At 45.8% G+C, this 57,671-nt stretch carries 54 protein-coding genes (1 of these 54 running past the window's edge); 51 read left to right on the forward strand and 3 right to left on the reverse strand.

Going from position 1 to position 57,671, the window contains the following annotated elements; all coding sequences use genetic code 11:
• Positions 1–1,057 precede the first annotated feature (1,057 nt).
• The 3 genes from BM003_RS13095 to BM003_RS13105 all read left to right on the forward strand — a co-directional run bounded on the left by BM003_RS13095 (position 1,058) and on the right by BM003_RS13105 (position 5,932).
• On the forward strand, positions 1,058–2,791 hold the full coding sequence (locus BM003_RS13095) for an ABC transporter ATP-binding protein (protein WP_093673811.1): 1,734 nt from the start codon (positions 1,058–1,060) through the stop codon (positions 2,789–2,791).
• Positions 2,788–4,653 carry an ABC transporter ATP-binding protein gene (locus BM003_RS13100; RefSeq protein ID WP_093673813.1) on the forward strand — a complete coding sequence of 622 codons (1,866 nt, stop codon included), beginning with the start codon at positions 2,788–2,790 and terminating at the stop codon, positions 4,651–4,653. The genes BM003_RS13095 and BM003_RS13100 overlap by 4 nt, the downstream gene beginning before the upstream one ends.
• Positions 4,654–4,876: 223 nt before the next feature.
• Positions 4,877–5,932, forward strand: a complete 1,056-nt coding sequence (locus tag BM003_RS13105) for an undecaprenyldiphospho-muramoylpentapeptide beta-N-acetylglucosaminyltransferase (RefSeq protein ID WP_093673815.1) — start codon at positions 4,877–4,879, stop codon at positions 5,930–5,932.
• 46 nt (positions 5,933–5,978) lie between these two features.
• Here BM003_RS13105 and BM003_RS13110 read toward each other — a convergent pair whose 3' ends face one another.
• From BM003_RS13110 to BM003_RS13120, 3 genes are all read right to left on the reverse strand, one after another.
• Entirely contained in the window at positions 5,979–6,842 is an 864-nt protein-coding gene (locus BM003_RS13110) for a transglutaminase family protein (protein ID WP_093673817.1), read from the reverse strand.
• A gap of 36 nt (positions 6,843–6,878) precedes the next feature.
• Positions 6,879–7,826, reverse strand: coding sequence for an alpha-E domain-containing protein (locus tag BM003_RS13115; protein WP_093673819.1), 948 nt, complete (start codon positions 7,824–7,826; stop codon positions 6,879–6,881).
• A gap of 71 nt (positions 7,827–7,897) precedes the next feature.
• Positions 7,898–9,325, reverse strand: coding sequence for a circularly permuted type 2 ATP-grasp protein (locus tag BM003_RS13120; RefSeq protein WP_093673821.1), 1,428 nt, complete (start codon positions 9,323–9,325; stop codon positions 7,898–7,900).
• Between the two features lie 330 nt (positions 9,326–9,655).
• Between BM003_RS13120 and BM003_RS13125 the strand changes: the two genes are divergently transcribed.
• From BM003_RS13125 to cysK, 48 genes are all read left to right on the forward strand, one after another.
• Positions 9,656–9,910 carry a sigma factor G inhibitor Gin gene (locus BM003_RS13125; RefSeq protein WP_093673823.1) on the forward strand — a complete coding sequence of 85 codons (255 nt, stop codon included), beginning with the start codon at positions 9,656–9,658 and terminating at the stop codon, positions 9,908–9,910.
• Between the two features lie 228 nt (positions 9,911–10,138).
• Positions 10,139–12,220, forward strand: a complete 2,082-nt coding sequence (locus BM003_RS13130; RefSeq protein WP_093673825.1) for a sensor histidine kinase — start codon at positions 10,139–10,141, stop codon at positions 12,218–12,220.
• A gap of 20 nt (positions 12,221–12,240) precedes the next feature.
• Entirely contained in the window at positions 12,241–14,562 is a 2,322-nt protein-coding gene (locus tag BM003_RS13135; protein WP_143128472.1) for an ATP-binding protein, read from the forward strand.
• 20 nt (positions 14,563–14,582) lie between these two features.
• Positions 14,583–15,260 carry a response regulator transcription factor gene (locus tag BM003_RS13140; RefSeq protein WP_177184791.1) on the forward strand — a complete coding sequence of 226 codons (678 nt, stop codon included), beginning with the start codon at positions 14,583–14,585 and terminating at the stop codon, positions 15,258–15,260.
• A gap of 152 nt (positions 15,261–15,412) precedes the next feature.
• On the forward strand, positions 15,413–16,006 hold the full coding sequence (locus tag BM003_RS13145) for a VanZ family protein (protein WP_177184792.1): 594 nt from the start codon (positions 15,413–15,415) through the stop codon (positions 16,004–16,006).
• A gap of 447 nt (positions 16,007–16,453) precedes the next feature.
• The gene (locus tag BM003_RS13150) at positions 16,454–17,911 is read left to right on the forward strand and encodes an aminotransferase class I/II-fold pyridoxal phosphate-dependent enzyme (protein WP_093673833.1); all 1,458 of its coding nucleotides are present in this window, start codon (positions 16,454–16,456) and stop codon (positions 17,909–17,911) included.
• Positions 17,901–18,563: a dTMP kinase gene (gene tmk, locus BM003_RS13155; RefSeq protein ID WP_093673835.1), complete on the forward strand. Its 663-nt coding sequence runs from the start codon at positions 17,901–17,903 to the stop codon at positions 18,561–18,563. The genes BM003_RS13150 and tmk overlap by 11 nt, the downstream gene beginning before the upstream one ends.
• 33 nt (positions 18,564–18,596) lie before the next feature.
• The gene (locus BM003_RS13160; protein ID WP_093673837.1) at positions 18,597–18,926 is read left to right on the forward strand and encodes a cyclic-di-AMP receptor; all 330 of its coding nucleotides are present in this window, start codon (positions 18,597–18,599) and stop codon (positions 18,924–18,926) included.
• A gap of 39 nt (positions 18,927–18,965) precedes the next feature.
• Positions 18,966–19,403, forward strand: coding sequence for a YaaR family protein (locus BM003_RS13165; RefSeq protein ID WP_093673839.1), 438 nt, complete (start codon positions 18,966–18,968; stop codon positions 19,401–19,403).
• Positions 19,404–19,445: 42 nt separating this feature from the next.
• Positions 19,446–20,444 (forward strand): DNA polymerase III subunit delta', encoded by a 999-nt coding sequence (holB, locus tag BM003_RS13170; protein WP_093673841.1) that lies wholly within the window; start codon positions 19,446–19,448, stop codon positions 20,442–20,444.
• Positions 20,441–21,271, forward strand: coding sequence for a PSP1 domain-containing protein (locus BM003_RS13175; protein WP_093673843.1), 831 nt, complete (start codon positions 20,441–20,443; stop codon positions 21,269–21,271). Before holB ends, BM003_RS13175 begins: the two co-directional genes overlap by 4 nt.
• A gap of 13 nt (positions 21,272–21,284) precedes the next feature.
• Positions 21,285–21,644, forward strand: a complete 360-nt coding sequence (gene yabA / locus BM003_RS13180) for a DNA replication initiation control protein YabA (RefSeq protein WP_093673845.1) — start codon at positions 21,285–21,287, stop codon at positions 21,642–21,644.
• Between the two features lie 49 nt (positions 21,645–21,693).
• Positions 21,694–22,431 carry a tRNA1(Val) (adenine(37)-N6)-methyltransferase gene (locus BM003_RS13185; RefSeq protein WP_093673847.1) on the forward strand — a complete coding sequence of 246 codons (738 nt, stop codon included), beginning with the start codon at positions 21,694–21,696 and terminating at the stop codon, positions 22,429–22,431.
• A gap of 11 nt (positions 22,432–22,442) precedes the next feature.
• Positions 22,443–22,715 (forward strand): GIY-YIG nuclease family protein, encoded by a 273-nt coding sequence (locus BM003_RS13190; protein ID WP_342742020.1) that lies wholly within the window; start codon positions 22,443–22,445, stop codon positions 22,713–22,715.
• On the forward strand, positions 22,681–23,571 hold the full coding sequence (rsmI, locus tag BM003_RS13195) for a 16S rRNA (cytidine(1402)-2'-O)-methyltransferase (protein WP_093673851.1): 891 nt from the start codon (positions 22,681–22,683) through the stop codon (positions 23,569–23,571). Before BM003_RS13190 ends, rsmI begins: the two co-directional genes overlap by 35 nt.
• 206 nt (positions 23,572–23,777) lie before the next feature.
• Positions 23,778–25,781, forward strand: a complete 2,004-nt coding sequence (gene metG / locus BM003_RS13200; RefSeq protein WP_093673853.1) for a methionine--tRNA ligase — start codon at positions 23,778–23,780, stop codon at positions 25,779–25,781.
• A 102-nt stretch (positions 25,782–25,883) separates the two neighbouring features.
• Positions 25,884–26,648 carry a TatD family hydrolase gene (locus tag BM003_RS13205; RefSeq protein WP_093673855.1) on the forward strand — a complete coding sequence of 255 codons (765 nt, stop codon included), beginning with the start codon at positions 25,884–25,886 and terminating at the stop codon, positions 26,646–26,648.
• 26 nt (positions 26,649–26,674) lie between these two features.
• Positions 26,675–27,226 carry a ribonuclease M5 gene (gene rnmV, locus BM003_RS13210; protein WP_093673857.1) on the forward strand — a complete coding sequence of 184 codons (552 nt, stop codon included), beginning with the start codon at positions 26,675–26,677 and terminating at the stop codon, positions 27,224–27,226.
• A 5-nt stretch (positions 27,227–27,231) separates the two neighbouring features.
• Complete coding sequence (gene rsmA, locus BM003_RS13215) at positions 27,232–28,104, forward strand: 16S rRNA (adenine(1518)-N(6)/adenine(1519)-N(6))-dimethyltransferase RsmA (RefSeq protein WP_093673859.1); 873 nt, start codon at positions 27,232–27,234, stop codon at positions 28,102–28,104.
• Positions 28,105–28,320: 216 nt separating this feature from the next.
• Positions 28,321–29,184: a sporulation peptidase YabG gene (gene yabG, locus BM003_RS13220; protein ID WP_093673919.1), complete on the forward strand. Its 864-nt coding sequence runs from the start codon at positions 28,321–28,323 to the stop codon at positions 29,182–29,184.
• 165 nt (positions 29,185–29,349) lie between these two features.
• A complete protein-coding gene (locus BM003_RS13225) occupies positions 29,350–29,604 on the forward strand; it encodes a Veg family protein (protein WP_093673861.1) in 255 nt (84 codons plus the stop codon).
• Positions 29,605–29,811: 207 nt separating this feature from the next.
• Positions 29,812–29,985, forward strand: a complete 174-nt coding sequence (locus BM003_RS13230; protein WP_093673863.1) for a small, acid-soluble spore protein, alpha/beta type — start codon at positions 29,812–29,814, stop codon at positions 29,983–29,985.
• 15 nt (positions 29,986–30,000) lie between these two features.
• On the forward strand, positions 30,001–30,189 hold the full coding sequence (locus tag BM003_RS13235) for a hypothetical protein (protein ID WP_177184793.1): 189 nt from the start codon (positions 30,001–30,003) through the stop codon (positions 30,187–30,189).
• A 21-nt stretch (positions 30,190–30,210) separates the two neighbouring features.
• Positions 30,211–31,089, forward strand: coding sequence for a 4-(cytidine 5'-diphospho)-2-C-methyl-D-erythritol kinase (gene ispE / locus BM003_RS13240; protein ID WP_093673867.1), 879 nt, complete (start codon positions 30,211–30,213; stop codon positions 31,087–31,089).
• A gap of 43 nt (positions 31,090–31,132) precedes the next feature.
• Complete coding sequence (purR, locus tag BM003_RS13245) at positions 31,133–31,984, forward strand: pur operon repressor (protein WP_093673869.1); 852 nt, start codon at positions 31,133–31,135, stop codon at positions 31,982–31,984.
• A gap of 164 nt (positions 31,985–32,148) precedes the next feature.
• Positions 32,149–32,439, forward strand: coding sequence for a septation regulator SpoVG (gene spoVG, locus BM003_RS13250; RefSeq protein WP_093673871.1), 291 nt, complete (start codon positions 32,149–32,151; stop codon positions 32,437–32,439).
• A gap of 273 nt (positions 32,440–32,712) precedes the next feature.
• A complete protein-coding gene (gene glmU, locus BM003_RS13255; RefSeq protein WP_143128473.1) occupies positions 32,713–33,804 on the forward strand; it encodes a bifunctional UDP-N-acetylglucosamine diphosphorylase/glucosamine-1-phosphate N-acetyltransferase GlmU in 1,092 nt (363 codons plus the stop codon).
• Between the two features lie 93 nt (positions 33,805–33,897).
• Positions 33,898–34,848, forward strand: coding sequence for a ribose-phosphate diphosphokinase (locus tag BM003_RS13260; protein ID WP_093673873.1), 951 nt, complete (start codon positions 33,898–33,900; stop codon positions 34,846–34,848).
• A gap of 96 nt (positions 34,849–34,944) precedes the next feature.
• A complete protein-coding gene (locus tag BM003_RS13265) occupies positions 34,945–35,571 on the forward strand; it encodes a 50S ribosomal protein L25/general stress protein Ctc (protein ID WP_093673875.1) in 627 nt (208 codons plus the stop codon).
• 828 nt (positions 35,572–36,399) lie between these two features.
• Complete coding sequence (pth, locus tag BM003_RS13270) at positions 36,400–36,969, forward strand: aminoacyl-tRNA hydrolase (protein ID WP_093673877.1); 570 nt, start codon at positions 36,400–36,402, stop codon at positions 36,967–36,969.
• A 119-nt stretch (positions 36,970–37,088) separates the two neighbouring features.
• A complete protein-coding gene (gene mfd / locus BM003_RS13275) occupies positions 37,089–40,640 on the forward strand; it encodes a transcription-repair coupling factor (RefSeq protein ID WP_093673879.1) in 3,552 nt (1,183 codons plus the stop codon).
• Positions 40,641–40,734: 94 nt separating this feature from the next.
• On the forward strand, positions 40,735–41,271 hold the full coding sequence (spoVT, locus tag BM003_RS13280) for a stage V sporulation protein T (protein ID WP_093673881.1): 537 nt from the start codon (positions 40,735–40,737) through the stop codon (positions 41,269–41,271).
• Positions 41,272–41,458: 187 nt separating this feature from the next.
• Positions 41,459–43,057: an oligosaccharide flippase family protein gene (locus tag BM003_RS13285; protein ID WP_093673883.1), complete on the forward strand. Its 1,599-nt coding sequence runs from the start codon at positions 41,459–41,461 to the stop codon at positions 43,055–43,057.
• A gap of 125 nt (positions 43,058–43,182) precedes the next feature.
• The gene (locus BM003_RS13290) at positions 43,183–43,458 is read left to right on the forward strand and encodes an HU family DNA-binding protein (RefSeq protein WP_093673885.1); all 276 of its coding nucleotides are present in this window, start codon (positions 43,183–43,185) and stop codon (positions 43,456–43,458) included.
• On the forward strand, positions 43,455–43,715 hold the full coding sequence (locus BM003_RS13295; protein WP_093673887.1) for an RNA-binding S4 domain-containing protein: 261 nt from the start codon (positions 43,455–43,457) through the stop codon (positions 43,713–43,715). Before BM003_RS13290 ends, BM003_RS13295 begins: the two co-directional genes overlap by 4 nt.
• A 91-nt stretch (positions 43,716–43,806) precedes the next feature.
• Entirely contained in the window at positions 43,807–44,115 is a 309-nt protein-coding gene (gene yabP / locus BM003_RS13300) for a sporulation protein YabP (protein ID WP_093673888.1), read from the forward strand.
• Positions 44,112–44,690: a spore cortex biosynthesis protein YabQ gene (gene yabQ / locus BM003_RS13305; protein ID WP_093673890.1), complete on the forward strand. Its 579-nt coding sequence runs from the start codon at positions 44,112–44,114 to the stop codon at positions 44,688–44,690. Before yabP ends, yabQ begins: the two co-directional genes overlap by 4 nt.
• Before the next feature lie 18 nt (positions 44,691–44,708).
• Entirely contained in the window at positions 44,709–45,089 is a 381-nt protein-coding gene (locus BM003_RS13310) for an FtsB family cell division protein (protein WP_093673892.1), read from the forward strand.
• Positions 45,090–45,156: 67 nt separating this feature from the next.
• On the forward strand, positions 45,157–45,579 hold the full coding sequence (locus BM003_RS13315) for a S1 domain-containing RNA-binding protein (protein WP_093673894.1): 423 nt from the start codon (positions 45,157–45,159) through the stop codon (positions 45,577–45,579).
• 293 nt (positions 45,580–45,872) lie between these two features.
• A complete protein-coding gene (spoIIE, locus tag BM003_RS13320; RefSeq protein WP_177184794.1) occupies positions 45,873–48,350 on the forward strand; it encodes a stage II sporulation protein E in 2,478 nt (825 codons plus the stop codon).
• A gap of 180 nt (positions 48,351–48,530) precedes the next feature.
• Complete coding sequence (locus tag BM003_RS13325; RefSeq protein ID WP_093673896.1) at positions 48,531–49,271, forward strand: VWA domain-containing protein; 741 nt, start codon at positions 48,531–48,533, stop codon at positions 49,269–49,271.
• Positions 49,255–50,196, forward strand: coding sequence for a protein kinase domain-containing protein (locus tag BM003_RS13330; RefSeq protein ID WP_245734274.1), 942 nt, complete (start codon positions 49,255–49,257; stop codon positions 50,194–50,196). The genes BM003_RS13325 and BM003_RS13330 overlap by 17 nt, the downstream gene beginning before the upstream one ends.
• Positions 50,197–50,259: 63 nt before the next feature.
• The gene (gene tilS, locus BM003_RS13335) at positions 50,260–51,693 is read left to right on the forward strand and encodes a tRNA lysidine(34) synthetase TilS (RefSeq protein WP_093673900.1); all 1,434 of its coding nucleotides are present in this window, start codon (positions 50,260–50,262) and stop codon (positions 51,691–51,693) included.
• The gene (hpt, locus tag BM003_RS13340) at positions 51,690–52,229 is read left to right on the forward strand and encodes a hypoxanthine phosphoribosyltransferase (protein WP_093673902.1); all 540 of its coding nucleotides are present in this window, start codon (positions 51,690–51,692) and stop codon (positions 52,227–52,229) included. Before tilS ends, hpt begins: the two co-directional genes overlap by 4 nt.
• Positions 52,230–52,359: 130 nt before the next feature.
• Complete coding sequence (ftsH, locus tag BM003_RS13345) at positions 52,360–54,381, forward strand: ATP-dependent zinc metalloprotease FtsH (RefSeq protein WP_093673904.1); 2,022 nt, start codon at positions 52,360–52,362, stop codon at positions 54,379–54,381.
• 1,043 nt (positions 54,382–55,424) lie between these two features.
• On the forward strand, positions 55,425–56,189 hold the full coding sequence (locus BM003_RS13350; protein ID WP_093673906.1) for a type III pantothenate kinase: 765 nt from the start codon (positions 55,425–55,427) through the stop codon (positions 56,187–56,189).
• 19 nt (positions 56,190–56,208) lie between these two features.
• Positions 56,209–57,084, forward strand: a complete 876-nt coding sequence (gene hslO / locus BM003_RS13355) for an Hsp33 family molecular chaperone HslO (protein ID WP_093673908.1) — start codon at positions 56,209–56,211, stop codon at positions 57,082–57,084.
• A 179-nt stretch (positions 57,085–57,263) separates the two neighbouring features.
• Positions 57,264–57,671, forward strand: partial view of a cysteine synthase A gene (gene cysK, locus BM003_RS13360; protein ID WP_177184795.1) — the start only. 516 nt of this gene lie beyond the right edge of the window; only the first 408 of its 924 coding nucleotides appear in the window; its start codon is at positions 57,264–57,266; the stop codon falls past the right edge of the window.

The following is a 57,671-nucleotide window of genomic DNA, read 5'->3' on the forward strand; positions in this document are numbered from 1 at the left end:
CGATGGTAATTGGGGGCTGTCCCCCTGTGAGAGTAGGTCACTGCCAGGCAATTGAAAAACATGCACTTCTCATTTTTGAGAGGTGCATGTTTTTTTGTGAAAAAAAGTTTTTAATTGAAGATTTCTTTGCTTAGAGAAGAGTAGCAAAGAAATATAGTGTTGCATAGTGGACGTGAGATGCGCAGTAAACCTATAAGAGAAGGAGTTGACCGACTATTGAAGTTCAACCTAACGAGTGAAAAGCCGAACCGAACACGATCAAAGTCGAACCCAAGAGAGGAGTTCAACCTAACGAGGGGAAAGTCGAACCGAACGCGACCAAAGTCGAACCCAAGAGTGGAGAAGTCGAACCGAAGACCAACCTAACGAGTGAAAGTTAAACCTAATTCTTGGAAAATTCAACCTAAGAGAGAAAAAGTAGTAACGAATTCCTAGACTCGTAACGAACCGAAGGAAAATCGTAACGAAGGACCTCAAAATCGTATCGAACTCACAGAAAGTTGTAACGAATTCCCTAACTCGTATCGAACCGAAGGAAAATCGTAACGAAGGACCTCAAAATCGTATCGAACTCACAGAAAGTTGTAGCGAATTCCCTAACTCGTATCGAACCGAAGGAAAATCGTAACGAAGGACCTCAAAATCGTATCGAACTCACAGAAAGTTGTAGCGAATTCCCAGACTCGTATCGAACCGAAGGAAAATCGTAACGAAGGACCTCAAAATCGTATCGAACGACGCAGCAAAATCGTAACGAATTTGCTGCGCACTCCGTCTTTACTGCGCAGCATCACATCTTTTAATTTCGTATAAATTGTTTCGAAATGAGACAGGCTCAGATGCTGATCTTATGGCTAATGGCGTAACTCCCCCAAATCAAAATGTTTTCAGAAAAAAGGATCCACCTAGTGTACCCTGACTTATACGGCATGAAACGAATAGTTAGGTTGGATGATTCTGTTAACGAATTCATATTTGGTTCACAGAGTGCGGTTACACTAGGGAAATCATAGGGCTTTCTTTTGAGATTATATGTTTTTAGATTGGAGATGAGTAAATGATTCGTTTGGCAAGGTATATGAGACCGTATCTATGGCCGGCACTTTTTTCGGTTATTTTTGTCTTCTTGCAATCATTAGCAAACCTATATTTGCCAACATTGATGGCGGATATTGTGGATACGGGTGTAGTGAAAGGTGACCTGCCGTACATTTATAAAATGGGAGCCTATATGCTGCTGGTGACACTGGCTGCAGGCGTTCTTACAGTGCTCGCTAACTATTTGGCATCAAAGGTTGCCGCCGGATTTGGCCGTGATGTGCGGAATAAGATGTTTTCACATGTTGAGACCTTCTCGCTAAAGGAATTTGATCAGGTGGGAACAAGTTCACTCATTACTCGGACGACCAACGATATTGCACAAATTGAACAAGTATATATGATGATTCTCAAAATGATGACCATGGCTCCGCTGATGTGCATCGGGGGAATCATCATGGCCATTTCCAAGGATGCCAAACTGTCGCTAGTCTTGGTTGTCGCATTGCCGCTCCTGATTATTTCAATTTCCGTGCTTGCGCGGAAAGGGATGCCTTATTTTAAGGCTATTCAAAAGAAAATGGATCGCCTCAATTTGATTCTGCGTGAAGAGTTGACCGGTATTCGTGTGATTCGATCTTTTAACAGGACGAAGCATGAGGTGCAACGCTTTGATGAAGCAAACAAGGATATTACGCAGACATCGATTCGAATCAATCAAATCATGTCGGCTGCGATGCCGCTGATGATGCTCATTATGAACTTGTCGATGGTTGCCATTGTCTGGTTCGGCGGACTGCGCATTAATAGCGGATCCATGCAAGTAGGCGATTTAATGGCATTCATTCAGTATGCGATGCAGATTATGTTCTCGGTCCTCATGGGCGCGATGATGTTCATTATGATTCCCCGTGCTCAGATTTCCGCGACACGTGTCAATGAAGTACTTGACATTCAACCTGATATTCAGGATACAAAGCGTAATGGGTCAGAAAAAATTGATGAAAACGAGCAAGGTGTGGAATTTCAAAATGTGACATTCAGTTATCCCGGAGCTGAAAAGCCTGCGTTGTCGGATATTTCTTTTACAGCACAAGTTGGAGAGACGACCGCCATCATTGGGGGAACAGGTACTGGAAAATCAACACTGCTGAATCTTATTCCACGATATTTTGATGCAACTCATGGCAGTGTTCGAATTAATGGTGCCGATGTTAAAACATTTTCCTTAGATAAACTACGCCGAATGATTGGCTATGTGCCGCAAAAATCTGTACTTTTCACTGGTACTGTTGCGGATAACATTCGCTATGGAAATGAGCGGGCGACTGATGAAGAAATTGAGGAGGCTGCGCGAACGGCACAGGCAGATGATTTTATCCGCGAGATGGAGGAAGGATACGACTCTGTCATCGCTCAAGGCGGTAAGAACATTTCCGGAGGACAGAAGCAACGCTTAGCGATCGCCCGCGCTTTAGCTCGTCAGGCAGAGGTCTATCTGCTCGATGACAGTTTCTCAGCACTTGATTATCGCACTGATGCGCGTCTGATGTCAGCACTCGGCCGCGTCACTCAGTCAGCAGCGTTGATTATTGTTGCGCAGCGCGTAAGCACCGTGCTTCATGCCGATAAAATTATTGTTTTAGATGACGGCCGGATCGTTGGTATGGGCACACATGATCAGCTGATAAAAACATGTGCCGTATACAAGGAAATCGTTGACTCGCAGCTGGATAAGGAGGAATTGGCATGAGCAACAAAAAGAGCGGCCGCAACGGCAGTGGATTTGGCCCGGGTCATATGCGCATGCCTGTTCAAAAGCCAAAAAATTTTCGTAAAACTTTTCACCGCCTGATGGGGTATCTGCGTCCGCATAAAGTGGTGCTGGTTGCCGTTTTTATAACGGCCATCCTTAGTACAATCTTTACCATTATCGGACCAAAACTAATGGGGAACGCGACGACCAAACTTTTTGAAGGTATGATGTTGAAAATTAAAGGGGTTCCGGGTGCGCACATCGATTTTAACTATATATGGGGCATCGTTGTCACCTTGGTTATCTTGTATGTTCTCAGTTCACTCTTTACCTTTATCATGCAATATCTGATGAGCGGCGTCTCGCAAAAAATGGTCTACACACTGCGCAAACAAGTAAATGAGAAGCTGGCCCGATTACCGGTCGACTATTATGATGCGCATCCAAATGGCGATATACTTAGCCGTGCAGTCAATGATTCGGAGAACATCAGCAATACACTGCAGCAAAGTCTTACGGCATCGATTACATCCATTGTCACATTGCTCGGTGTTATTGTCATGATGCTGACGATCAGTCCGTTGTTGACGCTCGTGCTGCTTGTGACAATTCCGCTCAGTTTCGTAGGCATTTCTCAAATTACAAAACGGTCTCAAGGATTTTTTAAGCAGCAACAGGTGCAAATCGGTCAATTAAATGGCCATGTCGAAGAAATGTTTACCGGTCATCAAGTCATCAAGGCATTCGGAAAAGAGCATGAATCCGTTAGTAAATTCAAAAACATTAATGGCAAACTCTATCATTCTGCGTGGAAGGCGCAATTTCTATCGGGAATTATGATGCCGATGATGATGTTTGTCGGCAATATTGGTTATGTATTGATTTCTGTAGTCGGCGGTATTCTGGTTGTGAAGCGTTCGATTGAAATTGGCGATATTCAAGCGTTTATTCAATATGCCCGTCAGTTTGGTCAGCCGCTCAATCAAATCGCTAACATCTCAAATATTATTCAATCTACAATTGCATCGGCAGAACGAATTTTTGAGATTCTGGATGAAGAAGATGTGAAACCGGATGGCGCAAAATCAGAATCGCTTGCGCAACCGGCAGGTCATGTGGCCTTTGATCATGTGAACTTCCGCTACAAAGAGGATCAGCCCTTAATTGAGGACATGACGATTGATGTGAAAGCCGGACAGTCGGTAGCGATCGTCGGGCCGACCGGTGCCGGAAAAACAACTCTTGTTAATTTGCTTATGCGCTTTTACGAATTGCGAGAAGGAACGATTACGGTCGATGGTGTCGATACCCGCCTCATTAAACGAGAACAGCTTCATCGGCTCTTCGGCATGGTGCTGCAGGACACTTGGCTATTCAAAGGCACGATTCGCGAAAATATCGCGTACGGCCGCGAAGGCGCGACGGAAGAAGAAATCGTGCGTGCTGCAGAGGCGGCGCATGCGGATCACTTCATTCGAACCTTGCCGGATGGCTATGATACGGTTTTAAATGAAGAGGGGACGAATATTTCCCAAGGCCAGAAGCAGCTCCTGACGATTGCGCGTGCGATTCTTGCTGATCCGGTCATCCTCATTCTTGATGAAGCGACTAGCAGTGTTGATACACGAACTGAGATGCATATCCAAAAAGCGATGAACAGGCTCATGACGGATCGTACCAGCTTTGTCATTGCCCACAGGTTGTCAACGATCAAGGAAGCCAATTTGATTTTGGTTATGAATCACGGCCGTGTTATTGAGCAGGGGACGCATCAATCGCTGCTTGACAGAAAAGGCTTCTATGCCAATCTGTATAACAGTCAATTTACAAAAGAAGCGAAGCATCAGGAAATTGGCTAATAGTGAGCAATACAAGCGACCGGGTCTTTATTCCGGTTGCTTTTTTTTATTGAGAGGGGCATGCTATTAGCGGATACGCAGCTTGGAATTAGAACGATCCAATCAAATTTCTGATACAAAATGAACGTATTCACGATCTTTTTTTGTTTTTTTGTTTTACTTTGTGAGTAAGTATATTAAACTTTTAAAAAGTGGGAGTAAAAGAAAAAAGCGAGGCAGAGCAATGGCAAAAAAAATTGTGTTTACCGGCGGCGGTTCGGCGGGGCATGTCACCCCAAACCTGGCGCTTATTGATGAATTAAAGAACTGTGAAATTACGTACATCGGCTCAAAAAATGGAATTGAAAAAAATCTGGTGCAAGCGCACGGAATCGACTATCGAGAAATTTCAAGCGGCAAGCTTCGCAGATATTTCGATATGAAAAATTTCAAGGATCCATTCAAGGTTATTGCAGGAGTGATGCAGGCCTATTTGATTCTAAAAAAAATCAAGCCCAATGTGATTTTCTCTAAAGGTGGGTTTGTATCTGTGCCTGTGGTCATTGCCGGATGGCTGAATCATGTTCCGGTCTACATCCATGAATCGGATATTACACCCGGACTAGCCAATCGAATCGCGATTAAATTTGCAACTAAATTGTTTGTAACCTTTGAGGAGGCTGCGGCACATTTGCCGGAGGATAAGGTGATGTATACCGGCGCGCCAATCCGTGATGTCTTGCTCAAGGGCGACCGGAAAAAAGGACTGGAATTTCTCGGTTTTCAAGGAGACAAACCAGTGCTCCTTATTATGGGCGGCAGCCTCGGCGCAAAGAAGATCAACGAAGTTGTTCGAGAGTCGCTGCCTGAATTACTTAAGAACTATCAAATAGTGCATTTGTGCGGCAAAGGAAATGTTGACGCTGAATTTGCATCGACGGCAGGCTACAAGCAATTTGAGTATATCGACAAGGAATTGCCTGATGTCATGGCTGCGTCGTCGATCATTCTGTCGCGAGCGGGCTCAAACGCAATTTTCGAGTTCCTTGCTCTAAGGAAGCCCATGATTCTCATTCCACTGCCGCTCCGCTCGAGTCGCGGTGACCAGATTCTGAATGCGGAATCGTTTAAGAAAAAAGGTCTGTGCGAAGTGCTGGAAAATGATTCACTGACCTCCGATGAGCTGCAGCAGACCATCGCTAATGTTTATAAAAACCGATACGATTATATTGATCGGATGACCGTTGCTCAAGGTGCCACGCATGGGATCAAGAATATATTGAGCGAACTTAATAAGTAAAAATGAGCGATCCGAATGCATTCGGATCGCTTTTTCAAGAATTTTTTCAGCTTATCTGCTTTACGTCGACATCTACTGTCAGACTTTGCTTCGGTGTACCATGGTAGACACCTTTGACAGGGACAATGTCTTTGTAATCGCGTCCGTAGGCGAGAATGATGTAGCGCCAACCAACCGGAACATCATTGGTCGGGTCAAATCCTGTCCAACCGACTTCAGGAATATAGGCTTCAATCCAGGCATGAGAAGCTTGCTCAAAATCCGCGTTCCCACCGCTGAGATCCGATATGTATTGATAGCCGCTCACATAGCGCGCAGGAATGCCGATGCATCGGCAAAGTGCGATCATGAGATGGGCAAAATCTTGGCAGACACCGCGGCGCAGCTTAATCATCTCGTCAATTTTTGTTTGGACCTGTGTCGCGGCAGGATCATAAATATACTCCTGCTTAATGGCTGTCGTTATCTCGGCTAAGAGCTCGGAGACAGATGGCATCGATTGGCTTAAAAAGCGGTTCACGATGTTGTTAACATCAATCGTATTTTGCGTGTAATCAGTCGGTGCCAAGTACTCGGCGAACTGATCGAGAAATGCGTCACTTTTCATAATTGCTTGTTCCTGTTCAAAAGGAAGGATACTTTCTCTAGGTGCTAAAGAATCATTGGTCACTACAATGGATTGAGCGGTGATCCTCAGCTCTGAATGAGTATCGGCGATTGAAAAAGCATGCACGCGATTTCCAAAATAATCTTCATAGGCGTAGAGCGGCGCGTGCGGATATGTGGAAATCGCGTGCTGATAGCAGGACTGATTTCCGTTCGTTCTGGGTGATAAGCGAATCTCATTGACACTGTCCGATACTTCTCCATCATATTGATAATGTGTTGTATGCACTATTTTGAATTTCATCGTTTGGCGCGTGACTGCTGATTGAAAGATGAATGCTCAAAAAGTCAGCACGTTGACCCCCTTTGCTGAGAACATTTGTCCAATTTCTGATCCGATTGTGTTGCATCGACGCACTTCAAGGTCGAGAAAATCGGCGACCCCGTTTCGAACGATTTCGGAAGGATCCATGTAATTGAGCTGAGCGTGCATTTTGCCGATCAATTTCCGAACATTTTTAATAGAGTGGGAAATCCCTCCTTGAGAATCGGATAGTTTAGCAAGATGTTCGTTCAGATGGCAGAGTGAAAAGCGTGTCGATCTTGGGAAAACCGGACTGAGCATTAAAAATTCGAGCATAGTGTCCGTTGAAATTTTATTTGAGAGACATTTTCGGAAAGCTTCATAGCCGCTGACTGACTTAAGCAGGGCGAGTGCATCACCAAAAGAAAGTTCTATGCCATTCTCATAATAAACCACACGCAAAATGCGCAATGTGTTTTCGGCTCGCTCAAAATATTTCCCTATTTCAAGCATATGCCATTCCTGACCTCGAAGCATAGTTGATTCAACGATACCTTGAAATAGTGCGGTTTGATTCTTGATTTGTTCAAAAAACGTGTGGGGGTAGATTAATAGATTGTCCATTGTTTGTTTATCAAGCCAGATGTGAAAGCCGTTGATCGCGTCCCAAAGTTCACTTGGCAGCCGCTCACGAATCGCTTGCATGTTTCCGCGCGCGCTGGTCACACAGGAACGAATAGAATTTGTATTGTCTATGTCAAAGATGATGGTGCTGAGCACAGTGGATTCGTTGTAGGGCAATTTCTGTTCTTGAAACGCGCGCGCGTCCGCCAGTGTTTCAATGAGCTCCTTCCACGGATACTGGTCACGTTCTGTGTGTGTGGCTTGGCGGTGATAGTCGACATCAATGAGTCGGGCATGATTCTCGATGCGCTCTAGGTAGCGTCCAAGCCAGTAAAGTGATTCTGCAATTCTACCGATCATACGGATCCCCTCTTACCGATTCCTTTTGTATTTTTACTGCTCCCCGCACAAGGGATGTCGCGCAGTTAAGATCAAACAATCCAAGTGTCTTTGCTTCCGCCGCCTTGTGATGAGTTGACTACAAGCGAGCCTTTTGTCATAGCGACGCGGGTCAAGCCACCAGAGATGACGGAGGTTTTTCTGCCCTGGATGATGAACGGGCGCAGGTCAATGTGTCGGTTTTCAATTTGACCGTCGGTGAGTGTTGGGACTGCGGAAAGACTGATTGTTGGTTGAGCAATGTATCGATCCGGATGCTCAAGAATCTTTTGACGGAACATGTCGATCATTTCCGGAGTGGATTGCGGGCCAATCAGCATGCCGTAGCCGCCGGACAACGAGGTCTCTTTGACGACCATTTTTTCCAACTGATTAAGCACAAACTCTCGATCTTCTTTTCTTTCCATATGATACGTGGGCACATTTTTCAGAATAGGCTCTTCGTGCAAATAGTAACGAATCATGTCCGGCACTTTTGTATAAACAGCTTTATCATCGGCGACTCCGGTGCCAGGCGCGTTGGCTATGGCAACATTCCCGGCCCGGTAAGCGTTCATTAGACCAGCGACACCAAGAAGTGAGTTCGGATTAAAGGCGAGCGGATCGATAAAGTCGTCATCGAGCCGGCGATAGATCACATCCACCTGTCTCAATCCTTCAATTGAATTGATGTATACCTTTTGGTCGACAACGCGTAGATCCGGTCCCTCTACGAGTTCGATGCCCATTTGCTGCGCGAGAAAGACGTGTTCAAAGTACGCGGAATTATATCTGCCCGGAGTCAGCAGTACGATGACGGGATCCTGTTTGTGATGAGGTGCCAGGTCATGCAGCGCTGTGAGCAGATCCTGAGTGCCTTGCTCAATGCTCTCGACGTGTGAAGAAAAATAGAGTTCAGGAAAATAGTGCATCATGAGCGAACGATTTTTGAAGACGTAAGATAGACCGGACGGTGTGCGCAAGTTGTCTTCAAGCACGTAGTACACGCCGTGCTCGTCACGGATCAAATCAATTCCGGAGAGTGCGATATAAACATTTTCCGGAATGTCGACATTGGCCATCTCCGGCAAGAAATAGGGATTGTTAATAATCTGTCTTCTGGATAGTAGGCCGTCTTTAATGATCTTCTGTTGATGGTAGACATCATAAAGGAAATGGTTCAGCGCTTTAACACGCTGTCTGAGGCCTGCGCTAATGTTTTCCCAATCATCACGCGGAATGATTCTCGGTATGATATCGAAGGGAATGATACGCTCACTGGCTTGGTTTGCTGTATACAGTTGAAAGGTTACGCCCTGACGCACCATTTGTTGCTTAATCTCTTTGGAACGGTCAAGGAGTTCATTTTCACCAAGCGTTTGCAGACAATCGAACAAATTTTGATAGTGTGCTCTGATCCGGCCGTCCGGTAGAAACATTTCATTGAAACAGCTTGTTTTCGAATGGTCGATTGTAAACATACAGACCGTCTCCCTTAAGGAGGGCTATTCAAATAGCAGGAACTGCGCAATTTGAACAGACGCTGACCTAATTAAGTTGATTAAATTTTTTAATAATTTTAATAAATTATAATCACTCTTGTGTCTAGCTGTCAATGTTTGCTAAAGAAAAACAATGTATTGTTCATAATTTAGTTACTGCGAGGGCACGATGCAAGCCCAGAACACATACACTAGGAAGGTCAGGAAATGAGCAAAATCACTAATAATAGGCAATGGTAACTAGCTTGCTAGTCGATTAATGAATAGTTTTTTAATGTATGGGAAAAACTGAGTGTGGAGGTGAACACGATGACAATGCGGGAACAGGATCATTTGGAGGAGACATGCTTAATTTGCGGACAGCAAAATGTTGAAGGAATTCATATCTGCAATCAACTAATCTGTGAATCTTGCCAGAAAAAAATAGTTGAGACAGATGTGACAAATTGGAAATACAAGTTCTATATGAATAAATTAGCCAAACTTCGAATCGGCCAAAGTCAGCAAACAGTGACACCGGTCGTGATTCAGGCAGGAGCGGCAGGGGAAGCAGATAAACACTAATGCTTCTTTTTTTTGCAAGAAAAAATTACGGAGGGGGGGCTGTAAAGCGCAACATAGGTATTGCAAACGTCAAATGATGTGTAATTAGTATTTTACGAGCCGCTTCTTTTTTTGCTACACTGTATGCGAAGGAAGTGATGGGTCAAATGGAATGAATTGGCGAGTAATCGCCTATTCGTTCGCATTGTGTAAAGCGCTTCTGAATCTATTTCGCGGGGAGACGGCTCGATGAATGCCAAATCAATAAATTTATGGAAACGATGGCTGCGCTTGGCCTGTCTCTGCGCTTCGCTTCCTGCATCCATAGTATTATTAATGGTGAGAGAAACGAGCGGCAATCCGGTTTTTAATTATGGGCTGCCCTATGTCTCCTTCCTCTTTTGTTTCGGACTAGGAATCTATTTTTGGTCGATAAATCAGTCGGAGAAGGGGGAGCAGAGACTAGTCATTTTTTTAACAGGCCTCAGCCTGTTATGGCTGACGGGGAGTGCTGGTCGAACAGACTTGGAACGACTTGTCTGTCGCGATCTGTACCTAATTATTTATTTAACTTCCCTTGTTTTATCGATGAGAGTGCTGAAGAAATTTTTTTCATATTGGGGCGTTGTTTGGGTGTCTACGCGGACTGAAATCAGTGTTGCTGCTTGCGCTGCATTGACACTGGTATCCGTAATTGCAGGTCAATGCGTCGGTTTAGCAGGTGCCTGGTTACTGGCTATAGTTGCCATTACGGCATTGATGCTTTTCATAATCATCTGTGCCATACGCACTTTAAGGCGTTACGATGATGCGGCGTACACGCCCATGCTGCAGGTAGTGACAATCGGGCTGCTCTTCGCATTCATACCGAACCTTATCTTGTCGGTTGTTCCTTCACTTGTTCAAAATGAGTTAGTCGTTCACTCGCGGCTGGACATTTTTTTATTAATATGGCCATTACTCTTGTCTTATTTAGTTAACTCCAATCGCTTTATGGATGTTTCATTTGTGGTGACTCATGTCGCTTACTGCGCGCTGATTGCGGCGCCACTTGCAGTCCTGCTTGGTGTTTTATTTCATGTGGTGGCCGAATGGAACATGGTCGCTTACGCTCGAAGTGATGTTTACCGTTTTACGATCGCCTCTTTTGCCGCTTTGTTCGTGATTTTTTACATAAAGCAATACTTGGATTATGCACTTAGAAAGAGACTTTATCCCAAACAGCAAGACGTAGAGACAAGCTTGAACCGATTTTTACAGTGGATTAAACCGGATTCTGACTTAAGTGATGTCGGCCGGATTATTAAAAGAGAGATGGAGGCTTGTTTGCCCGTGGAACAAGTCGGACTATCGCGGGTTGGTCAGGAAGAACGAAGCATGTCTTTACATGAAGAGAAGGCGTATCAGGAAAGTGAACGGGATCTGAATCAATCTCAGGATGAACTTGGAAAACTTTTCATGACTCTAGACGGTTTCCGCATTATATTATCGAAGAGCGCGCATTGGAAAATTGTTATTGACGGAAAGTGGGCCATGCCCCGAAGACGATTGAATCCGGATGAACGTGTTTGGCTTGCGACACTAATCAATTATGCGCAGATGGTTATTGAGAATCTGTCAAATACAAAAGAAATGATGGAAAAATTAGAAGAAACTTCTCTTCAGGCCGTATCCGTTCCGCTTACAATTAAAAAAATGATGCTACGTATTTCGGAACGTGAACGCTGGAAACTGTCACGCAAGCTGCATGACCAGAACATGCAGGATCAGCTCGATATTGCTCGCCAGCTTGATCCCTGGGGCACACATGCTGAAGACCCGGAAACGAAGGCACTGATGGTCAAATTCCGTGAGCAGGTATTAGACAGCGTATATGTGCTTCGCCAGGTCATCAATGATCTTCACCCTGAATTCATTTATCGGACAGGCCTTCGAAAAGCGCTCATGGAGTTGTTTGATAAGGTTAATCTGCGCGCTGATTTCACGCTCCAAGCTACGATTGACGAACATTTGGAAGGATTCCAGCGGGATTGGGAAATAGCGGTTTACCGGGTAATCCAAGAGTTGTTAAATAACGCGCGAAAGCATTCGCGCGCTCGCCAGGTTCACTTAAGCTTAGAAAAAGAGAATGGCCAATTTACACTTATCTATGCAGATGATGGGGTTGGTCTTGACGTTTCTAAAATCGGTCAATCGTTTGGAACGATGGGCTTTCCAGGGATGATCGGGCGAGTAGAGGGGCTCGGTGGACGCTTTAACATTAGTTCGGAAAAAGGAAACGGTGTTGAAGTCACCATTCAATGGACGAATAATGAGGCTTATGGCGGATGATTGGGAGAGGTTTGGATCGAATGAGTAAAGAAAAAAGAAACCGATGGGCACGTTCGATTATTTTTTGGATTGCACTTGTCTATTCACTGACACTCGCCATTCATTTTATGACCGTAATACTCGATCGTCCTTATGTCGGCATCTACACAGTTAATGACGGCAAACAAGTAAAAGTCAGTTCGGTTGCGCCCTATAGCTGGGCCGAAACGGCCGGTGTACGGCCCGGCGATGTCCTAATCAGTATTGATGGAAAGCTTTCGGCAGATAATCGGAATATAGCGAATTTTAATATGGTTGGTCAAGCGAAGCATTTGAGCCTTGCCAGAGGCTCAAACGTGTTTTTTCTGAGTATTAATAATGACGCCTCCCAATGGGCGCTGCTTTTCTATCTGATTATTCCGCTTGCCTTTTTTTTGACCTGTTTTGTGGCTGTTCTGTTCCTATACGTGCGCAAAGAGAGCAGCCCTGTGGTTCATGTATTAATTGCACTGTTGATTACGGTTAGTCCGGTTCTATTTGAAATGTCTGCCAACGCCCGGCACGACAGCTGGAGTCTGAGACTTACGAGTGTGGCCATTGTATTTACGCTTGTCTTTCTGATTCACTTTCTCAGAGCTTATTTTTCAGCGTGCGGTTTTTTTCTCGTATCTAACTGGTTGCTTGGCTGTCTCTATTTGTGCGGATCGCTCATTGTTTTGAACAGTTGCTTGTTCACGTCAAGGGAGGTCAACGCCTACTATCTGCAAGAGTTGGTGTTCTCTGTTTTTATATTCGTTCTGCTCTGTATCCAATTAATACGGCTTTATTATCGAATCAGAGCATCTGAATATGGACGGATCATTCATTTATTGATGGCCGGATTTTTCGTTGCTCTGTTCCCTTTTATCGCGTTATACGCAGTTCCAAATATGTTTATCGGGACATCATTAGTCCCTGTGGAGTGGACAACACCATGGATGACTATGCTGCCGATTACATTGTGTTATATCGTCTTATCCTCTGCGCTTATTGACATGTCTTTCTATATTGGGCGGCTCGGCTACTATTGTGCGCTCAGCTTTTCTATTACGCTATTGATTCTGTTTGGCTTTCTTGGTCTTGTACAGGGGCATGTACCGGAGAGCCCAACAGACATCGCGCGCATTGGTTCGCTATGCTTCATCATAGGTTTGATTGTACTCTATACAAAGGAATACGCGGATTATCGTCTGCGAGCTTATCTTCATCCGAAACGAAGCTCGGGGCAGGATACTTTAAACCGATTCCTGCAAAAATCGAAGACGGAGTACACATTGCGTCATGTTGATCTGATGCTGCGCCGAGCGGTTCTGTCTGAACTTCCTATTCAAGAAACGGCCTTGTTCCTTGCGGGTCAAGATGGAAGAATGCGTGAGGTGAATTCGCGTTCATCAGGCACTTTGGAGAACATTGCGGTTATTGTTGATGGTGAAATTAATTTGAAGAAAAGTGATCTTGGGTTCTCCGCTGTCCTTAAAGAGGGAAAGGAAGAGAAGGTTGTATTTGTCGGCAGGTGGATGAAGCCTGGACGGAACCTGAATTTGGATGAGAGTATGTGGCTTGAGACGCTGTGCAACTACGCACGAGTCATTGTCGATAATTTGTATAAAATGGAAGGATTGATGCAGGAATTTCACAATCTTGAGAATGATCGCAAAAAGATTCCGCCGACAATGAACCGCTGGCTGTTCTCTATTTCAGAGCAAGAACGAGCACATTTATCAAGGGATATGCATTATACAAACATCCAAGATCAATTGGCAATTGCTCGTGAGATGGATGCGGCTGCAAGAAAAGTTACTGATCCGGAAAGCGCGCAACAGCTGAGCTATATTCGTGAGCGTATTCTTGACAATGCCGAGGGAATGCGCAAAATGATCAGAGAGTGGTATCCTGCGGATATTTTTAGGGGCAAGTTGGAAAGCTCGCTCAATGCACTGGTTCAACGTGTGAATTTATCGGCGAATTTTCTGCTTGAAACATGTTACTCAGGTGTTCCTCAAGGCCTTTCGCAAGAATGCGCACTGTGTATTTATCGATCATTTCAGGAATTATTGAGCAACGCTATAAAACATTCGAATGCCGCGCATGTACAGCTGACTTTGATTTTTGAAAGCGGGCACTGCTTGCTTAGCTATTATGATGACGGAAGGGGACTAGGTGAGCATTCTATTGATCCTTTTTTCAGCACAACAGGTCTGCCGGGATTAATAAGCAGGATTGAAGGACTTGGCGGAAAGATTCTGTTTAGCGCAGAGAAAGCTGACCGTACGGCGGGTGGGTTCTCTGCACAAATCAAATTACCTATAAAAGATACATATTGACATTGAGGGAGATGGAGCGAATGACATCAGTATTAGTGATTGATGATCATGCTGTTGTTGCCAGTGGGACGAAAGCGGTACTTCAAAGCGCGGGTTTTGAAGTGGAGACGCAACAATCAGCAAAAAATATTCAACAAATCATGAATCAAATGCATTATGACCTATTTTTAGTGGATCTAAATATGCCGGATATGGATGGGATGGCTGCCTCAGATCTCATTCTGGATTTGGATCCTGAAGCTAAGATTGTTATTTATACAGGCTATGAGACGGAAATCGAACAGCTATTTGCATCAATGATTGAACGTGGTATCTCAGGGATTGTGAGTAAATCCGCATCCATTGATTCGCTGATTGCTGCGCTGCATGCGGCACTACGTGATGAGGTGCTGCTTCCAATATGGCTGTTTCAGCGTTTACGCGTAAATGAAGTGACACGAACGAGCACGTCTAAAGTTCATTTCAATCAAATTGAGCGGGCCACTCTCGCCGGCGTGATGAGGGGAGATACCAATCGTGAAATTGCGAGAAATTTATTGATCGGTCAGAGAACTGTTGAAAAATATTTGACCGGAATCTTTCAAAAGTTAGGCGTTCATTCACGAATTGAGGCAGCTGAAAAAGTCAATGAACTGGGCATGGCTGAAGAACTGCAAAATGAATGGAAGGCTGCCGGACAAACGAACACGGATAAATAGTTTACTGTGATGCGGTTCAACCGCCGACGATCCCTTTGCGTGCCCCCCATCAAAGTGCGGGACACCGCATGATAAATGCGGGATCCCGCATAAAAAATGCGGGTTCATGCGGTCTGATTTGTATTATTATTGATCTAAAGGATTCCGCAATTGTGAAGGGTGATGGTGAGATGAGCCATGTACTTAATCCGACAATTTTTGAATTTTTTCTCACTTATAGTATTTTGCTTTCCATAAGTTTGCTGTGGGAAAAATATGTGAGAAGATCGCTTACGTATAGTCACGGTGTTTTTTTGTCGCTTTTTATTGGTTATATGCTCATTACACTGCTGCTCACCGTTCAACCGATGAGCACTGCTGAACGCTCTATCGTCACGCCTGATGCAGCTTTGGTTAATTTCGAGCCTTTTCGAATGATTACTTTGCAGATGCAAAGTGTCCAAGGACACTGGCTGCTCATGTGGAGTATTTGCCTTCCTGTTCCTTTCATGTTTTTTCTTGGTTTTTTTGCGCAAGGGCGAGTCTCTTTTCCCGGACTTGTTGCTATGGGCATCATGTCCTCTGTGGCGATCGAACTGGCGCTCTTTCTCATGAATGGCATTCCTCAATTTCCAAAACATCTTTTCGATGTCGACGCTCTGATACTCAATTCACTCGGTGTTTTCTCCGGCGCGCTTCTTTTCTGCTGGATGGAAACCAAACAATGGATGAAAGACTGCATCTCAGATACAATGTCCGCTAGATAAAACCTCATGTGATTAATTGATAGTTGATGCTGAAAGTTGATTTCTTGTTACTGCAATGGCATTAATGTTCCTCCTTGATTGTGCATTCCTCAATTTGTGGTTGAAACCTCTCCCTTTGGAGTTGATCGATGTGAAACAAACTGCCGGATTTAGTTTAGGTGTACTGCTTTTGTGCCTTAGTCTCGCAATTTTTAATTACGGAGCCTCCAACGATATCGCGGCTCTTTCTCTACTTATCATTTCCTTGTTAATTATTGGCGTAACGGAACTGACGACTAAGATGGGAAAAAAATAGAGTGCAGAATACACTTTTTGATCACTGCTTTCTGTTTCAATGATCTCGTACGGGTGATTTGCCGCATCAAATCAATTTGAATCAGCTAAAAATGGTTGAAAAATCTCCGACTATGATAAAATGAAGGTATTAAATGTCAAGGAAGTCGCCATATGGATCAGAAACGAACACCTGTCTTTGATGGATTAATCGAGTATAGTAGAAAACAGGCGTATTCCTTTCATGTACCTGGTCATAAAGATGGGCATGTGTTTCCCGGAAAAGCCGGACTTTCATTCAAATCGATTTTGGCGCTTGATGCCACGGAAGTCGCAAATTTGGATGACCTATATCATCCGACCGGAATACTTCGTGACGCGCAGCAGCTGCTCGGCGCTTACTATGGCACGAAGTCCAGCTATTTTCTTGTTGGCGGCTCAACGATTGGCAATGTGATCATGATACTTGCGGCATGTGAACCTGGTGATGTTGTCTTCGTTCAACGTGATAGTCACAAATCTGTCATTAACGCGTTGAAATTAGCTGACGTCCGTCCCGTATTCCTCGCTCCGTCAATTGATCCGGGCTCAGGTCTCCCCGTGGGGATTGAGCCGCAAACTTTTGATGAGAGTTTGCGCCGATTTCCACAGGCGAAGGCGCTTATTTTAACTTACCCGAATTATTATGGAATCGCTGCCCGTTCTGTCCGTTATTTGATTACTCAAGCGCACGAACGCGGACTGTCGGTATTAGTGGACGAGGCACATGGCCCGCATTTCAAAATAGGTGCCCCCGTACCGCCGTCAACACTGGATATGGGGGCGGATATTGTCGTTCATTCAGCGCATAAAATGCTGCCGGCGATGACAATGGGCGCCTATCTCCATGTTAATTCAGAACGGATTTCGATGGAGAGGATTGAGCGCTTTCGATCAATGCTGCAGAGTTCAAGTCCATCCTATCCAATTATGGCCTCACTGGATTTGGCACGCCACTATATGGCGACACTTGATCGAGTAAACGTCAGCAAAATGATTGCGAGTCGTGACGCGTTTGTCCAACGGTTGCAGAAGATGAATCGATTGACTATACTGCAGGCGGACCCGGATCAGTTTATGCTCGATCCATTTAAGGTTGTGCTGTGTCCGAGCACACGCGAAAATGGTTTTGACGTACAGGATAAGCTGATCCGCTTAGGTCTGTATCCCGAAATGGCTGACCCCAATCATGTTCTCCTTGTGCTTGGTTTAACTGAAACCATTAATTACGAGGGAGCGATTCGGAGCGTGGCGGAGGTATTATCTCAATGCGCGTCTCGATCTTTTGAGAGACAAGAACAGGCGCCTTCGTTTCCGGAAATAGAGACACTTGCCGATTCTTATCGGAAACTATCTTCTATGAAGAGTGAAACGGTTGATCAGAGCCAGGCGATTGGACGAATCGCGGCGGAACAGGTCATTCCTTATCCTCCCGGCATTCCAATTGTTGTTGAGGGCGAGTATGTGACGCGGCGTGAGTTGGATCTGATCTGCTATTGGCAGCGAGCTGGAGCGGTCTTTCAAAATGAAAGCGCGAATAAAAGAAAAATCAAGGTTTATCAGGCGGGGGAGCATCATAAGAATGACACATAAAGGACTTTTTATTACCTTTGAAGGACCTGACGGTTCAGGGAAAACGACACAAATTCAGCGATTGGCGGAGGAACTGGAGCACCGTCATCGTCCATACCTGCTCACCCGGGAACCCGGCGGAACAAAGATTGGCGACAAGATAAGAACGATTATCCTAAATCCTGATCACGCGGAACTGGCGGATAAGACAGAGATTCTTCTTTATGCCGCTTCAAGGAGTCAGCATGTCACCGAAAAAATAGTTCCTGCAGTTGAGGAAGGGAAGATCGTCCTCTGTGACCGCTTTGTCGATGCGTCGATTGCCTACCAAGGGTATGGATTAGGTGAGTCCATCGATACCGTCAAACAGATCAACGCTTTTGCGACTAATGGCCTCACACCGGATCGTACCTATTTGATCGATGTCTCTCCTGAAACGGGTAGAAGCAGAATGAAGGGCCGAAGCGGAGAACCCGAAGAAGGTGTGACACGCGCTGCCAACGATTTGGACCGGATTGAAATGCGCGCGTTGGCCTATCATCAGCGCGTTCGAGAAGGATTTCATGCAATCTATGCAGAACATAAATCACGGATCTGCTTGATTAATGGTGAGCAGGATCATGACCATGTTTTTCATGACATCGTGGATGATTTTTTTCGCTTACTTGACTGATTATAAAACTAAAGTCCAAAAGGGATGATTGCGATGAAGTTGGTTGTAGCCGTAATTCAAGATAAGGATAGCATTCTGTTGCAGCAGGCACTCGTGGATGCTGATTTTCACGCGACAAAGCTCGCGAGTACCGGTGGCTTCCTCCGATCCGGTAATACAACGTTCATCATTGGCACTGAAGATCATCAAGTCGACGGATTACTTGAATTAATTAAAGAGCATTGCCATAGCCGCAATCAAGTGATTTCACCAATATCTTCACTGGACGCGAATGCGGATGGCTATATGATGCATCCGGTAGAAGTCGAGGTAGGCGGAGCGACGGTCTTTGTTCTTGATGTGGACCAGTTTAAGCACTTCTAAGGCAGGCAGCTTAAGTTTAGTAAAGGAGCGTAATCATCTATGGCAATTAAAATAGATCAGCGCACGAATCTTGGTGACTCCGTAGCGAAGCGGGAAAGTACCGCGCCACAGCAGCATGCGATGTTTGAACGCACGTTAAGCGCTCAGAAAAAGTCAATGCAAAGTGATGCGCTTAAAGCGCTGCTTAATAAGGTCGATGAACAGGCAAAGCGGGTGTCGGTATCGCGTACGATACGTGATTTACACGTGTACAAGAACTATGTTCGTTCCTTTCTGCAGGAAGCAGTTCAGACCGGACTCGGTACAGCACAATCACGTTCATGGCAGCAGGGCGGCGCCCAACAGACGTTGGTAAAGACTGTGGATCAGAAACTGATCACAATGACGAATGATTTATTGGACAAAAATAAAGATGAACTCAAACTGCTTGATCAGCTGGATGAGATTCGGGGCATGCTGATTAATCTATATATATGAATGCCGCAAATAATTGGATCAGAGAGTGAGTGTACACAAAGCATGGACTGGCGGGAACTAAGTAAGCAGCAGCAAACAGTGGCGAAGGTGCTTCGTCATGCTATAACGAGAAAAGAATTAGCGCACGCTTATTTGCTTGAAGGACCAAAGGGAACCGGAAAGCATCAAACCGCCATGCTTGTCACGCAAACATTGTTTTGCGAGTCACCAACTGAACAGGGACCGTGCATGGAGTGCAGGAATTGCCGGAGAATCGGCTCAGGCAATCACCCGGATGTAATCTGGGTTGCGCCCGAAGAAGGCGCGGCATCAATTAAGAAGGAACAAATCGCCTATTTAATGAAAGAGTTCGCCTATCGAGGGGTTGAATCGGGACGCAAGGTATTTATCATTGAGCAGGCAGAGAAAATGACTGCTCAGGCAGAGAACAGCTTGCTGAAATTCATTGAAGAGCCCCATCCCGGAACGCTGGCATTCCTTGTGACTGAGCATATTCATCAGTTGCTTGATACAATTATTTCGAGATGTCAGGTGCTTACTTTTGTTCCGCTCTCTGACCGCGCGCTTGAGGAGCGCATGACCCAAGACGGCTTACCAAGACAATTGCTGAAACCGGCGGCTGCGCTGACGCATGATTATGAGGAAGCCTCGCGATTATGCAAAGAGGAATGGTTTGCCGAGGCACGTTCTCAAGTGTTACAATTGATGCAAAGACTGTACAAGTCTTTAGAGTCAGCGCTACCTTATATCTATGAAAAATTCACTCCCAACTTTGATAATACTCAGAAAATGGCTGTCGGTTTAGATTTGATGCTTTTTTGGTACAGAGATCTTCTGTCGCTGCACTTGAATCGTCAAGAAGAAATCGTCTATGAGGATCAGATGGACGCGTTGAAGGAGCAGATGCTCTCACGCTCATCTGATCAAACGATTCGAGCAATGTCACTTATTCTGGATGCCCGGAGACAATTGGACGCTCATGTTAATGGGGTGAGCGTCATGGAGCGGCTGGTGATCAGGTTAGGAGGTAGTCATAAATGAACTATGATATTGTCGGCATTCGCTTCAAGAAAGCCGGTAAGGTCTATTATTTTGATCCGGAACAGCTGTCCATTCCCGATAACGCGCATGTTGTTGTTGAAACAACGCGCGGTATTGAATGCGGAACAGTAGTGATCGGAAGAAAAACAGTTGACGAGGAGGACGTTGTCTTACCGCTTAAGAAAGTGGTAAGGATTGCAACGGAATCTGATGAATTGCAGGTGCGCAAGAACAAGGAAGATGCACTGGCTGCAATGGACATTTGCCTTCAGAAAATATACAATCATCAGTTGGAAATGAAGCTGGTGGATGTTGAATATACATTTGATCGCAATAAAATAATATTTTATTTTACTGCGGATGGTCGCGTCGACTTCCGCGAATTGGTCAAGGATCTTGCAGCAGTATTTAAAACGAGAATTGAACTGAGACAGATTGGTGTACGTGACGAAGCTAAAATGCTTGGCGGAATTGGTCCATGCGGACGAATGCTCTGTTGTTCAACATTTCTCGGAGATTTCGAGCCCGTTTCAATTAAGATGGCCAAGGATCAGAATTTGTCGCTGAATCCTGCCAAAATATCAGGTGTTTGCGGACGATTGATGTGCTGTTTGAAATATGAAAACGATAATTATGAATCAGCGAAGAAGGCACTGCCGGACATCGGCGCGTCAATTACCGTCAGCTATGGACCGGGCCGCGTCGTTGGATTGAATATTTTGGAACATTTGGTTCAGATTGAACTCAAGGAACAAAATAAAGTTGTTGAGTATACATTGGATGAGCTTATTGAAGAAGGGGTTATTTCTTCGCAAGCCACTAAATAAGAGGTGGATGAACTTGGAGAAGAAGGACATTTTCTCACAAGTCAGTCATTTGGAGGAGCAGTTGGGGCAAATTTTTGTGGATTTTGGCAATGTCAAAGCGCAGCTTGGCGCACTGCTTGAACAAAATCAGAATCTTACTTTGGAAAATGAGAATCTGAGAAAACGTATTGAGGATGCCGGAAAGCACGGTCAGAATTCACAAAACCAGCAAGCGCGGAAGTCGGGGGCTGTTTCAGAGCCGGATATCGGTGAGGGCTACGACAACTTGGCGCGACTCTACAAAGAGGGCTTTCATATTTGCAATCTGCATTATGGCAGTGTCCGCAACGACGGCGACTGCTTGTTTTGTCTTTCGTTTCTGAACAAAAAATGATCGCTCAATTTGGGCGCTGTAGTTTGAATGCATAGTATGGGTGAAGAAAATGAACGAGCAGTACGATCACAACAACGAGCGAATTGATTATCTTTTTGATACCGATTTAAAAATCATCCAATCCAGCGATCTCTTTCCCTTCTCGCTGGATTCTGTTCTATTGGCGCGTTTTGTCTATGTGCCCATTCAAAAGGGCAAGTTGGTGGATTTGTGTGCCGGGAACGGTGTGATTCCTTTTCTTTTATCAAGGCGGACGAAAGGACAGATCACCGGCGTTGAGATCCAGCCCGAAGTATGCGCACTGGCCAAACGCGGCACGGCATTGAATCATTTAGAAGAGCGTATCAATTTTTTGTGTGCGGATGCCAAAAATAGTGAAGAAAAAATTGGGCGCGGAACCTGTGATGTTGTGACGTGCAACCCGCCTTATTTCACAATGGAGGCTGCTCGCGATGTTAAGCTGAACAGGCATCTGGCCATCGCGCGTCATGAACTGCTCATTACGCTGGCGGAGGTGCTGGCGATCGGCGGTCGTCTGTTGAAACCGGGCGGGAAGTTCGCACTGGTACACCGGCCGGAACGACTGGTCGATATTCTTGAAGGCATGCGTGCGCAAGGAATGGAACCGAAACGGATCCAATATGTGCATCCTCACCGCCACAAGCCGGCTAATATTGTTCTCGTTGAAGGTACAAAAGGTGGCAAACCGGGTCTTTCCGTGTTGTCTCCAATTGTTGTTTACCGGTCAGATGGACGTTATACGGAGGATGTGTGTCCGACGTCATGAGCCATTACAGTGTGTATATTTTAGAATGTGCCGATGGCAGTCTTTATACGGGTTACGCCGCTGATGTCGTCAAACGTTTTGCGCTTCATTGCAGCGGAAAAGGCGCAAAATATACGCGGAGTCATAAGCCGATTCGCATTGTTTATCAGGAAGATCTTGCGGACAAACAGTCGGCGATGCGGCGCGAATGGGCGATTAAGCAGTTAACGAGGCAGGAAAAACAGGAACTAATAAAAGGGAGCGGCACAGATGTGGGAACAGCGCAGTTTTCAAAGCGATCATGAAGGAAAAGGCAGCTTGTTTCTAGTGCCAACGCCTATCGGCAATCTGGACGATATCACGTACCGCGCGCTTGAGGTACTGAAAAAAGCGGACATCCTTGCCGCTGAAGATACTCGGCATACCATGAAACTGTGTTCACATTTTGATATCCACGCGCCGTTATTCAGTTATCATGAGCATAATAAGAAAACAAGCGGAACCAAGTTGGTCGCGGAACTTGAAAATGGAAAAAATGTTGCCTTGGTCACGGATGCCGGAACACCAGGTATATCGGATCCAGGAGCTGATCTTGCCGCTGCCTGCATTGCACATGAGATTCCTGTTGTACCCCTTCCCGGAGCTAACGCCGCGATCACCGGATTGATCGCTTCAGGAATTTCTACCGACCACTTTTTATTCTATGGTTTTCTTCCCCGCGCGAAAAAGGAGCGTGGTCAAGCGCTGGATGCGCTCAAGAAGTTTCCCTACACGGTCATTTTCTATGAATCGCCATTTCGCGTGAAAGAGACATTGAAGGATTTATATGACGTTTTTGGCAATCGAAGGATCGCGATATCGCGCGAACTGACAAAGCGCTATGAGACGTTTGTTCGCGGGACAATTGACGAAGTGCTTGCGTTCCTAAATAGCGGCGAAGCGCCAAAAGGCGAGTTTTGCGTGATTGTTGATGGAAATCGTGAATTAGAGGAACGCGGGGAAGAATTATGGTGGTCGACACTTACGGTGCAAGAGCACGTAGACCATTATATCCGCAATAAACAAGTGACATCGAAAGAAGCGATCAAACAGGTGGCGCTGGATCGTGCTCAGCCGAAACGTGAAATCTATGGTATCTACCATCAAATTGAAAACGAATAAATTCAGGATTCGCAAACACGAGCGAATCCTTTTGAATAGGCTGATTTATTTGTGGCAAAGATTGGATTTAAAAGGAGCTGTGATGCGCGATTAATTTGGCCGTTGCACGCTCTATGCTTTCTTGACATTCATTCCGGTGAAACGTATAGTTTTTAAAGATAGGAATACTTTGGAAACGGCATTAAATAAGGAGGCTGCACGGGTTTATGACTGAAGAACGGAAATCTTTTTATCTGACAACGCCTATATACTATCCAAGCGGTAGACTACATATTGGTCACGCATACACAACGGTGGCCGGGGACGCGATGTGCCGTTATAAACGGCTGCGCGGTTATGACGTGATGTTTCTGACGGGAACAGATGAGCACGGACAGAAAATTGAGGAGAAAGCCAAAGCAAAAGGTATCTCTCCAATTGAGTATGTGGACGGCCTGGTGGCTCAGATTAAGCAACTCTGGGATAAGCTTGATATCTCTTATGACGACTTTATCCGAACAACGCAGTCGCGTCACACGAAAGTTGTTCAGAAGATCTTTACGCAACTTGAGAAGCAAGGCGATATCTACCTTGGTGAATACGAGGGCTGGTACAGTATACCGGATGAAACCTACTACACAGAGTCGCAGCTTGTTGATATTGAGAAGAATGACAAAGGCGACGTGATCGGCGGGAAGAGCCCAGACAGCGGCCATCCGGTTGAGAAGGTAAAAGAAGAGTGCTATTTCTTCAAAATGAGCAAGTATGTTGACCGGTTGCTTAACTATTATGAAGAGCATCCTGATTTTATTCAACCGGAATCGCGCAAAAACGAAATGATCAATAACTTCATCAAGCCTGGTCTGGAAGATCTGGCGGTTTCTCGAACATCGGTTTCTTGGGGGATTAAGGTGCCGAATAATCCGAAGCATGTTGTGTACGTATGGCTGGATGCACTGACCAACTATATTACCGCACTTGGATACGGTTCTGAAGATGATGCGAATTATAAGAAATTCTGGCCGGCGGATGTTCATCTAGTTGGGAAGGAAATCGTCCGTTTCCACACGATCTATTGGCCGATTATGTTGATGGCGCTTGGTCTTCCGCTTCCGAAAAAAGTGTTTGGACACGGCTGGCTGCTGATGAAAGACGGCAAAATGTCCAAATCAAAGGGTAACGTTGTCGACCCTGAACCGCTGATTGATCGCTACGGGCTGGATGCGCTGCGCTATTATCTGCTGCGTGAAGTGCCGTTCGGCTCGGATGGATTGTTCACTCCGGAAGCGTTCGTGGAACGCATTAATTTTGACCTGGCCAATGACCTTGGCAACTTGCTGAACCGTACGGTCGCGATGTGCAGCCAGTACTTTGGCGGCAAGGTGCCGGCTTATGATGGTCATGTGACTGATTTTGATGCAGGGCTTGAAGATGCGCTCGCAGAGGCCGTTTCTGTTGTCGAAAAGCAAATGGAAAACTTGCAGTTCTCCGTCGCATTATCAGCAATTTGGAAGCTGGTCGGCCAGACGAATAAATATATTGATGATACGCAGCCTTGGTTCTTGGCTAAGGATGAGGCGAAGAAGGCTGAACTTGCTTCAGTTATGGCGCATCTCGTGAACACTATTCGCGGGATCGCCATCATGATTCAGCCGTTCTTCACATCCACACCGACGAAAATGTTCCGTCAGCTTGGGGTAACCAATCAGGCGGATCAAGCATGGGATACGATTGTGCGCAATGATGTTAACAAAGGTCAATGGACCGTTCACAAGGAAGAGCCTATCTTCCCACGTCTTGATATTAAAGAAGAAGTTGCCTACATCAAATCACAGATGCGCGGCGCGGCGAATACGAAGCCAAACGGCAATAAAGAGAAAAAATCAAAGGCAGTTGCAGAAGCACCGGCGCAAATTAATTTGGAAGATTTCCAGAAAATTGATTTACGCGTTGCAGAAGTGCTGCAGGTAGACAAGGTTAAAGGTGCCGATAAATTGCTCAAGCTTCAACTTGATTTGGGCTATGAGAAGCGGCAGGTTGTCTCCGGCATTGCCGAGTTCTATAAACCGGAGGAGCTGGTTGGCCTGAAAATTATCGTCATTGCCAATCTGAAGCCGGTGAAACTCAGAGGCGAGCTTTCTCAAGGAATGCTGCTGGCAGGCGATGCAAATGGTACCCTAAAGGTGGCGACGGTTTCAGGACCGCTGCCGAACGGTACTAAGATTCGCTGATTCGCGAGCGAATGGAACAGAGCAGGCGGGAGATGAGCGTTTTGCGCGCAGATCCCGCTTTTTTGTTTCCGGCGTGCGTTCGGAAAAAATAGGAGGATCTTCATGCTCTTTGATACACATACCCATATTAATGATGAAGTATTTGACAAGGATTTTCCCGACGTACTAAATCGCGCAAAGGAAGTTGGCGTTGATCAAATGGTCGTGGTTGGCGTTGACCGTCCGACGATTGAGCGGGTCTTTCCGATCATTGATCAGCATAAGCATATCTATGGCGCGATTGGCTGGAATCCTGAAGACGCGATCGATATGACTGAAGATGATTTCCAGATGATCAAACATGAGTTGGGCCATCCTGGAATCGTCGCACTCGGTGAAATCGGTTTGGATTACCATTGGGATAAATCGCCGAAGTCTGTACAGCATGACGTGTTTCGCAGGCAGATTCGATTGGCCAAGGAAGCAGGACTCCCTTTAATTATCCATAATCGAGAAGCGACTGAGGATGTCGCGCGCATTCTTCGCGAGGAGCATGCAGAGACGATCGGCGGCGTCATGCATTGTTATAGCGACAACTGGGAGTGGGCGCAGAAATTCATTGATTTGAATTTTTATATTAGCTTTGGCGGGCCGCTGACTTTTAAAAATGCGCAGCTTCAACGAGAAACGGCCGCTGAAGTGCCGCTTGATCGTCTGTTAATTGAGACGGACTGTCCTTTTCTTAGTCCTCATCCGTTCCGTGGCAAACGCAATGAACCGGCGCGCGTTCACCTGGTTGCGGAAAAGCTTGCCGAGCTCAAGAACATGTCTTTTGAAGAGATAGCAAAAGTGACGACTGAAAACGCAATGCGCTGTTTTCATATTTAGTTAAAAGTCAGAGCAAGGAGAAACTTATGATTGTTAAGGAAATCATTGTTGTGGAAGGCAGAAGTGATACGGAGGCAATTAGCCGCGCGCTGGATGCCGATACGATTGAAACGAACGGATCACGCGTCAGCAAGAGAACCATTCGCGCCATTCAAAATGCGCAGGCTCGCCGGGGCGTAATCGTGTTCACGGATCCGGATTACCCCGGGGAACGCATTCGGAAGATTGTTAGCCGCGCCGTTCCCGGTTGCAAACACGCATTCATTACACGGTCCGAGGGAAAAGGCGGAAAAAATGAAAGTCTTGGAATTGAGCATGCGTCGCCACGCGCAATTCTCCGCGCTTTGGAGAAGGTCTATACTCAGTTTGAAGAACCGAAGGAACAGATCAGTATGCAGACGCTGAGGGCGCTGGGGCTGCTCGGCGGTAAGACATCGCGTTCGCTCCGGGAACAGCTTTGCGATCATCTGAGTATCGGCTATGCGAATGGAAAGCAATTGTACAAACGGCTACGCATGTTTCAAATTGCTGAAAGCGATCTGATACAGGCGCTGGATGCCATCCGATCGAAGGAGTGAGCGATATGAACAAAAGGATGTCTTCACCTAAGACCATGCAGGATGTCATTCGTAAGCACCAATTTACGTTAAAGAAGAGTCTCGGTCAAAACTTTCTTATTGATGAGAACATCCTGAACAATATTGCGTCGGCTGCCGGGATTGATGGAGACAGCTATGTGTTGGAAATCGGTCCGGGCGCGGGCGCGCTCACTCAGGTACTCGCCGCCCAAGCCAAAAAAGTGATCGCGGTGGAAATTGACCGCCGGCTGGAGCCTGTACTGAGTGACACGCTCCAAGACTTTGATAACGTGTCCATCCATTTTGGTGATGTATTGAAATTGGATCTTCATCAAATTATCGGAGAGGAATGTCCTGCGGATGCTTCGGTGACCGTGGTGGCCAATCTGCCATACTATGTGACGACGCCGATTTTAATGAAGCTGCTCACGGCCGGACTTCCCATTAATACGATTGTGGTGATGATACAAAAGGAAGTTGCCAGCCGGCTTCAGGCTGACCCTGGGGAGAAGAGCTACGGCTCACTGTCGATTGCCGTTCAATATATGGCTGAGCCGAAGATCGTGATGACGGTGCCGAAAACGGTGTTCGTGCCGCAGCCCAATGTGGATTCTGCTGTGATCCGTCTGGATGTTCGGAAGGAGAAAAAAGTCAAAGTAGCAGACGAAGACTTTTTCTTCAGGCTGATAAGGGCGAGTTTCGCGCAGCGCCGGAAGACACTAATGAACAATTTGGTCAATAACCTATATGATAAAACGCAGAAAGAAAACTTGCTTCGGGTATTGGAGCGGGTTGGAATTGATCCGGGTCGGCGCGGTGAGACGTTGTCAATCGAAGAATTTGCGCGGCTGAGTGATGCGCTTGGAGATCGACCATAGGGATCATATTAGTCAAAGCGCTTAATGAGCACAAAAGAAGGTTCGTATTCATTTTTGAATACGGGCCTTCTTTTTGCGTGCGCCCGGCATTCAGGAACGACTGCCGCAATCATTTTTTTGATGTGCACATATTTTTTTCATCGTGATCATAGCATGAAAAGGATGGCTCTGATTTTTTGGCGGATTTCGGATGCGCGTGGAAAGAGGGAGTGGAACATGACAGTTCAAGTAGGAGATCTAGTGGCGCGGACTTCGTACCATTGCGACCTTCCTTTTCGTGTGGTAGCCATTCATGAAGAAACGAAGAGTGCTGAGCTGAACGGCCATGATTTGCGTCTTTATGCGGACGCGCCGCTCGACGATTTGGTGCTGGTGACCAAAGACGAACGCGAGGAATATGAAAAAATGACAAGCTCCAAAGAGGCGGAATCCTACAAGCTTTTTAGGCAGGATTACAAGCAAATGAAGTTGAAACGAGGCTATACGGCGACAAACGGTTATAGGGAGGGTGCCTCTTATTTTGAAATGCCCGGGCGGGTACTTCATATCGATGGTGATCCGTACTATTTAAAAAAATGCCTCACTTTTTATGAGAAGTTGAGGGTTCCGGTGATCGGCAAATTTATGCGGGAGTCCGAAATGCCGGATCTGGTTCCGAAACTGGTTAGCCAAATACGTCCGGATATTCTCGTTCTAACCGGACATGATGCTTTTATGAAAAACAAAGGAACGGCAAATGAAATCAAGGCTTATCGTAATTCCGGATACTTTATCCGAACGGTCAAAGAAGTACGCTATCATTGGCCGAGTCTTGATCAAATGATCATTTTTTCCGGGGCGTGCCAGTCGCATTTCGAGTATTTGATCAGAGCGGGATCAAATTTTGCCAGTTCTCCCGATCGTGTAAATATTCACGCGCTCGATCCGGTCTATCTTGCTGCGAGAATCAGTTTCACTTCATTTATGGAGAGTGTTAATGTGTGGGAGGTTCTGAGAAACACACTGACAGGAGCAGGCGGCTTAGGCGGAGTCGAAAGCCGAGGCATGCTGCGTACCGGATTGCCTTATCCATCGGAATAAACATGATTGGGACGGCAAAAATAGTCGAATAATTCAAGAAAAAAGTGGCGGCAATTTTTGACAAATATATTGACAGTCACAATGGTTTCTTGATATAATTCATACTATTTGATTTTTTGACGTCCATTGTGGTATACTTATAATTAAGCGAGGTGGATTGTCGAGATGGGAAAAACCATTGATGATATCAAAGGCACTCTAGATGAACGTGTCGGCGAACGTTTGACATTGAAGGCAAACGGAGGCAGACGTAAAACGATTCAACGCATTGGTGTTTTGGAAGGTACCTACCCGTCGGTTTTTATTGTGAGGCTGGATAAAGATTCGAATGCATATGATCGCGTTTCGTACAGCTACACGGACGTGTTGACGGACTCGGTGGAACTCACCTTTATGGAGGAAATGGCGAGCGGTCAATAATAAAGAGCTTACCCAAATTTCCATGATGACAGACCATTTATTTGTAGCGGATACGCGCACCCTTATGTTCGGAATGTGAGAGCATAATTGGGAATGCGCGTTTATGCTTTTCTCATCAGAATTCATTTTAGCACGTTTAACGAATAGAAGGAAGTGAATTGGCACAACCTAACTTTTGCTCGACCATTGAAAGGAGTTGTGCCGATCATGTCCAGACACAGAGGCATCATGTCTGAATCATTCAAAGAGGAACTTGCCAAAGAACTGGGTTTTTATGATACGGTAAAAAATGAAGGCTGGGGCGGAATCAAAGCCCGCGACGCAGGCAATATGGTTCGCCTTGCCATTCAAAAAGCTGAAGCGCAACTAGACAAACGCTAAAAAGCAGTACGATGATTGAGCATGAAAGAAGGGGATTCTGTCCGTAAAACGGATGGGACCCCCTTTTTCTTCACGCTTGTTTCCTTTATAGTAATCATAAGCAGTGTGAAGGGGACCGAATGGATAGAAGCGGATGGCGATCGGCATGGGCAATGTGGCGAATTTGCCGGTCTGGGCTATCTGTTGCTATCGAAGTATATCTAGTAACTGAAATGAGGGAAACGTTTGAAAGTACTTGAGAAAGCGCCGGCAAAAATTAATCTATCCTTGGATGTACTTGGGAAACGAAGCGATGGCTATCACGAAGTTAAAATGGTGATGACGTCGATTGATTTGGCAGATCGAGTGGAATGCGGCGATTTGTCTGAAAATCGAATTTTGGTTCGGACATCAGCCCCTTATGTTCCTGAGGACGAGCGTAATTTTGCCTATCAGGCCGCTCAATGTATAAGAGAAACGTATCGTATTAATCGCGGTGTGGAAATTATGATTAAAAAAAATATACCCGTGGCAGCGGGCTTGGCTGGCGGCAGTACAGATGCGGCAGCGACAATCCGTGCGTTGGACAAGCTGTGGGGAATTGGTATGTCCTACGAAGAAATGCTGGAAATCGCTGCGAAAATTGGGTCTGATGTCGCTTTCTGTATTAAAGGAGGAACAGCACTCGCAACCGGCAGAGGCGAGAAAATCACTCCTCTGCCTTCCTTGCCGCCTTGCTGGGTTGTTTTAGTAAAACCCACTGTTTCAATCTCTACGGCGCAAATTTATAAAGAGTTAGATAGTCAGCCGATCATGCATCCGGATGTTGAAGCAATGATGCGGGCGATCGAGGAAGAGGATTTTCAAACAATATGCCGCTTGCTCGGCAATTCTCTTGAATCAGTGACGATGAAAAAAGTTGCTGACATCGCAAAAATAAAGGAGCAGATGAAAGGGATTGGCGCAGAAGGAATCTTAATGAGCGGCAGCGGACCAACCGTATTTGCGCTGACGCAACATGAATCACGGATGCAGCGTTTGATGAACGGTATGAGGGGGTATTGCTCTCAGGTGTTTGCCGTACGGCTCTGTAAACCGTTTCCCCTCTTGTCCGAACACGAATAATGGTGTAAAATTGCCTTAAAATATTCGGGTTTGGAGGATTGTCATGAAACTTAAGCGAAGCGGCAGACTCGTCGATATGACGGAATATTTGCTGCGCCATCCTCACCAGGTGATTTCGCTTTCCTATTTTTCAGAACGGTATGAATCTGCCAAATCATCGATAAGCGAAGATCTGACTATTATCAAGGAAAGCTTTGAAACCCAAGAAATCGGACGGCTCCAGACGCAGGCGGGGGCTACGGGCGGAGTATGTTACATGCCATCCATGGGCTGCCTCGAAGCCGAACGATTGCTTGTTCGATTGCAAGGACAAATGACCAAAAAAGACCGTCTGCTTCCCGGCGGGTATCTTTATATGACCGATATTCTTGGTAAACCTGAATATGTCAATGCGATTGGACGGCTAATCGCTTCGGTATTTATTAATGAGAAGCTGGACGCAGTTATGACGATGGAGACCAAAGGAATTCCGCTGGCCTATGCGGTAGCCACACAGTGCAGTGTCCCCGTTGTTGTTGTGCGCAGGAGCAGTAAAGTTACTGAGGGGTCGACGGTGAGTATCAATTATATATCAGGCTCTTCTAAAAGAATCCAAACGATGGTGCTCCCGAGAAGAAGTTTGAAGGAACACGCACGCGTTTTGATTGTTGACGATTTCATGAAGGCCGGGGGAACGATGAAGGGCATGATGAATTTGATCAAGGAGTTTGGGGCGGAGGTTGCAGGTATGGCAGTGCTGGTCGAAAAGAAAGACGAACGTCCAAAACTGGTCGACCATTATGTGTCGCTCCTCAAGCTCTCTATCCTTGAGCAACAAGATGACCTTACCATTGAAAATGGTAATGTATCGGAGTGGCTGGCGATGCATCATGATCCGCATGCAATGAAAAAATAATTTAGGTATGAACAGATGCTATAATTTCATTCCGCATCATTTGGACCGATAATTAAAAATATTTATATTTCTTTTAACCACTTGCAGGATTTCCCACTTTTTGTGTTGAAACAAGTATTAAGAACTACGAGTTACGCATTAGGGGAAAGGGTGGTGTCTAATCAATGGAAATAACAGATGTCAGATTGCGGCTTGTGCATACTGACGGACGCATGAGGGCAATCGCCTCAATAACCATCGATAAGGAGTTCGTTGTTCATGACATTCGTGTGATCGACGGTAATAATGGTACTTTTGTCGCGATGCCAAGCAAGCGGACACCTGATGGAGAATTCAGGGATATTGCTCATCCCATCACATCAGTAACTAGAGAGAAAATACAGTCCGCCATTCTTAGTGAATATGAACATGCGTGCGTTGGGGATTCTTCGTTTGAACAAGCGGGTGCTTCCTAATTAAGCGCGATTGATGAAAAAATGTGTCCCATGAGTGTCTAACGTTGATGAAATAGTGGATGTGCGTATGAATTTCACATCTCTAACAATAGGTAACTGTTTAGTTAAACAAAGAAAAAGGAGCCGAAGGGTTCCTTTTTCTTTGTTTGGATAATAGAAATAAGAACATACGAATTGGCACAATTTTCACCTTTGTTATCTTGAAAAAGGGCTGTTTTTAAGCTATAGTCTAAAATGGACGCTAAGAATCAGCCAAAGTTATGGGGGTTCGTCATGTCAAATCGATTTGCGATTATTCTAGCTGCCGGCAAGGGCACGAGGATGAAATCGAAACTATATAAAGTGCTGCATCAGGTTTGTGGTAAGCCGATGATACGTCATGTCGTTGATGAAGCCGGAAAGGCCGATTTTTCGAAAATTTATGTGGTTGTCGGCCATGGAGCAAGTGACGTGGAAGCGGCGGTCGGCAAAGACGCGGAATGTCTGCTCCAGCGTGAGCAGTTAGGTACCGGACACGCCGTACTTCAAGCGGCAGATCAGTTATCCAGTCTGGAAGGAACAACGGTTGTTCTTTGCGGAGATACTCCTCTGATTACGCATCAGACGATCGAGAAATTGATTCATATTCAGGAGGAGAATCACGCTGCGGCCGCGGTGCTTACGGCCAATCTTGAAGATCCGACCGGCTACGGGCGTGTCATTCGGGATCTGTCCGGCAACGTTGCGAAAATTGTCGAAGATAAGGATGCAAATCCTGCCGAAAAAAGGGTAAAGGAGATTAATACGGGTATTTACAGTTTCGATAACCGTAAATTATTTGCCCTTTTGAAACAGGTGACGAACAATAATGCCCAGGGTGAGTACTATCTTCCTGATGTGATTGGTCTGCTTGTTCGGGATTCTGAGAAAGTGATTGCATACGCCACAGAACAATTTGAAGAGACAGTCGGCGTCAATGACCGTATTCAATTGGCGGCTGCAGGGAAATATATGCAAGCACGCATCAATCGCGCTATGATGCGAAAGGGCGTGACGTTCATTGATCCTCAAACAACATATTTATCGACAGAATGCACGATTGGAAACGATACCGTCATTTATCCGGGAACGGTGATTGCCGGAAAGACGCGAATCGGGAGCAAGTGTGTCATTGGCGCACATTCACAAATTCGAAATTGTGTGATTGGTGACGGCACACGAATTGAGCAGTCTGTGCTTGAGGACAGCATGATCGGCAAAGACGTGCAGATTGGACCGTTTGCCCATATTCGCCCGCTGTCCAAGATCCATGACCAGACAAAAGTGGGCACCTTTGTCGAAGTGAAGAACACGGACGTTGGAGAACGGAAAGGGCCGAGCATTTGAAAAAAGGCGAGGCAATCGCAGCAAGATTTGAGAAAATAAGAAATGAAGCAAAATAATGCATAGGGTAAACCATTAACTGGAGGGAACCATTAGATGGTCAGCTATTTAGATCCAAACTTGAAAGTATTCAGCCTAAATTCCAATCCTGATCTTGCCAAGCAAATTACCGAGCACATCGGCATTAAACTCGGAAAATGTATTGTTTCGTCCTTTAGCGATGGCGAAATTCAAATCAGCATTGAGGAAAGTATTCGCGGAAGTGAAGTGTACGTGATTCAGTCTACAAGTGCACCGGTAAATCAGCACTTAATGGAAATGCTGATTATGATTGATGCGTTGAAACGCGCGTCTGCGAAAACAATCAACTTAGTAATTCCTTATTATGGGTACGCGCGTCAAGATCGTAAAGCCCGCGCTCGTGAACCGATTACGGCAAAACTCGTCGCGAATCTTCTCGAAACTGCAGGTGCAACGCGTGTACTCACGCTTGACCTGCACGCACCGCAAATTCAAGGCTTTTTCGATATTCCTGTTGACCAGCTTCTTGGTGTTCCAACATTGTCGGAATACTTTATGAGCAAACAACTTGATGATATTGTGGTTGTCTCACCGGATCACGGCGGTGTGACCCGCGCGCGTAAAATGGCTGATCGCTTGAAGGCGCCGATCGCTATTATTGATAAGCGCCGTCCGCGTCCGAATGTATCCGAGGTTATGAACATCATCGGTGATATTCAAGACAAAACCTGCATCATTATTGACGACATTATTGACACGGCAGGAACGATTACGCTGGCCGCCAACGCCTTGGTTGAGCGCGGCGCAAAAAAGGTGTATGCTTGCTGTACACATCCTGTTTTGTCGGGTCCCGCAATCGAACGTATTCAGGCGTCTGCAATCAGCGAACTCGTTGTAACCAATACGATTCCGCTGCCTGAAGAGAAGAAGATCGATAAAATTGTGCAGTTGTCTGTTGCGCCGCTGATCGGAGAAGCGATTATTCGCATTCACGAGAAACTTTCGGTCAGCCGGTTGTTTAATTAACGATTGATCGGAATTTAGTGTACTACAGGGTTAGATGAGATGTATTTAGTGAAAAATTTAAAAGATGGATTTAATCGAAAGGGAGTGCAATAACGCATGGCAACATTAAGTGCGGCTATTCGTAGTGACTTCAAGAAGTCATTTGCAAAGAAATTGAGAAATGAAGGCAGGATTCCTTCTGTTGTTTACGGAAAGACGGTAGGCAATGAGGCTGTTTCGGTTGATGCCGGAGCAATGAGTAAACTCTTCCGCAGCGAAGGTCGAAATGCGATCATCAATTTGGATGTTGAAGGAAAGAAAAAATATACTGTTATGGCTCACGAATTGCAATTCGACCCTTTGAAGGGTACGGTTCGTCATATTGACTTCCTTGAAATTAATATGAACGAAGATATTGACGCTGTTGTACCCGTTGTATTGAGCGGTGCTGAAGCAGTTGAAACCGGAGATGTCGTTCTGAATAATCAACTTTCAGAATTGACGGTACGTGCGCTTCCTAACAATCTGCCAAGTACAATCGAAGTGGATGTCTCAAAACTTGCGGTCGGTGATGCAATTCGTATCAGCGATCTCGTTGCAGATACCAAAAACTATACGGTCCTCGGTGATCCGGAAGAAGTTATCGTTACGCTTTCTTATGGTGAGCAAGCAGCTGAAGAACCAGCGGATGCGAGCGAGACTGCAGAAGCTGCTGAATCGACTAGCGAAAACGCTGCAGAATAATCGATTGTCGGAATTAATGAAAGAGGCGTAACCAATGTGTTACGTCTTTTTTCACAAGTAAAAAAGTATTTGATTTTGCCCTGTATAAAACCAATAAACCGGTTTCTTGGCCGGGAATCAAAGCGGAGGTGCGAGGGCTCCTGCGGGATTAGGTGCCAGTAGGAGCCCTCGCGGTGCGCCCGCGGCAAGCGAGTAACCGAAGCGGCGATTCGGAAAAGAATAAAGACACGAACCAATAACACATGGCTGGAGAATAAGGATCGGGCTTGCCCGGTTTTTCTTACAAGTAAAGAAAGTTTAGCATTTTGGCTTGTCGATACGACGGTAGGGTCACAAGATTCGATTGGGCGATCGGGTAAGCGTTCCAATCTGAGAAATAAACGGAAAAGCTCCGCTTAATTAGAAAATGAATGAAAAAATCGCTTAAATAGACGGAGAAATTCCGCTTATCGAATTAAAAAACATGAAAATGGAGGGTTTTTCTGTGCATAAGCGGAAAAATTACCCTTATGTACCTCTGAAACAAGCGCCATGATGCATATAAACGGAAAAATTCCGCTTATTTTGATCCGCGTTACTTAATTAAGGACCGGGCGCTTTATGTCCGGTTTTTCCCACACTGATAAGAAAGTAAAATAAAATTAAAGATTCAAGGAAACGAGTGTAAGTGGTCCGGTAAATAAGGAAGCTTCGATTAACGACGCTCACATCCTATGAGCAACGTCGAAGCCACCGCATCTTGCGGAAGTGCCACCGGATAATAGGCCGTCCAAGTTTTCTAACACGACAAAGCAAAAATTTTATTTCCGTTGAAAGAGAGGAAGAATTGTGAAGGTCATTGTCGGACTGGGCAATCCTGGTTCTGAATATGCACATACAAGGCATAATATAGGTTTTGAAGTGATCGATTCGATCTCAGAACAGCATGGTATCCGGTTATCTAAAAGTAAATTCAATGCACTTTTCGGAAAAGGGACGATTGACGGTGAAGAACTTTTACTTGTGAAGCCGCTTACTTATATGAATGCTTCAGGTGAAGCGGTCGGTCCGCTGCTCCGATTTTTTAAAGTGTCTGCTGAGGACCTTTTGGTTGTTCAGGATGATATGGATTTGCCGGTAGGTAAGATCCGTTTGAGACAAAAGGGAAGCGCAGGCGGGCACAACGGTATTAAGTCCATTATTCAACATGTGAAAACGCAGGAATTCGCGCGAATCAAAGTAGGAATCGGTCATCCGCAGCATACACGCGAAGCGGTTGTTCGCTACGTGCTTCAGGGCTTTTCAGGCGACGAACAGATGCAAATCGCGTCGGCAATTGAACGCTCGTCCGATGCCGCTAAAGCGTGGATCACGTTGCCTTTTACACAGGTTATGAACGTGTATAATACGAATAAGTAGCGATGTACCGGGGTATAATCATATAAGTTTATCTCCGATAATTAGGGTTCTGAGTAAACACTGCAGAGCTTTGGCTGATGCCAAAGCGTTTTTCGGTTTTAAGAAAGCGAGGGTAGCCAATGCTTGGCCTGAGCCACTATTACCAGCAAAAAGTAGATGAAATTCAAGCCGTACTAGAAGGCTATGAACAAGGGATGAGGCAGCAACTGGTGTCTGGACTGTCTGGTGGAGCAAAAGCACTGTGGATCGCGGCGCTTTACCAAAAAAGACAGCAAACAGCTGTTGTTGTCACCCATAATTTATATCAAGGACAGAAACTCTATAACGATTTAGAAGGTTTGATAGATTCGGAGGAGCTGTTTCTCTATCCGGCGAATGACTTGATTGCCTCAGAACTTGCTGTCGCCAGTCCGGAACTGCTTGCCCAGCGTATCGATGTGCTGAACAGGCTCGCGCAGAACAGGAAAGCATTAATCATTATACCGGTTGCCGGTCTGAAAAAGCTGCTCGCTCCGCTCTATTTGTGGAAAGCGAGCCTAATGCATTTTGAGGCTGGAAAGACCGTGGATTTGAATGAGCTGTCACGTAAACTGACTGCGGTTGGCTATGAGCGGGAGACGATGGTCACCGGTCCGGGACAATTCAGTATTCGTGGTGGAATTATCGATATTTTTCCATTGACGGAGGAGCATCCGATTCGTATTGAATTGTTCGATGATGAAGTCGATTCTGTACGATTCTTCGACAGTGATTCTCAGCGCTCCTTGAAGATGATTCAAGGCAGCGTGCTGATCGGTCCGGCGAGCGAGCTGCTTCTTTATGAAGAAAACTATTCGGTTGCTGCTGAAGGACTTGAACGGGAGCTCGCTAAAACGTTAGCCAGGGTGACGGATCAGAAAGCACAGGAACTGATCAGCGAACACATCGCTGCTGACATTGAATCATTAAAGCAGAAGCAGCCGTTTAACGGAATGAACAAGTATGCGTCTTTGATGTACAGCAAGTTAACAACCATCAGTGATTATTTGCCTAATGATACGCTCATCATTTTCGATGAGATCAGCCGAATTCAGGAAATGTCCGAGCAACTCGATCGTGAGGAAGCTGAGTGGCAGGTCGACATGCTGCAAAAGGGGGAGATGGTCGGCGAGCTGCCGTTAACAATGGATTGGCCGCAGCTGACGGATCGATTGACTCATCCGATTCTTTTGCTTTCGCTTTTCCTACGGTATCATGGGCAATTCCAACCCCAGAATGTGATTGGCATGACGTGTCGCGCCATGCAGAATTTTCATGGGCAGATTCAGCTGCTCAAGACGGAAGTGGAGCGATGGCAGAAAGGTGGATTTTCGGTTACCTTTCTCGCCTCGGATAAAGAGCGCGCGAAACGACTGGAGCAAGTGCTGTCGGATTATGGCGTTCAGGCAGAATTAGTCACTCCCGAAACGCTGCCGATACAGGGCGTCAGTCAGATCACCATCGGTCAATTTGAGAACGGGTTCGAATTGCCGCTGAAGAGGATCGCTGTAGTCACAGAACGGGAAGTTTTTACGAAAAAGGCAGCGAAAGCGAATCACCGAGGAAAAAAATTAACCAACGCCGAACGACTAAAAAATTATAGTGAGCTCAAAGTCGGTGATTATGTTGTTCACGTGGATCACGGTATCGGTCGCTATGCTGGAATTGAGACGCTTGAAGTAAATGGCACTCATAAAGATTACATGCAAATCATTTATAAAGGGAACGACAAGCTCTACGTTCCTGTAGAGCATATTGATCAGGTTCAGAAATATGTCAGCTCTGAAGGCAAGGAACCTAAGTTATACGCGCTTGGCGGTGGTGAATGGAAGAAAGTAAAGAGTAAAGCGCGTTCGTCAATTCAGGATATTGCCGATGATTTAATTAAGCTCTATGCACAACGAGAGGCGAGCAAAGGTTACGCCTTCGCCAAAGACAGTGAGGCGCAGCAAGAATTTGAAGCAGCCTTCCCGTACCAAGAAACTACAGATCAGCTTCAGGCGATTGAGGAGATCAAAAAGGATATGGAAAAAGAAAAGCCAATGGATCGACTGCTCTGTGGTGACGTTGGCTATGGCAAAACTGAAGTTGCCTTGCGTGCAGCATTTAAAGCAATTGCGGATGGGAAACAAGTGGCACTGCTTGTTCCGACGACCATCCTCGCGCAGCAACACTTTGAAACAGCGAGTGAGCGTTTTGAGGATTTCCCAATTTCCATTGGCGTGCTCAGTCGTTTTCGCTCAAGGAAAGAACAATTGGAAACGCTTAAGGGATTAAAGGCGGGTACGGTCGATATGGTGATCGGAACACATCGCTTATTGTCGAAGGATGTTCAATACAAAGACCTTGGCCTACTGATTGTTGATGAAGAGCAGCGATTTGGCGTTACGCATAAAGAAAAAATTAAGCGTTTGAAGGCTAATGTTGATGTATTGACATTAACCGCGACGCCGATTCCCCGCACACTTCATATGTCAATGCTTGGCGTGCGTGACCTTTCAATTATTGAAACACCGCCGGAGAATCGTTTTCCGGTTCAAACATTTGTCATGGAATACAATATGTCGCTCATTCGCGAGGCGATTGAGCGGGAGATGGCTCGTGGAGGACAGGTTTACTTCCTTTATAATCGCGTTGAAACGATACAGCGGATGGCGGAAATGATATCAAACCTTGTTCCCGATGCGGCAGTAACTTATGCGCATGGACAAATGAAGGAATCGGAACTTGAATCGGCCATGATTGATTTTCTTGACGGGAACGCCGATGTACTCGTCAGCACAACGATCATTGAAACGGGTGTCGATATCCCGAATGTAAATACACTGATTGTCTATGACGCGGATCGAATGGGACTGGCTCAGTTGTATCAGCTGCGTGGACGAGTCGGACGTTCAAGCCGAGTAGCCTATGCGTATTTCACCTATCAACGCGACAAAGTGATGAATGAAGTGGCAGAAAAAAGGCTGCAGGCAATTAAGGAATTCACGGAGCTCGGATCTGGATTTAAGATCGCCATGCGCGATCTGTCCATTCGCGGTGCCGGGAACTTGCTCGGTGCGCAGCAGCATGGATTTATCGATTCAGTCGGCTTTGATCTCTATTCCCAAATGCTTCAGGACGCGATCGCGGAACGCAGTAAAAAGGACCATACGCAGGCAAGTCAGAAACCGCCTAGAGTCACTATTGAAGTTGATACGGATGCATACATTCCGGATGTGTACATTGAAGATTCATTACAAAAAATTGATATGTATAAACGCTTCAAAGCTGCGGATTCACTTCAGGATGTGGCCGAACTCAAGGATGAAATGATTGACCGATTCGGCGATTATCCTCGGGAAGTTGCCGACCTGTTCAAAGTCGCCGAGGTCCGTGTGACAGCAAATAAACTGATGATCGAAGAAATTAAACAGCAAGGATTGGAAGTCAGGATTATCTTTTCCGAACTCGGTTGGAAATCCTTGGATCGTGAATCCTTATTTAAATCAATAAGCAAGATGGGTTTCGGTGTCGGTTTAGGCGCGAATGGGTCAAAAATGAACATAACCATCAAGCAGAATGCGCGAAACCCTGTACCGTTGCTTGAAGAAGTAGGCAAACTCCTCAGTGAAGTTGAACAATTGAAGGATCCCTCGCAGAAAGCAGGATAATTTTGGGGAAAAATGCATACTTTGACCAGTAGCGTAGATAATAATACAAGGAATAGATGATTTTTGCGGAAGCGGAAAGAGAGGACATCCTTGTATGAAAGCAACTGGCATTGTCCGTCGGATTGACGATCTTGGGCGGGTGGTTATTCCCAAAGAAATACGGCGCACGCTTCGTATACGTGAAGGTGACCCACTGGAAATATTCGTTGATCATGATGGTGAAGTGATTTTAAAAAAATATTCACCAATGAGTGAGCTTGGCGATTTTGCGAAGGAATATGCGGAGTCGTTAGCGGAAAATTCGGGTAAATTAACGCTAGTTAGTGATCGTGATGCAGTCATTGCGGTCGCCGGTGGTTCAAAAAAAGACTTTTTGGAAAGACGCTTACTGTCGGTTCCTGAAAAATCAATGGAACAGCGACAAACCATTTTAGAGCAAAATCGCGGAGAACCTTTAATGGAAGGACATGAAAATTTGTCCGGTCCCTATGTGATCGCTCCTATAATAGCTGGGGGCGACCCAATCGGGACTATTATTCTAATTGATAAGGATAAGAAACAGATGGGTGATATTGAGGTGAAGCTCGCAGAGACAGCAGCCGGCTTCCTTGGAAGACAAATGGAGCATTAACCACCACATACATGAAAAGAGGCGGAATCATCGCCTCTTTTTCGTTTGGGACTTGATAAGCCGCTTGGCGTGGGCGGTGATGATCATCAGTCAACGCGTGACTGCGACAGTGTCACAAATTCAAAACACCATGCGGGCAAGTTATGTTATAATCCTTTGTATAATTTAGGGAAAAGCGAGAGAATTTATGGGCAACGAAAAGACAGAAAGCCACCTAGTGTGGAGAGGCGCTGCAATTTTAACCGGCGCTGCTCTGCTTGTCAAAATATTGAGCGCGCTCTACAGGCTGCCTTATCAAAATCTTGCTGGTGATATCGGTTTCTATGTATATCAGCAAATCTATCCTTTTTACGCCTTGGCCGTTGCGCTAGGCAGTACAGGATTTCCGATCGTTATTTCGAAATATATGGCCGAAGCAAATGAAGGAGTTGGCATTAAGGCGTCTGTTCAGAGGCATGCGCTCATTGCCTTGCTCTTTCTATGCGGCTTATTTTTTGTTGGGCTGTTTTTCTTTGCGCGTCCGTTAACGACGATGATCGGTGATCGACATCTCACCGGATTGGTTCGTATTGCGGCAATGGCTTACTTATTTGTTCCAATTGTCGCCCTTCTGCGCGGCAACTTTCAGGGAGATAAGGAAAACATGCTGCCCACGGCCCTATCCCAGATTATCGAGCAGGCTGCGCGTGTCTGCTTTATCCTTGCTGCTTCATGGTACCTATTTGTCAATCAAGGAAGTGCTTATGAATTTGGAGCGGCGGCGACATCAGGCTCTGCACTTGCTCCGCTTGTCACGATCACAGTCCTGCTTTTCTTTCTACCTCAAAAAAGAGCATTCGTCCGCGACTTGTTCTCATTCTCCCGGGCAGTTGACTGGCGACTCGTCGGTACACTAATGATCAGCGGCTGCCTTTTTTCCGTTCTTGCAGTACCCTTGCTACCATTTCAACTAGTGGATTCGCTGACAGTGCTTCGGCTTTTGGATAAGCTTCATCTTGCCGATCCTCGAGCAGAGAAAGGGATCTATGATCGGGCTTACATACTTACCCAGTTCGGCATGATTGCTGCGACATCGTTGACAGCCGCAATTGTGCCCCGACTCGCACAGCTCGCCTCACTAAAAAAACGGCATGACTTTCAGATTGAAGCCACACTCGTGATAAAAGTAAGCCTGGCGCTTGGTGCGGCGGCAGCGGCAGGTCTTATTACGATCAGCCGTGAAGTGAACATCATGCTGTTTCGGAATGCCCAGGGGACAACGGCATTCGCCATTGCTGCGCTCACGATGCTGACACTATCCCTTCTTTTAACTGCCTCGGGTGTTTTAGAGGCGACCGGAAAACCATGGATTCCCATTTATTTTTTAATCATTGGTACGGGTGTCAAAGGTATCGGCAATTATTTGCTCGTTCCGCACTTTTCGATTGTCGGCGCGGCGATCGCAACCTGCGGGGGAACAGCTGCCGCCGCTGGGTTGAGTCTTTTCTATTTACGCCAAGCCGCATTAATGAAGCGCCTCGGGTGGAGGATTGGTATAAAATTAGCTGCCGCTATTACGGGTATGTGTATGATTGTGCTGCTGGGTAAAATGGTTATTAGCCATTTGACAAAATCACTGCCCGTGCGGCCGGCAGCAGCAATTATTGCTCTATCGGGAGCTGTTTTTGGCGGAATCACGTTTATTGCACTTCTTTATGTGCTGCGTTTTCTTGACGCTCAGGATGTGAAACGTTTGCCCAATCCGCGGCATAAGAGGCGTGAGCTTCCTTCGAGCAAGCAAGTCTAAAAGACAAGAAGCGATAGCGATAACTGTGATCAACAGTCAAGTTATGTTAAAATGAAAAAAATGATGGCAATGCAAATTTGGACGGGTTTGTTACGAATTGACTATTCTTACGGAGGGACACATTGATGAATAAAAATGAATTAATAAATAAAGTAGCGGAAAAGACAGGCATTTCGAAAAAGGAAACAGAGTCGGTCATAAACGAGGCTCTCGATCAGGTTATGGACACACTTTCTAAAGGGGAAAAGGCTCAATTTGTCGGGTTCGGAACGTTTGAAGTTCGACAACGAGCGAGCAGGACAGGCCGCAATCCGCAAACGGGAGAGACCATCACCATTCCTTCAACGAGTGTGCCCGGATTTCGAGCGGGAAATAAATTTAAGGATGCAGTGAAAAAATGAGATTGGACAAATACTTGAAAATATCCCGTTTAATAAAGCGAAGGACAGTAGCCAAGGAACTTGCCGATCAAGGGCGTGTCGACATTAATGGTCAGCCGGGCAAGGCCAGCTCCAATGTCGCCGTCGGCGATGTTCTGACGCTTCATTTCGGTCAAAAACCGATGACCGTCCGTATTTTGCTGCTCAAGGAAGTTGTCAAAAAAGAAGAAGCCGCTTCACTCTATGAAGTGGTTAATGAACAATCTGCAAGCAAATAAACCAAGAAAAAAACAAATGATATCAGCTCCCTTCCCAGGTTCTAAATGGGACAGCTTCCTCATAATGTATGGAAAAGAGGAGGGGAGTCCGATGAGTCAATTCTATTCGTCACAGATCCCAAGTAAAGACAAGCCGGTGCAAAATCAGAACATCATCGTGAAAGATCGGAAGTCAATCGAGATCACAGGTGTCAAGCATGTAGACAGCTTTGATCATGAAGAATTCCTTCTTGAGACGGTGCTGGGCTATCTTGCTGTACGGGGTTCAGGTCTGAAAATGCAAAATCTGAATGTTGAGCAGGGACAGGTATTGATTGAGGGTCAAATCATTGAAATCAGCTATCTGGACGATCAAGGCGGAGAAGCGAATAAAGGCTTCTTCAGCAAGCTGTTTCGATGACACTTGAAGAACAATATGTCTCGCTCATGCTGATGATTGCCATGGGTGTGTGGTTCGGCGCTTCTTTTTCGATCTATCAATATTTCGTGCACCCGAAAAAAGGACGCCGATGGATCTTGTTGATTTCAGACCCTCTCTTTTGGATTGTACAGGCCCTGCTGCTTTTTTCTTTGCTTTTGCCTGTTAACGAAGGACAACTGCGCTTTTACTATTTTTTAGGTATCCTGCTTGGTTTCGCGTGTTACAAAGCAATTTTAGAAAACGCTTTTATGCGATTGTTCGGCAGAATTATTGCCGCGATTGTCCGAGTGGGGCGTTTTACCGCAAAAACTGTCTATAATTTATTGATCTATCCGCTTTTTTTCCTATTGATGCTTGCGTATAGATTGTGTAGAATGACAGTAAACACCGTATTGAAAGTGGCACTCTTTCTGATTTCTATTCCTTTGAAAATTTTAAGAGGCGTGATTCGGCTGATCGTGCCGGATCAATGGCGGCTCTTTCTTATAAAGAAAAGGATACAAATCCAGCAGCAATTCGGGAAATGGGTGTCACGGTTCACAAGACGGAAATGATCGGAGGGGAACGAACGTATGGGAAGTGCCGGTGCGGAGCGAGTCACTCGGTTGCAGACGAACTATTTGCAATCGCATGAGATGAATGAAAAGAGAAAACGAAAACGGCGTAAGGGATTAATTCGGCGCCTAGTCGCTTTCTTCACTGTCTTCGCCTTGGTCTGCACATTCATGATTTCCTCTCTGATTTCGCAATCTCATCAACTTAATAGAGTCCTGCAAACAAAAGCAGGTCTTGCAAAGCAGTTGGATCAATCGAAGCTTCAAGCAGGTCAACTGAAGAAGCGTATTAAGCTGCTTCACGATAAGAAATATATTGGAGAGATTGCCAGACGCGATTACCTTTTATCAAATAAAGGCGAAATTATTTTTTCAAAACCCAATCACGACAAGGATTGACAGGCACTTTTTTTGCTATGTATAATAATATAATTAGTGATACTAATTTAGGAGGAAGCTTTTTTTTATGTCAATTGAAGCAGGCAGCAAGCTGAAGGGTAAAGTTTCAGGAATTACGAATTTCGGAGCCTTCGTTGATTTACCCGACGGGAAAACAGGGCTGGTTCATATCAGTGAGGTAGCGGATCGATACGTGAAAGATATTCACGATGTTTTGTCAGTTGGTGATGAAGTTACGGTTAAAGTGTTTCAGGTCGCTCCTGATGGAAAGATCGGTCTGTCTATCCGTAAAGCTGTCGATAAACCAAAGGCCGCACCGTCGTCATCGTCGAGAGGTCCAAGGCACGGTGGAGGAAAAAGATTTACAACACGCGCACCGAGTTTTGAGGACAAAATTTCCCAATATCTGAAAGATAGTGAGGATCGTCTTTCGACAATTAAGCGTCAGACAGAATCCAAACGTGGGGGACGCGGTGCAAGAAGAGGGTAAATGCGGCTTCTGAAAGTTTCCATATATAGATCAAAACAAACACTCAGGCTAAAGAGCTTGGGTGTTTTTTCTGCGTTTAGAACGAATAGAGCTTCTAGCAGATTTAGGTGTGTGTGCTCCTTGATCATTCGGGCCTTTAATCGACAGCCTGCACGTTCGAATGTCAATTTTGGATGAACATTAAGAAAGCCGTCGAAGTTTTTTTGAATACAAGCTCGCAATTCTGACAAATTATGAACGTCTACTATGCTTTAATGGATCATACAATCATAAGTTAAAAGGCGGCGAGCGATATGATTCAAAAATTTGGCAGTGTTGCTGCGGGCACTATTGATCCTTATGTGCATAAAGATCGAACGATTCAGACCGGATCACAACCAGGTCATTCCTTTCAGACATTTCTGCTAGGCGTACTGTTCCGAACGGATCTTTTTTTCTTGCTAGCCGGTTTCTTACTTGGACGAGCGGTGCTCATTACAAGCCTGACTCCGTTTATTTTGCCTTATTTTGCAACTGTATTCTGGATGAAGCGTAAGCGGAGATGGGCAGATTCACTAGCAGTATTGGCGGGAGGTCTGACGCTTTCTGTGGGACAAGCCTTTTACGCATTGTTAGCCTTGCTCGTTTTTCTGGCAGGACAGCGAATCATGCGTGCATTTCACCGAGTGCATGAAGAACGGTGGCTGCCGGCGCTTGTATTCATTGCCGGACTTTTGGTGCGGCTCTTGTGTCAGGCGGCATTCTCATTAACACTCGTATGGACAGATGTGCTGACGGCAGGTGCTGAAGCTTCGCTGGCCGCATTGGTGACGCTGATCTTCATGCAGAGCGTGCCGCTCATGTCGACGCGCGTCAATCATAAACTTTTTCGCAATGAGGAGATTATTTGTTTTGTCATTCTGATCTCGTCGGTAATCGCCGGAACAATCGGATGGCATATTTACGATGTGTCTGTCGATCATGTGCTTGCCCGCTATGCCGTGCTTCTGTTTGCATATGCCGGCGGTGCCGCGATTGGTTCAACTGTGGGGGTAGTGATCGGCTTGATTCTGGGCATGGCCAGTGTGTCCAGTCTCTATCAAATGAGTCTGCTCGCCTTCTCAGGAGTACTGGGAGGCTTGCTGAAGGAGGCTGGAAAAATAGGCGTTTCAGCTGGTTTACTCATTTCCACCTTGCTCATTGGCGTCTATGGAGGCGGTTACGCGGGACTTGGAAACGAGGTTATCGATTCAGTGGCGGCGCTCGTGTTGTTTCTATTGACTCCGAAACGTTTAATTAGACAAATGGCTTCCTTTATTCCCGGAACGCGCGAATATCAGGCAGAGCAGCAGCAATATGTCCGTAAGCTGCGGGATGTGACAGTCGGACGGGTGGAACAGTTTTCAGGACTTTTCCAAACGCTTGCGAAAAGCTTCTATCCGCCGGTGGAGGAAGAGACGCCGGATGATGAGCTGTTTCTAAGTAAAGTCACTGCGAAAACATGCCAGAACTGCTTCAAAAAAGAGTTTTGCTGGGTAAAGAACTTTGAGCAGACGCAGCATTTAATGCTTGAGCTGCGTGACGAATCTCGTCGCGGGAATCGGACGGAGGATGCGCGGCTTCACCGGATGTGGCGTGACCGGTGCTCAAAAGCGGACCGCACACTCGATGTCATTCGCCGAGAGCAGAGTCTAGCGGAATTACAGGAGAAAATGAGGCGAAATGTTAAAGAAAGCCGCCGACTCGTCGCAGATCAGCTTAAGGGTGTTTCCCAGGTTATGGGTGACTTTGCCAGTGAAATGAAGCGCGAACGCGGCTTACATGAGTGGCAGGAAGAGATGATACTGTCCAAATTGAATGGAGTCGGCCTTCACGTGGAGAGTATTGAAATCTATAATCTTGAATCAGGGGCTATTGATATTGAGGCAATTTTACCCAATGACAATTACGGCGCATGTGAGAAGGTTATTGCCCCATTACTTTCGGATATTCTTGGTGAAAGCATTGTGGTTGAGAAGAAGCAGGCCTCCGATCTTCCCGGCGGACCGAGCCGGGTCGTCTTTATTTCAGCAAGGGCCTTTGATCTTGAAACCGGTGTTGCAACAGCAGCGAGGGGCGGCGGAAGCATCTCAGGTGACAATTACTCACTTTTTGAAATCGGTTCAAAAAAATATGTGATGGCGATTAGCGATGGGATGGGGCATGGCGAACGTGCGGATATGGAAAGCAAAGACACGTTGCAGCTGCTTAAAAAAGTGCTGAAATCCGGTATTCATGAGACGCTGGCCATCAAGTCCATCAACTCAATTCTGTCGCTTCGCTCCACTGAAGAAATCTATGCGACCTTGGACTTGGCGCTGATTGATTTACAAAATGCGACATCGAAATTTCTGAAAATAGGATCAAATCCAAGCTTCGTCAAGCGTGGCGGACGAGTTTTCATGTTGGATGCGGAGAACCTACCCATCGGAATAATCCGAGATTTCGATGTAGATGTAAAGAGTGAACAGTTAAAGTCCGGTGATTTGCTGATCATGATGAGTGACGGAATCTTTGACGCACCGAAGCACATTGAGAATAAGGAGGCATGGGTGAAACGAAAAATAAAAGAATTGCAAACGAATGATCCTCAAGAAATTGCCGACTTATTGCTTGAAGAGGTGATTCGTGTGGGAGATGGTTGCATCAATGACGATATGACAGTCATTGCGGCTCGGATCAGCCACCACATTCCGGAGTGGTCTGCTTTTTCGACAGATCGAAGTGAGAAGCAATTTAGTCGTGCCGAATAATTGATTGACTATAGGGAACATTTTTTCAATAACTTTAGTGAATGGCAGGTCACTAGATTTGTGGCGCCTTTACTGCGTGAACTCCGGACACATCTGCGTGTTTTTCTGAATCTGGCGGGTATAGAAACTACTTTTCCTGTCCATCATAATGCTAGATTCAGGGAGGAGTTGAAAGGCTCGATGAAGAAAGGCACGTTAAAGCAAATTTTATTAATTACGGATGGATGTTCAAACGAAGGCGAAGATCCGATAGCGATGGCGGCACTTGCCCGAGAACAGGGGATTACAGTCAATGTTATTGGCGTGCTGGATCAGTATGATTCCGAAGACGGGCACGGTCTTCAGGAAGTGGAAGGAATTGCTCAGGCTGGCGGCGGAATCAGTCAGATTGTGCAGACCAAGCAACTGGCGCAAACCGTGCAAATGGTGACGAAGCAGGCGATGACTCAGACGATTAAAGGTGTGATCAATCGACAGCTTCAGGATATTCTAGGCGACGGGGAATCGGTAGAGGATCTGCCTCCGGAAAAACGCGGCAAGGTCATGGAAGTTGTTGATGAAGTTGGAGAAACCGCAGACCTTCACGTATGTATTCTTGTCGACACAAGTGCCAGCATGAAAAATAAGCTGCCAACTGTGAGAGATGCGTTGAAGGATCTGTCCTTAAGCTTATCTGCACGCATGGGTGAAAATCAATTTTGCCTCTACTTATTTCCCGGGAAAAAGAAATCAGTGCAGAAGGTCATTTCGTGGACACCGCAATTAGACAGCATTGAACGCACGTTCGACAAAATCAGTTCACATGGTATTACACCGACGGGTCCCGCTATTAAAGAAGCGGTAAGAGGTTTTGATTCCGTATCAAGAAAACGCGGGTTTTATGATGATGGTGATGAGGCTTATGATGACGGGCCAAGATAATTTGCGCTTCGCACCGGGAACGGTGGTTGTTGGAAAATGGCATCGAAACCGTTATCAACTGGTTAAATGGCTTGGGAGCGGCGCGCAAGGCACGGTGTACCTGGCTCGGGACGGCGCGCGTTCGATTGCGATAAAACTGGCGAAGGATCGTGCATCATTGATCTCAGAGGTCAATGTATTGAAACAGTTTGAAAAGCTCCAAGGGGATCCTTTGGGGCCTTCTTTATACGATAGTGACGACTGGTTAATAGGAGGCAGAACCATTGGCTTTTGTGCCATGGAGTATTTGGATGGCGTATCATTAGCTGAAGCGCTGAAGCGAAAACCGTTTGATTGGGCGCTTGTCTATATGCTTCAGCTGTTAAAACAGTTGAAGCAGTTGCATGAGACAGGTTATATTTTCGGTGATCTTAAGCCGGAAAATTTGATCTTAATGCACCCGGGCCATTCGATTCGATGTCTTGACTTTGGGGGGGCGACGCGAATCGGGCGATCAGTGAGAGAATATACAGAATTTTATGATCGTGGGTACTGGGGATTAGGCAGCAGGCGTGCGGAACCTAGCTATGATCTTTTTGCTTGCGTGATGATCTTAATCTATGCCGCAACGGGTAAACGAATGGAAAGGCTGAGCACGCCGCAACTGCAGTTGCGACAGCTCGTGAAGACGCAACCAAGGCTCATTCCTTTTCGTAGAGTAATGATGAATGCGCTGAATGGCAGCTATACAACTGCGGATCAAATGCGCCAAGAGCTTCTTCATGACATTATGGCTAACCAGCAAAACGAACCACATGTTGCAAAAGTCAGACACAGTCATAGAAGGCAACCCGCGAGCAATCACGAAACCTGGAAATCGGCCTGGATGGCTGCGTCCGTTGTGATATCTGCTTATATTCTTTTTGTCATTATTTACGTGATGTGATTTTTGGAGTATTGTGGACATACATTATAGGGTGACCTGTTTCAATATAAGGAGAAATCTGCGATGACATTTAACGAACAAGTGACACAATTTATCGACAGCCATCACTTGGTCCGTCCTAACTCCAAACTTGTACTAGGCGTTAGTGGCGGCGCTGATTCGATGGCGCTTCTCCATTTTTTTTATAGGAAACAAAAAGAGTGGATGCTTGCGCTTGCCGTTTGCTCCGTGGATCACCGACTAAGGGGCATGGACAGCACCGAGGATTTAAACTATGTTGCATCATTTTGTGCCGATCGGGATATCCTTTTTATTGGGAAAACAGTGGACGCGCGCTCATGGAGTCGTGAAAAAAAGATCAGTATTGAAACAGCGGCCCGCGCGCTGCGCTATCAGGCTTTCGCGGAGACAATGAAAGCGACGAATGCCGATGCCCTTGTATTGGCCCATCATGGTGACGATCAAATCGAAACCATGTTGATGCGGCAAGTCCGTGGAACAGTTGGGTTGGGAAGAGCAGGCATCCCCGTTCGGCGAGCTTTCGGGAGTAAGGAAATTATTCGACCATTTCTTTCGCAAACGAAGAAAGATTTGGAACGGTATTGCGCACAAAATGGCATTGTGCCGCGACAGGATGAAACGAATAATTCAGATGCGCACACGCGAAATCGTTTTCGTAAATATGTGCTTCCGTTTTTAAAAAAAGAAAATCCTTCCGTGCATCTCAAATTCCAATATGAGAGTGAACGCATCGCCGAAGATGAATCGCTGCTCGGACAAATGGCTGAGCAGCAGCTGGAAACGGTAACACTGGAAAAAGAAAAAACAAGATATGCGCTTTCAATCCCTAAGTTAATTGGCATTCATCCCGCTTTACAAAGACGGACAATTCATCTACTATTATGTTATCTCTACACAAGTCAACAGCTACAGCCATCGCATCAACCGATACATATTGAACAATTATTGCAGTTGTTGCGCTCCAATCGTTCCTCAGGGGCTGCGTTTTTCCCAATGGGGCTTACAGCAAGAAAATCATACGATCGCTGCTGGGTCGGGTTTATGCCGAATTTCGGTGGGATGAGTGAAAAAATAAAGATTGCAATTCCCGGACAAACCGAGTTCCCGTCCGGATATTTTGAAGCTGACTATGTGAAAGCGGATCATTTATCGAACGAATTGGGAAGGGATTGTTTCATCTTTGATGATGCGGCTGTTTCACTGCCGCTTTTTGTCCGAACGTTCCGCAATGGCGATCGAATGAGCCCCAATGGAATGGCAGGGTCACAAAAGATTCAGCGTATATTTATTAACGAGAAGGTTGACCGTAATCAAAGACTGATTTGGCCAATGGTTACGGACGCGAAAGACAATGTGCTGTGGCTGCCGATGCTGAAGCGGGCGGTGACACTTCCGTCGCCCCAAACTTCACAGGAAAAAAATTATTTGAAGCTTAAGTTTATACCGTTTGCTGGTTTTGGGAGGACACAGGCATGAAGGAAGACATTAAGGAAATATTAATTACCGAAGAAGAGATCCAAAATAAGGTGCATGAATTCGGCGCACTGCTTTCGAACGAATACGCGGATTCTTTTCCACTGGTTATCGGTGTTCTGAAAGGCGCGCTGCCCTTTATGGCGGATCTTATTAAAACAATCACAGTTCCGATTGAAATTGACTTTATGGATGTGTCCAGCTATGGAAACTCCACAGTGTCTTCAGGAGAAGTGAAAATTCTCAAGGATCTGGACACTTCAGTGGAAAACAGAGATATTCTGATAATTGAGGATATTATTGACAGCGGACTGACCCTGAGCTATTTGGTCGAATTGTTTAAGACCAGAAAAGCAAAATCAATCAAGATTGTGACGCTGCTCGATAAACCATCAGGAAGAAAATCGGATATCGCGCCTGATTTATCCGGATTTACCGTGCCCGATGCGTTTCTTATCGGTTATGGTCTTGACTATGCAGAGAAATACCGCAATCTTCCGTTTATCGGTGTCTTGAAACCTGAAATATACAAGGCATAAGAGCTCGATTGGTGGGAGACATTCGTCCTATTTAATCCGATTATCTACGGAAATGCAATTGGTTGAGCGGCAACAATCGTATGTGGTACTATAAAATATGATCTGTTTTTAGAGCGGGAGGAGGTAAGGCATGAATCGACTTTTCAAGAATATTATCATATATTTATTTATTGCTGTAGTCATCATTGGTATCGTCAGCTGGCTGACGGAAACAAATCGGACTGTAAAACCGATGACTTACAGTACTTTTCAATCCAATTTAACTGAAGGCAATGTAGATCAGCTGACCTTACAACCTGAAGGCAGTGTCTACGCGGCGACAGGACATTTAAAGAGCGCTGACAAAAATACGACATTTAAAGCGTATTTGCCTGCCAGTGACAAAGCGGTAAATCAGGTCACTGATCTAGCAAAGCAATCGAATTTGGATGTGAAACCGGCGGAACGGACAAGCGGATGGATTACATTCGTCACATCATTGATTCCGTTTGCGATTATTTTCTTCCTAATCTTTTTCCTTTTGAATCAGGCTCAGGGTGGCGGCGGCCGTGTGATGAACTTCGGCAAAAGCAAAGCCAAGCTGTATTCTGAGGATAAAAAGAAAGTTACGTTTAAAGATGTAGCAGGGGCAGATGAAGAGAAGCAGGAACTGGTGGAAATTGTTGATTTCCTAAAGGATCCGAGAAAGTTTGTTGCGCTTGGCGCGCGAATTCCAAAAGGTGTGTTACTTGAGGGACCTCCGGGTACAGGTAAAACATTGCTTGCGCGCGCGGTTGCCGGTGAGGCAGGCGTACCATTCTTCTCAATAAGCGGATCGGACTTTGTAGAGATGTTTGTTGGTGTCGGCGCGTCTCGTGTTCGCGATCTGTTTGACCAGGCCAAGAAGAATTCACCATGTATTATCTTTATTGATGAAATTGATGCAGTAGGACGTCAGCGTGGTGCCGGACTCGGCGGTGGTCATGATGAACGTGAACAGACGTTGAACCAGTTGCTGGTTGAAATGGATGGGTTCGGCGCAAATGAAGGAATCATCATTATTGCCGCAACCAACCGTCCGGACATCCTTGACCCGGCGCTCCTCCGTCCGGGACGCTTTGACCGCCAAATTCCGGTTAACCGTCCTGATCTTATCGGTCGTGAGGCTGTGTTGCGCGTTCACGCGCGCAACAAGCCGCTCGCAAAAGAAATTGACCTAAAGACTGTAGCCAAACTGACTCCCGGATTTTCCGGAGCGGATTTGGAGAACCTGCTCAATGAAGCGGCTCTTGTCGCTGCGAGAGCCAATAAAAAAGTGATTAACATGGAAGATATTGATGAGGCGGTTGAACGTGTAATCGCCGGCGTCGCCAAGAAATCACGGGTTGTTTCAAAGAAGGAACAAAACATTGTCGCCTACCATGAGTCGGGTCATACCATTATTGGCCTAGCACTTGAAGGTGCCGATGAAGTGCATAAAGTTACGGTCATTCCTCGTGGTCAGGCAGGCGGCTATACCGTCTCATTGCCGAAAGAAGACCGCTATTTCATGACCAAACCTGAGCTTCTTGAGAAAATTTGCGGGTTGCTCGGCGGCCGTGTTGCTGAAGAAATCACATTTGGAGAAATCTCAACTGGGGCGAGCAATGACCTGCAGCGCGTTACGGGCTTGGCACGTCGCATGGTAACTGAATTCGGAATGAGCGATAAGCTTGGTCCGATGCAATTCGGCAACAACGACAGCGGCCAAGTCTTCTTGGGACGCGATATTCAGAACGAACAGAACTACAGTGATGCAATCGCGTTTGAAATTGATCAAGAAGTGCAGCGTATTGTGAAAGCTGAATATGATCGATGCAAAAAGCTGCTTACCGAACATAAAGATAAACTAGAACTGATCGCCCAGACATTGCTCAAAGTGGAAACATTGGAAGAAGAGCAAATCAAATCACTTTATGAAAAAGGCGAATATATCGAACCAAGCAAGAGCCGCTACGCTTCTGAAAATGATGACAAGGAAGAAGCGTCTGCAGTTGCGCCAAGTGAACCGGCATCCGGATCGGATACTGAGGTTAAAGTGACGATCCATTCTAAAGATGAGGATTCAGTTCAACCAACTGTTGAGGCACCAAAGCCATCGGATGCAAATAAGGATGACGAACATAAGCTTTGATTGCATGATTGATTCACCATTTACAAAAAGAGGAGGCCTCTCCATATTAGGAGTGCCTCCTTTTTTTTTTAGGATATGAAAGCATATATTTTTCGGCAAAGCAAAAGGTTGTGAACCAAAGGCGGGTGGGAAACTCCTGCGGAGCGCCTGTGTTGATCGCAAACCAGGGGAGGATCCGCAATAGTAGCCTGTTCGAGGAGGCTCGCGGTGCGCCCGCGGCAAGCGAGTAACCGAAGTGTCGCTCAAGCTCAAGGTTGATGGATCAACGCCGTTTTCAGGGTAACAGCCAAGGATCGGGCGTTTTTTGCCCGGCTTTTCTCACAAGTTAAGAAAGTATATCGTTTTGCCTTTCCGGTACGACGATAAGGTCATAAGATTCGGTTGGGCGATCAGGTAAGCGCCTAATTTGAGAAATAAACGGAAAAACTCCGCTTAATTAGAAAATGAATGAAAAAATTGCTTAAATAGACGGAGAAATTCCGCTTATCGAATCGAAAAACGTGAAAATGGAGGGTTTTTCTGTGCATAAGCGGAAAAATTACCCTTATGTACCAGGGAACCAAGCGCCAGGATGCATATAACCGGAAAATCTCCGCTTATTTTACTCCGGCCGCGTTACTTAATTAAGGATCAAAATGATTCATGAACTAGAAATGTCTGTTCAAGACAAGGTTGATGATTCAAAATGGTATTTGGAGCGAAGGAGCTTTCAACTTAAAGGAGTTTTGTATCTAAACTTTAAAATAGGGAAAGGAACGATCGCAAACAGCAGAGGAGCTTTCGTATAAGGAACTTTCGCTAATTACGCATACGTCCTGTATGCAACGCGAAAGTCATCACATCCTGTGAAAGTACGTCCTGTATGCAACGCGAAATCCATCGCGTCCTGCGGAAGTAGGGACCGGCAGTGCCCGGTTTTTCTCATTGTATGGTTGTGAGAACATCCGGTGAAATGGTTGACGGCTTGGCGAACCAAGTTGTCTTAGTAAACGTTATGCCATGATCGGATTGCGAGACCGATTGAACAAACTGGAGGGAATAAAATGATCTTTGTTTGTGATGTTGGGAATACCCACATTGTTCTTGGTACTTATGATGGCGAAATTTTGACCAATCATTGGCGCATTTCGACGGATCGGGAAAAAACAGAGGATGAGTTCGGCATGCTGATCAACAATCTTTTTGCATATAGCAATCTCTCCTTTACAGACTTCAGCGGTGTGGTGATTTCGTCTGTGGTTCCGTCGATTATGTTTGCGCTTGAACGGCTATGCAAGAAATACTTTCATTTGAAGCCGATCGTGGTTGGTCCTGGTATCAAGACCGGACTTAATCTGAAATATGATAATCCAAGAGAGCTTGGTGCAGACTTGATTGTAAATGCGGTTGCCGCAGTAAATGATTATCAGGCGCCGATCATTGTTATTGACTTTGGTACAGCGACAACGTATTCCTATATTGATGAGCAAAAAGGCTATGTTGGCGGGGCAATTGCACCAGGGCTTGATATTGCGACTGAAGCACTTTATGAAAGGGCTTCAAAGCTCCCGAGAATTGAGATTGTGAAGCCGCCGCATATTGTCGGGCGGAACACGGTCCACGCGATGCAGTCCGGAGTGCTTTTCGGCTATGTCGGGCAGGTGGAAGGGATTGTTTCCCGTATGAAGAAGCAGGCCTCCTCGGAACCGGTAGTGGTTGCGACAGGCGGGCTTTGTTCGCTGATTTCACATGAGACTGATGTCATTGATCATGTGGATCCTTTACTTACACTCAAGGGGCTCTTTCTTATTTATCAACGTAATTTGTAAAAAGAAAGGAATGATCGGTATGAGCGACTATTTTATAAAAGCATTGGCATACGGCGACAGCCTTAGGGTTATCACATCAGTAACAACTGAAACGATCAAAGAAGCTCAGTCGCGCCATAAAACATGGCCGACAGCAACTGCCGCGCTTGGCCGGACAATGACTGCGACGATGATGATGGCCGCCCAAGAAAAAGGTGATGAAAAAATTACGGTCACAGTTCAGGGCGGTGGACCGATCGGGGCAATTGTTTCTGATGCGGATACCGAGGGTCAAGTGCGTGGGTATGTGACGAATCCTGAAGTTCATTTTGAATTGAATGCGCATGGGAAATTGGATGTGGCGCGAGCTGTAGGGAATACCGGTTTTCTCAGTGTCGTCAAGGATCTGGGACTTAGGGAAAATTTCACCGGAAGAGTGCCTATCGTCTCAGGTGAATTAGGTGAGGATTTTACGTATTACTTTGCGCGATCCGAGCAGGTACCGTCTGCAGTCGGCGTAGGCGTTCTGGTTAATCCGGATCAATCGGTGAAGGCAGCAGGGGGCTTTATCATTCAAGTGCTTCCCGGGGCAGAAGATGCCGTCATTGAAAAGTTGGAAGAAAGGCTGAAATCGATTCCGCCAATTTCTAAATTGATTGATGCTGGGCATTCTCCGAAACAGTTGTTGGATGACTTGTTTTCAGATGGAAACTACAGGATTTTGCAACAACATCCCGTGCACTTTCACTGTGGTTGCTCTAAAGAAAAATTCGGAAATTCCATTAAGGGTTTAGGAGCAAAAGAAATTCAAGCAATGATTGATGAAGACGGCGGCGCCGAAGTGACGTGCCAATTCTGTGAAACACAGTATCAATTCACTGCAGACGATTTAAGGGCACTGATTTTAAAGAAATAGTACAGGAGCTTGCCTGGGGGGCAAGTTCTTATTTTTTCTGTAGCGTATAACTAGCTGAATCCTACCGTATAGGTAATTAAGCATATGACGCATGATCATTAATATTTGACGGCGCAGTCGTTCACTGATAATATAGGATATAAATCATACATGATTACTAAGGATTTGAAGGAGGATGAATGATGACCGTTGCAAATTCGGTTACTGAATTGATCGGCAACACACCGATCGTTCGTTTAAACCATTTAACAGATGAGAACGACGCGGAACTTTACGCAAAGCTTGAATATTTTAATCCGGGCAGCAGTGTTAAGGATCGGATTGCCCTGGCGATGATCGAAACCGCTGAAAAAGAAGGCAAGCTGAAGCCTAATGATACAATCATCGAACCAACGAGCGGAAACACGGGGATTGGTTTGGCACTCGTCGCTGCAGTAAAAGGTTATAAGGCAATTTTGGTTATGCCGGAAACGATGAGCATCGAGAGACGTAAATTGTTTAAAGCATATGGCGCGGAAGTTATTCTGACTCCGGGAGCCCAGGCGATTAAAGGGTCAATTGCTAAAGCACAGGAATTGGCGAAGGAA

Source organism: Sporolactobacillus nakayamae, from assembly GCF_900113325.1.
Lineage (GTDB): Bacteria > Bacillota > Bacilli > Bacillales > Sporolactobacillaceae > Sporolactobacillus > Sporolactobacillus nakayamae.

Excerpts from the sequence above, each read along its gene's own strand:
- BM003_RS13095 (WP_093673811.1), top strand. The coding sequence starts at position 1,058 with ATGATTCGTTTGGCAAGGTATATGAGACCGTATCTATGGCCGGCACTT.
- BM003_RS13100 (WP_093673813.1), top strand. The coding sequence starts at position 2,788 with ATGAGCAACAAAAAGAGCGGCCGCAACGGCAGTGGATTTGGCCCGGGT.
- BM003_RS13105 (WP_093673815.1), top strand. The coding sequence starts at position 4,877 with ATGGCAAAAAAAATTGTGTTTACCGGCGGCGGTTCGGCGGGGCATGTC.
- BM003_RS13110 (WP_093673817.1), bottom strand. The coding sequence starts at position 6,842 with ATGAAATTCAAAATAGTGCATACAACACATTATCAATATGATGGAGAA.
- BM003_RS13115 (WP_093673819.1), bottom strand. The coding sequence starts at position 7,826 with ATGATCGGTAGAATTGCAGAATCACTTTACTGGCTTGGACGCTACCTA.
- BM003_RS13120 (WP_093673821.1), bottom strand. The coding sequence starts at position 9,325 with ATGTTTACAATCGACCATTCGAAAACAAGCTGTTTCAATGAAATGTTT.
- BM003_RS13125 (WP_093673823.1), top strand. The coding sequence starts at position 9,656 with ATGACAATGCGGGAACAGGATCATTTGGAGGAGACATGCTTAATTTGC.
- BM003_RS13130 (WP_093673825.1), top strand. The coding sequence starts at position 10,139 with ATGAATGCCAAATCAATAAATTTATGGAAACGATGGCTGCGCTTGGCC.
- BM003_RS13135 (WP_143128472.1), top strand. The coding sequence starts at position 12,241 with ATGAGTAAAGAAAAAAGAAACCGATGGGCACGTTCGATTATTTTTTGG.
- BM003_RS13140 (WP_177184791.1), top strand. The coding sequence starts at position 14,583 with ATGACATCAGTATTAGTGATTGATGATCATGCTGTTGTTGCCAGTGGG.
- BM003_RS13150 (WP_093673833.1), top strand. The coding sequence starts at position 16,454 with ATGGATCAGAAACGAACACCTGTCTTTGATGGATTAATCGAGTATAGT.
- tmk (WP_093673835.1), top strand. The coding sequence starts at position 17,901 with ATGACACATAAAGGACTTTTTATTACCTTTGAAGGACCTGACGGTTCA.
- BM003_RS13160 (WP_093673837.1), top strand. The coding sequence starts at position 18,597 with ATGAAGTTGGTTGTAGCCGTAATTCAAGATAAGGATAGCATTCTGTTG.
- BM003_RS13165 (WP_093673839.1), top strand. The coding sequence starts at position 18,966 with ATGGCAATTAAAATAGATCAGCGCACGAATCTTGGTGACTCCGTAGCG.
- holB (WP_093673841.1), top strand. The coding sequence starts at position 19,446 with ATGGACTGGCGGGAACTAAGTAAGCAGCAGCAAACAGTGGCGAAGGTG.
- BM003_RS13175 (WP_093673843.1), top strand. The coding sequence starts at position 20,441 with ATGAACTATGATATTGTCGGCATTCGCTTCAAGAAAGCCGGTAAGGTC.
- BM003_RS13185 (WP_093673847.1), top strand. The coding sequence starts at position 21,694 with ATGAACGAGCAGTACGATCACAACAACGAGCGAATTGATTATCTTTTT.
- rsmI (WP_093673851.1), top strand. The coding sequence starts at position 22,681 with ATGTGGGAACAGCGCAGTTTTCAAAGCGATCATGAAGGAAAAGGCAGC.
- metG (WP_093673853.1), top strand. The coding sequence starts at position 23,778 with ATGACTGAAGAACGGAAATCTTTTTATCTGACAACGCCTATATACTAT.
- BM003_RS13205 (WP_093673855.1), top strand. The coding sequence starts at position 25,884 with ATGCTCTTTGATACACATACCCATATTAATGATGAAGTATTTGACAAG.
- rnmV (WP_093673857.1), top strand. The coding sequence starts at position 26,675 with ATGATTGTTAAGGAAATCATTGTTGTGGAAGGCAGAAGTGATACGGAG.
- rsmA (WP_093673859.1), top strand. The coding sequence starts at position 27,232 with ATGAACAAAAGGATGTCTTCACCTAAGACCATGCAGGATGTCATTCGT.
- yabG (WP_093673919.1), top strand. The coding sequence starts at position 28,321 with ATGACAGTTCAAGTAGGAGATCTAGTGGCGCGGACTTCGTACCATTGC.
- BM003_RS13225 (WP_093673861.1), top strand. The coding sequence starts at position 29,350 with ATGGGAAAAACCATTGATGATATCAAAGGCACTCTAGATGAACGTGTC.
- BM003_RS13230 (WP_093673863.1), top strand. The coding sequence starts at position 29,812 with ATGTCCAGACACAGAGGCATCATGTCTGAATCATTCAAAGAGGAACTT.
- purR (WP_093673869.1), top strand. The coding sequence starts at position 31,133 with ATGAAACTTAAGCGAAGCGGCAGACTCGTCGATATGACGGAATATTTG.
- spoVG (WP_093673871.1), top strand. The coding sequence starts at position 32,149 with ATGGAAATAACAGATGTCAGATTGCGGCTTGTGCATACTGACGGACGC.
- glmU (WP_143128473.1), top strand. The coding sequence starts at position 32,713 with ATGTCAAATCGATTTGCGATTATTCTAGCTGCCGGCAAGGGCACGAGG.
- BM003_RS13260 (WP_093673873.1), top strand. The coding sequence starts at position 33,898 with ATGGTCAGCTATTTAGATCCAAACTTGAAAGTATTCAGCCTAAATTCC.
- BM003_RS13265 (WP_093673875.1), top strand. The coding sequence starts at position 34,945 with ATGGCAACATTAAGTGCGGCTATTCGTAGTGACTTCAAGAAGTCATTT.
- mfd (WP_093673879.1), top strand. The coding sequence starts at position 37,089 with ATGCTTGGCCTGAGCCACTATTACCAGCAAAAAGTAGATGAAATTCAA.
- spoVT (WP_093673881.1), top strand. The coding sequence starts at position 40,735 with ATGAAAGCAACTGGCATTGTCCGTCGGATTGACGATCTTGGGCGGGTG.
- BM003_RS13285 (WP_093673883.1), top strand. The coding sequence starts at position 41,459 with ATGGGCAACGAAAAGACAGAAAGCCACCTAGTGTGGAGAGGCGCTGCA.
- BM003_RS13290 (WP_093673885.1), top strand. The coding sequence starts at position 43,183 with ATGAATAAAAATGAATTAATAAATAAAGTAGCGGAAAAGACAGGCATT.
- BM003_RS13295 (WP_093673887.1), top strand. The coding sequence starts at position 43,455 with ATGAGATTGGACAAATACTTGAAAATATCCCGTTTAATAAAGCGAAGG.
- yabP (WP_093673888.1), top strand. The coding sequence starts at position 43,807 with ATGAGTCAATTCTATTCGTCACAGATCCCAAGTAAAGACAAGCCGGTG.
- yabQ (WP_093673890.1), top strand. The coding sequence starts at position 44,112 with ATGACACTTGAAGAACAATATGTCTCGCTCATGCTGATGATTGCCATG.
- BM003_RS13310 (WP_093673892.1), top strand. The coding sequence starts at position 44,709 with ATGGGAAGTGCCGGTGCGGAGCGAGTCACTCGGTTGCAGACGAACTAT.
- BM003_RS13315 (WP_093673894.1), top strand. The coding sequence starts at position 45,157 with ATGTCAATTGAAGCAGGCAGCAAGCTGAAGGGTAAAGTTTCAGGAATT.
- spoIIE (WP_177184794.1), top strand. The coding sequence starts at position 45,873 with ATGATTCAAAAATTTGGCAGTGTTGCTGCGGGCACTATTGATCCTTAT.
- BM003_RS13325 (WP_093673896.1), top strand. The coding sequence starts at position 48,531 with ATGAAGAAAGGCACGTTAAAGCAAATTTTATTAATTACGGATGGATGT.
- BM003_RS13330 (WP_245734274.1), top strand. The coding sequence starts at position 49,255 with ATGACGGGCCAAGATAATTTGCGCTTCGCACCGGGAACGGTGGTTGTT.
- tilS (WP_093673900.1), top strand. The coding sequence starts at position 50,260 with ATGACATTTAACGAACAAGTGACACAATTTATCGACAGCCATCACTTG.
- hpt (WP_093673902.1), top strand. The coding sequence starts at position 51,690 with ATGAAGGAAGACATTAAGGAAATATTAATTACCGAAGAAGAGATCCAA.
- ftsH (WP_093673904.1), top strand. The coding sequence starts at position 52,360 with ATGAATCGACTTTTCAAGAATATTATCATATATTTATTTATTGCTGTA.
- BM003_RS13350 (WP_093673906.1), top strand. The coding sequence starts at position 55,425 with ATGATCTTTGTTTGTGATGTTGGGAATACCCACATTGTTCTTGGTACT.
- hslO (WP_093673908.1), top strand. The coding sequence starts at position 56,209 with ATGAGCGACTATTTTATAAAAGCATTGGCATACGGCGACAGCCTTAGG.